Consider the following 57,671-nt stretch of genomic DNA (forward strand, 5'->3'; position numbering starts at 1 on the left):
AAGGAAATTTCTTGCCACCGGAAATTAGTTTTGGGGGGCCGTTTCGCTTAACAGATTTTAAATCCCCCCCGGATTCTCCTCCGCCATGTAAAAAAAGCAACAAGGGAAACTTTTCCTCCGGATCTACCTCATAATTCCCTGGGTAATATAGGTAATACCTTAAGGTTTCGGAGGTAACAACCTCCATTTTGGAATTGATCAGTTCGGGAGAGGCTTGGGAGGCGCAGCCTTCAAAAATAAAGAGGCAGCAAAAAATTAAAACTATAGTTTTCATTGGTTCATTTATATTGTTTGATTTGGGAATCCCTATCTTTGTTGAAGGCCATATCCCGAAAATATCATAGATATCAATCAGTATTCCAAATTGGTTGAAAATCCGCAAATTGATGCATTTTTATTTAACTTACCCGCTGTTTATACTTTTATTTAACATTCAGGATTATTCCTTAAACAAAAAATAGAATAATAGTTATAAATGTCTAAATGTATTTTCTTTTCGGGTTTTCGTTTTACTTTGGTACATTTATCCAGCAAACAAAAAATTTAGTATGAAGAAAGTCATCACTTTCGGTGAGATCCTTTTAAGACTGTCTACCGAAAGACACCTTCGGTTTTCGCAGGCCACCAATTTTAACGCTACCTATGGAGGCGGAGAGTTTAACGTAGCGGTATCCCTAGCCAATTATGGGTTTGATGCTGAATTCGTTACCCGTTTGCCAAAAAACGACATAGGGGAATGTGCCCTTCAAGAAATTAGAAAACACAACGTGGCCACCACCAATATACAGTTTGGTGGAGACCGTCTTGGCATTTATTTTTTGGAAACAGGCGCCGGTACCCGGGGAAGCAAGGTGGTCTATGATAGGGCCAACAGTGCCATTGCGGAAATAGAGACAAACACTATAGATTGGAAAGCAGTATTCAAGGATGCCAATTGGTTTCACTGGAGCGGGGTTACCCCGGCAATTTCCAGTAAGGCGGCGGCCGTTTGCCTAGAGGCGGTGAAGGCTGCCCATAAAATGGGAATTACTATTTCATCGGATTTGAATTATCGTTCCAAATTATGGAAATACGGGAAAGAGCCAAAAGATATTATGCCTGAACTCTTAAAGTACAGCAATGTTATTTTAGGGGATCTGGATACGGCCTTTTTTATGACAGGACAGGAACCGCAAGATCCTGACTATCAAGATATGGACTCCTTGCCGGAACTGTACGACCTGCTTTACAAAGGCTCTCCGGACCTAAGTTATGTGGCCACAACTTTGCGTTATTCCGTAAATGCTTCGCATCAAAAAATAGGCGGAATCCTATATGACGGAAAAAAAATACACTATGCAAAAATAAGGGAGGTAACCCCTGTGGTCGACCGGGTAGGGAGTGGCGATGCCTTTATGGGAGGCTTGATATACGGGCTTTTACAAGACAAAATAGATAATCAAAAAACAATAGATTTTGCCGCGGCTGCCTGCTGTATCAAGCACACTATTACAGGTGATTTCAACTTGGCCACCCTTGAAGAGATTGAGCAATTGGCAGGGGGGAATTCCTCTGGAAAAGTAAGCAGGTAAAACAAATAAAACTTATGTCACAATTTTCAAGAATTGAAGTAGCCGCATTAATGAAAGAAACGGGACTTGTACCCTTGTTCTATCATCCGGATGTGGATTTGGGAAAGAAAATATTAAAAGCATGCTACAATGGTGGTGCGCGATTAATTGAATTTACGGCACGTGGGGATTTCGCCCATGAAGTGTTTGCCGAACTAAATAAATTCGTCATTAAAGAATTGCCAGAAATGGCGGTAGGTGTAGGATCGGTAACCGATGCAGCAGCAGCCTCCCTTTATATGCAAATGGGTGCCAATTTCATTGTAACCCCTTCCTTGCGCGAAGATATTGCCGTGGTCTGTAATAGAAGAAAAGTATTATGGAGTCCGGGATGTGGCTCCCTAACAGAAATAAACAGGGCTGAAGAATTGGGCTGCGAAATTATAAAATTATTCCCTGGTGCCAATTACGGACCAGACTTTGTAAAAGCTATTAAAGGACCACAACCATGGACCAGTGTTATGCCAACAGGCGGGGTAACCTTGGAGGAATCCAATTTAAAAGGATGGTTCAATGCAGGGGTTACCTGTGTAGGCATGGGTTCTAACCTAATTAGCAAAACGGTAGTGGAAAACAGGGATTACAGTGGCCTGGAACAATCGGTAAGGGAAACATTGGCCCTAATCAAAAGAATTCGGAGCTAGCAATAAGACCCATTAATTGCCCAGCTATTATTGTTATAATAAACGTAAAACCTCTGATATTCATGAAATCAGAGGTTTTTTTTTATTTCCAAATATTGTTTCCCTAGGAAGGAAGCTTGATATACTTTATAAGGATCTTCGTATTCCCAATTCCAGCCCCCTTAATTCTGCAAGCCCCCTAAGTCTACCTATGGCAGAATACCCCGGGTTTGTCTTTTTCCTAAGGTCGTCTAACATTTTATGACCGTGATCTGGCCGCATTGGCATCCTTAAATCTTTTCTTCCGGCAGCACTTCTCTTTTGTTGCTCCTCTACCAAGGCTTTTAGCACGCCGAACATGTCTACATCCCCGGCCAAATGATCGGCCTCATGAAAATTACCTTTTTCATCGCGCTCTGTACTTCTTAGGTGCATGAAATGTATACGATGCCCCAAGCGTTTCACCATACCCACCAAATCATTGTCTGCCCTAACCCCAAAAGAGCCGGTACAAAAGGTGAGTCCGTTGTTGGGACTATCCACTGCCTTATAAAGATCAAGAATGTCCTGCTCTGTACTTACTACCCTTGGCAATCCCAAAATTGGATAAGGTGGGTCATCGGGATGGATACACATACGCACCCCTTCTTTTTCGGCAATTGGGATTATGCTCTGTAAAAAAGAGAACAGATGTTGCTTTAGTTCCTTGGCACCAATTTGGTCATAGGTTGCCAAAATCTGATTAAACTCCTTTAAACTATATCCTTCTTCGGCCCCGGGAAGTCCAGCTATAATATTCTGTACCAATTTTTTTTGATCCTTCTCCGAAGTCTTTTCCAAATATTCCTTGGCCGCTTTCTGTTCTTCCTTGGAGTATGATTTTTCAGCCCCTGGACGTTTCAATAAAAAAAGTTCAAAAGCCGCAAAGGCGTCCTTTTCAAACCTCAAAGCCGTAGACCCATCCTCCAGTTCATAGTCTAGATTGGTCCGCGTCCAATCCAAAACGGGCATAAAATTGTAACAAATAGTATCAATCCCACAGGATCCCAAATTAGAGATGGTGATCTTATAGTTCTCCACATACTTCTGAAAATCGCCCTGTTGCGTCTTAATACTTTCATGAATGGGAACACTTTCTACAACAGACCAGGTCAAGCCCACTGCCTCTATCTCGGCCTTTCTCTTTTTAATTTCGTCCACTGGCCAAACTTCCCCATTGGGAATATGATGTAGGGCAGTAACCACTCCGGTAGCTCCTGATTGTTTAATATCCATTAAAGAAACAGGATCTTTGGGCCCGTACCATCTCCATGTATTTTCTAAAGTCAAACTCATTAATATTATTTTTATAAATAAAACATTACTTCATTGGCGGAATTGCGACAATGTTTTTACACCACTTGGTTTTCAAAATAAATAATTTACCAAGATATTAATTTTATAAGTATTGCACAGACCATTTTCGGAAAGATTAAGAAAGTATCACAAAATATATTTTATTCTTAAACTTGATTAAAATTCCTTATCTTATTTAGGCATTTAAATACTTTGTACTACTTTTATCGATTCAACCAAAAATGAACAAAAAATCTAGCTCTCCATGATTAAAAGTAAAATCGACAAGGTTACCAGTTTTGAAAAACGGTTTGAAAAAATCAACACGGTCATCTTCGAATCTTCAGAGGTTGCGTCCAAAGCAGCTGCAGCTGAAATTGCGACATTAATTAAGAAAAAACAAAAGGCCAAGGAAATGTGCGTTCTTGGACTCGCTACAGGTTCCACCCCAAAAAGGCTGTATGCCGAACTAGTTCGCCTGCACCGGGAGGAAGGTCTTAGTTTTAAAAATGTCATAGCCTTCAATTTGGACGAATATTACCCCATGGAACCAGATGCCATACAGAGTTATGTGCGTTTTATGAAGGAATTGCTCTTTAACCATGTAGATATAGAACCTGGAAATTTTCATATTCCGGACGGAACCTTGGAAAAAAAGGATATTGCGGATTACTGTAAGGATTACGAGGCCAAAATAGACGCATTGGGCGGCATTGATCTACAAGTCTTGGGTATTGGGGGCAACGGGCATATAGGTTTTAACGAATCCGGATCCCTTCCCAACTCCAAAACCAGGTTGGTTACCTTGGACCATATTACAAGAGTAGCGGCCAGTAAAGATTTCCAAGGATTGTACAACACCCCAAAAACTGCCATTACCCTTGGTATAAAGCAAATAATGCAGGCCAAGCAGGTTATCCTTATGGCTTGGGGAGAAGGAAAATCCTCTATCATTAAAGCTTCTGTGGAGGGCCCTATTACGGAACAGGTACCGGCATCATATCTACAGGAGCACCCAAACAGTGTATTCATCCTTGACAAAGGATCTTCTTCAAAACTTACCAGGGTAAGTACCCCATGGATCGTAGAGAAGGTAGAGTGGGATGAAAAAATGATCAAGAAAGCCGTTGTTGGACTGGCGTTAAGATTGGAGAAACCAGTTTTAATGTTGACCGAGGCCGATTATATCGAAAACGGTATGAGCGATTTGTTGACCGAAGTTGGGGATGCCTACGATATTAATATTAGGATCTTTAATAAACTACAGCACACCATTACCGGCTGGCCGGGAGGTAAGCCCAACGCCGATGACAGCAATAGACCGGAAAGAGCAAATCCCGCCAAAAAGCGCGTACTTATTTTTAGTCCGCATCCAGATGATGATATCATTAGTATGGGAGGAACCTTCATGCGTCTGCAAAACCAAGGCCATGAAGTGCATGTAGCTTATCAGACTTCAGGAAATATAGCTGTAGCCGATGATGAAGCCTTGCGATTCTCGGATTTCGTGATCGATTACAATCGCTCCTTTGGTCTGGACAACAAAAAATCTGTTGAGATCTACAAAAAGGCTACGGAGTTCATCAAGAACAAAAAGACCAGTGAAATAGATATTGAAGAAGTAAGAAACATAAAGGGTCTTATTCGTAGAAGTGAGGCCAGGGCAACAAGTTATTACGTAGGACTTACGGATGAGCAGATACATTTTAACGATCTGCCCTTTTATGAAACCGGTACCATTGAGAAAAATCCTCCGGGAGAGGAAGATATCAAAATCACCATGGATTTGATCGAAAAAATTAAACCGCACCAAATCTATGCTGCTGGCGATTTGGCGGATCCACATGGTACACATAAGGTGTGTTTGGACATTATTTTTGAGGCCCTAAAACGACTTAAGACCAAATCCTACATGAAGGATTGCTGGTTATGGTTGTACCGTGGAGCATGGCAAGAATGGGATATAGAAGATATTGAAATGGCCGTACCTATGAGTCCAAGTCAGGTTTTGGCAAAGCGATATGGAATTTTCAAACACCAATCCCAAAAAGACGGAGTGGTATTCCAAGGATCGGATTCCCGTGAATTTTGGCAACGTGCAGAAGACAGGAACAAGGAAACTGCTACCAAATACGATGAATTGGGATTGGCACATTACGCTGCCATGGAAGCCTTTGTTCGCTACCATTTTTAAGCATCAACAAATTATAACACAAAAAGGCTGCCCAGTGGGCAGCCTTTTTTTATTGCATATCAGTACTATCTAAAATTCCAATTCAAAGTATAAGCTACTGGCTTCGTTCTCTTCGGTTATGTCTTCTCCTTTTAAAACTTCTCCAGTACTGTTCAATAGTTTTAGATTAAGTTTCCAATACCCCGTCATTGTCAAGGACAATTTTCCTTTATAAGATTTGGTAGCCGTATCATAGGTTAGATCCTCATTGTTGGGGGAACTGTGGTTGCCCATTCCCGGCATACGCGGATCTAAGGTCACCGTGTAATTTTCCACAAGGGGAAAGCTCATCATATTTTCCATTTTAAATAACATAGCAGTCATGTCGTTAACTGCAACTTCTGGATCTTTTGGTTCCACCATTGCCAAGACATATCTTACGTCATCACTTCCCATAAATACAGAAACCGTTTGATTATCATCGATTGGAGCAGTAACATCTATAGTTTCGGTCACAGAAAATTCCTGTCCCTCTACCTCATAGGTAAAGGTTATGTCCCAAAATTCATCGGCATTGCCAGGCATTTGGAAAACGATATATCCTGTTGCCACCGTGTCGTAATCATTCGAAATACTTAGTTCGGATATTGGACAGGAATGTTCCATACTCATCATGTGCATTACAGGTTTCCATGTAATTTCAGGATTGGCGTAATAAGTATCATCGGCATTATTTTTAATACGGACAAAAAGTTGGTTGTATCCTGTTGTAAAACCGGTTTTCCCTTCGGAATACAGTTCCAAACTATGGCCATTGGCCGCAATATTTGATATCAAATTAAATTCGGCCATAGGATTTACATCAATTTTTGGTGTGTCGTCCCCATCAGATGAACATGATGATAATCCTAAAGTGGCTACAAATGTTACTAGAACTAGTTTTATTGTTTTCATTATGTTTATTTTAATTAATGGAATAAGAAAGTGTTAAAAAGAAGTTTCGCCCCATTCTTGGGATGTTTTTCCAATCGGTATAGGTGGAGTAGTATTCATCAAAAATGTTCTCTACCCCGAACTTTGCGTACATGGAATCGTTGTTAAATTTAAAAGTCTTGCCAAAAGTCAAGGAACAAACCGTATAGGCCTGTGTTTGATCTTCCCCGAATTCGGGGTTATAGTTCATTTGTTTCCCAGCACCAGTTATCCTAAGTGCAGCAGAAAATGACCTATTATCAAACTGAAGACCCGAGCGGTAAGAAAATGGACTTATAAAAGGTATGTTACCACCATTGTTGTCCGTACCACGATGATATGAAACCAAACCCGACCATTTCAGTTCTGGCAGAATGGTGTACTCCATATCCAAGGAAGTGTTGAACAATTGGGCGTACTCCAGATTTTTATAGATCTTGACTCCTTCAGCCCCTATGGTCATCACACTCAGGGAAGGATCAATTTCCCCAATAATATAATCTGCGATATGGAAAAAATTGGCCTCGGCACTTAGCTTAAATTTGGATTTTTCCCAGGAGATTTTAGTATTGGCCTCCATGGATTTTTCGTTGGCAAGACCTGGATCCCCAATGTAGTCGTGATTGTCAAAACTGTTGAACAAATAAAACCCATAGCCCTCGGTCACGGAAGGTGCCCTATCCCCATAGGAAAGTCCCGCATTAAAATGCCATGGCATCCACATTTTATGCCATTGCCCTGAAATACTTTTTAGGAACCGTGTTTTGGATTTCTCCATTTCCGGATAAAAAATCCTTAAGCTATTCAATCCGAAATCGTCCGCAACATTCTGGTTTTGAACCGTCAGCCTTGTCGCCAACTTAAGAAAACTACCATTTAGATCCAGCTCATCCTCCGCATATACCCCGCCGTTGGCGGTACGCACATCGGGCCAGGTGAGCATAAACATGGGCAACTTGTTCGGATCATTGGGATACATCGTCATTTCGGCCAAAGATTTATTGTAATACCCATCAATCTTAAATAAAAATTGATGCTTTTTGGCCTTTAGAACTGCTTGGGAATAAAAGCCATAGGTATCGCTCCAACCCGGCATATCCATATGTATGGGTACATCAGGTCGTTTGGTATCATCCATGACATGGGTAACCTTGTTAAAATACAACTTGGATTTCCAATTGTTTAAACTGCCCCATAAAGCATCCTGTTCAAAACCTACGGATACAATGACAGCCCTAGCCAAGGAAACATCCATAGTTAATGCCGGATAGCCCACATCCCTGGCCTCATCATAAATAAGACTGACCGTCAAGGCCTGATCTTCTGCAAGTTTGTATCCGCCATTTGCCGAAAAATTATATTTTTCAAATTGGGAGAACTCAACTTCTTCATCACCCCCGGCAAAATAATTCTCTGCCTTGCGATAAATGATATCTGTGTCCACATAGTAATTGGAATCCGAATAATTAATTTCGGCCCCAACAACACTCATTTGGTTGTTGCTCTCAAAACCCGTCTCCACGCCACCATATAATCCTGTTTCCTTAAAATTACCACGGTCAAGCTCCAAATTTATGGCCCCACCAATGGTGTTTCCGTGTTCGGTGCCCTGTTGTCCAGAAGCTATATGAGCCTGCGATAAATTGGACACATCCACATAGGAAGTTACTGGGTCCATCTTGTCCGTGCAAGCGCCAAAAATCCTCATTCCATCAATAGTCACAGAGAGGCGTTCCGAAAACATATTGTTCAAAGTGGGTTCCCAGGCATATGCTCCACGTTTCACCATATCTACCTTCTTGGAGGATTCCAGATACTCGTCCAGGGTTGAGAGGGGTTTTGGCTGGCGGTGGTAATCCAAAGTCTTTCTGGCCGAAATAAGGATAACTTCGTCCAGATTGATCGTTATGATAGAATCCTTATGTAATACCAATTCCTGCGCGCCAATGTTAATTGGAAAAATAAATATTCCCCATAAAAACATCCACCTGTTTATAGGCTTGCTTGCTTCCATAAGTATTGTGAATACCTTATGGACACATTTAATAATGTTCATTTGATTTATTTAGATAATACAATTCCGTTAAGACGCCATAGACTTGTACAAGGTTTAGAATCAACCGAATACTTTTATGGCGATAATTGAATTATCCCAGCTCTGGTGGCTGTGCAATATCTGTGGTATACAGACCGGGAATCAAAGTTTGGATTCCCTTATAATTATTTTGAACGGTACTGTCGTATTCATTGTCCGATTCAAGAACCAGTAATGGGTGGAACGAAGAAATATACTGAATTTCCACATTGACCCGTTTGCCTTCAAATGGATTTTTATCGTTTCCCTCCGATTCTTTGGCCAATTGTTTGGCCAGGTAACATTTACCATCGCAATGCAAGGAAGGGGTATCCTTGTTTTCACAAAGGTTCTCCACAATGTAATCGTAATTTACTGCATATTCAGCTAAGGGCCAGAGAGGCTTTATCAGCATAATTATAGCAACAAATAGGATTAAATGCTTCATTATTAATTTTCAAATTGATGCAAACTTGAATGACAAAAATCTGCAATATTTAAAATACAGCACAAATATAATGCATATCCAATTCATAAAAAGATGACATTTGTCAGGTATTGGATCTATTTGTTTTATTCAATTTAAATAAGCAATTATGTAACCACTGTTACCTAATTTAATTTTTTGTTATTTAAATTTAAGCCAAAGTAAACCTTAAGTTTTATTCATGGAGGATATGCTCTTTTATGATAGAATGCAAACGCCATGGCTGTGGATTTTTCCGCTTTTGACCCTGATTGGCCTATTTGGACTTTTTCTAATAAAGACCTTTAAAAAGGATGGTACAGGATTTATTTTTTCATCCATGTTTATCCTTGGAGGTTTTGCCTCCACCGCGGCATCTATTTTTCCAAAGCTATTGCCATCGACCAATACAGTGAATCCCGCATTGACCATTTACAATGTTGCGGCGGATGAATACGGCCTTTCTGTAGGTATAAATTGGTTTATAATCGCCCTAATCCTTCTAATTGCCAATATATTTATTCAATATAGGGTAATCAATGGAAAAATGGACGATATAGGCTACGGGGAACATTAGTATTAAAAACCCCTCGACCCCTATTAAAAAAATGAAATAATTATTTATTTAGGATAAATTTGTCCGAAATAAGAATAAGCATTATATTTGTAACTATTTAATATAGTATCAATATGTTTTCAAAGGCCTGCGAGTACGGAATTAAAGCTACCATATACATAGCAGTAAAATCTTTGCGGCAAGAGCGTGTAAGCCTTAAGGAGATAGCCGAGGAGGTAAATTCCCCCGTGGCATTTACCGCAAAAATATTGCAGTCCTTGGCCAAAAGTGGGATTATAGATTCCCATAAAGGCCCTACAGGAGGATTCCAGATCGAAGAACCTAAAATTGATACCATTAAATTACACGATATAGTACATGCCATAGACGGTGACAAAATATTTGTTGGCTGTGGTCTGGGTCTGGAACAATGCGATGCCAGCCAACCTTGTCCTGTTCATGATAAATTTGTGGGGATTAGGGACAATCTAAAGATTATGCTGCAAAACACAAGCCTTTATGAATTGGCCACAGGATTGGATATGGGCCTAACCCATCTAAAAAGATAAAAATTTAAACTAATAAAAGATAAAAAGATATTAAACTCTTTAAATTTAAAAACGAACGAACCATGTTGTCAATATTAACATTAATATCAATAACAATCTGTCCATGTTAAACATTACCAACAAAATAGTCGAAAAATACCAATCCCTTGGGGAAAATCCCGACACCTATCTGGAGGGCCTACTACACGCAAAGCCTATTACCTATTGGGATTATGTAGAAGTGGAGACACTTCTTTCCCTTCAAAGGCCGAGGACCAATTTTAAGGATGAGTCCATTTTTATTATGTACCATCAGGTAACCGAATTGTACCTGAAAATGATGCTGCATGAATTAGAACAGATAGTAGATGAAAAAATACCTACTACTGCCTTTCTCATTAATAAAGTGGACCGACTTATACATTATACCTCCATGCTAATCAGTTCCTTTGATATTATGAAGGTCGGAATGGACTATGAGGATTACAATACCTTTCGCAAAACCTTAACCCCTGCCAGCGGCTTTCAATCCGCGCAATTCCGGTTTATTGAACTTCATTGCACCTCCTTGGTAAATTTAATTAGCCAGAGATTTATAAAAGAACATTCCAACAATCCAGATTTAAGGGAATGTTTTGAACATATTTATTGGAAAGATGCCGGAACAGATCCCAAAACTGGCAAAAAGACCTTGACACTTCAACTATTTGAGGAAAAATATCTCCCAAAGTTGACAGAAACAGCCAAAACTGTAATGGGGAATACCTTGGAAGACAAGTTGGACCAACTGCCCTATGTCCCGGATGCACTCAGAAATAGACTTCGCACCTTCGACAGGTTATACAATATAGATTGGCCAATGGTCCATTTAAGTACTGCCGAACATTATTTGGACCAAAAAGGAGAAAACAAACAGGCTACTGGTGGTTCGGATTGGAAAAAATACCTCCATCCAAAATATCAGCAACGAAAATTCTTTCCAAGTTTATGGACGGAAATCGAAAAACAAAACTGGGGAATTAATCATAAAAATGAACATTATGGAAGTATTGAACAGGCCACAATTGACGCACCTTGAGATAGGCGAAAAACTTAAAGTACTACAAATTAAAGCCTCGGCGAACATGGGGATGCCAGAACACAGCAGTTCACATGAAGCCGTCATTGTTGTCCAAGAAGGTAAGGCAATCCTTAAGACCAAGGATACTAATTACATATTGAAGAAAGGTTCTACCATGTTGGTTCCGGCAGGATTGGAACATAGTCTTACCGTATTAAAGGATTTTAAAGCAGTAGCCATTATGGCGACAGATTCAATTATAAATTTTAAAAATTAATAACTATGGAAAACTTAATGACCAAAAACATTGGTGAAATAGTAGCAGAAAACTACCGTACGGCACAAGTGTTCAAAAATCATAAAATAGATTTTTGTTGTAAGGGCAACCGAAGTATTGTAGAGGTTGCCGAAAAAAGTAAACTGGACCCCAATCTACTTTTACAAGAAATTGAAACGGTGCAGCATCAGACCAATGATGACATTATCGATTTTAAAACATGGCCCTTGGACCTATTGGCAGATTATATAGAGAAAAAACATCATAGAAATGTGGAGGCACAAATACCTATTCTAAATCAATATCTGGCCAAGCTATGTCGGGTACATGGAGATCGGCATCCAGAGCTTTATGAAATTACGGAACACTTCAATAAAAGTGCCGGAGAACTGGCCATGCACATGAAAAAAGAGGAACTCATCGTTTTCCCAGCCGTCCGCAAAATGATACAGAGCAAACAATACGGTAGTACACTGGCAGAACAACATTTTGGTACTATTCAAAATCCTATACAAATGATGATAATGGAGCATGAGAACGAAGGGGACAGATTTAGACTTATAGAGGAGTTGAGCAATAACTATAATCCACCTGCAGATGCCTGCAACACCTATAGAGTAACGTTTTCCCTACTACAGGAATTTGAAGAGGATTTGCATAGACATATACATTTGGAGAATAATATACTATTCCCAAAAGCCATTGCCCTGGAAAAAGAATTAAGCGCTTAAGCGTTGCCAAAAAACCACTAACCCTATCCCCTGGAGGCCAATTTTGTAGCCAATAAGGTGCGGCATAATATTAAGATAATCCCCCCGCCGTGCCTCATTGGCCTACAAGGCCCCTTAACTGTCAAGTACAGCACATTGGTAGTACCTCCCTCAGCATTGGCCATAACCATATAAAAACAATTTGATATGAAAGTTAAACCTATAAAAAGACATAAAGCCATACAACCTTTGAGCAGGGAACACCATCAAGGTTTGTTATTGTCATGGAAAATTAGGACCGGTCTTTCCAAAGGAGTATCTACAGATCGGATAAAGACCTACGCTGATTGGTTTTACAAAACCTATTTGACCCCCCATTTTGAAGAGGAGGAAAAACACCTATTCCCAATTCTTGGAAATGACCACATCTTGGTAAAAAAGGCTATTGCACAACATCGCAGACTAGATCGCCTTTTCAAGAGTACTTCCGAATTAAAAAAGTCCTTAAACCATATAGAGGAAGAACTGGAACAACATATCCGATTTGAAGAAAGGGTACTGTTCAATGAAATTCAGAAGGTGGCTACCGAACAACAATTACAATTCATTTTAGAACATCATAACCAAACCAAATTTTTGGAAAATACCACAGATAGATTTTGGGAATAACACTTAAATATGATGATTATGAGACTTTACAATCAATTATTAAGCGAATTTAAAAGGGAACAAACCGGGTATTCCACCATTGCCATTATAGGCCAAAGTTGTATTGGGTCTGTTGCCGCCATGGTAGTCCTTATGAACCACATTCCTGCCGGAATCAAATTGACCTTGCTGTTTCTGGTAACTATTTTATGTATGGCCTATAACGGTGCCGTTTTGGCCAGATTAAGTGCTAAAGCAACCTTTAACCTATTAGTTATGAGCGTCCTTTTCAGTATCTTGACCATTGTAGCGATTCTTATTTAAAGATAAATGAAGCTGGAACCTTACACTTTTACCTATTTAGACGAATTTGGAGACACCAATTCTGCCACCTGTAGGCCAAACGAATACCATAGCCTCATGGAACTACTTTTTGACAAATATTTACAGGAATGGGGAGACTGTAAGGGCAGGGCATGGTGCGGAACTTGCCATGTACACATTCTTGAAGGCTCTTTGAGTTCGAAAATGCAAAAAGAAGAAAAACAGACCTTGTCCCATCTGGATGAGGCCTGCCCTCAAAGTAGATTGGCATGCCAAATTCCCATCAATGCGGAGCTGCATAATTTAGTTTTTAAAATAATAACGGATAATGATTTTGGATAAAAATAATCCGGAAACAAGAAAGTGAAAAATATTACGGACTTTATGAGTGGGTATGTGGGATTCCAAACACCTATAGTAAACTTCGAATTATTGTAAAATACAAATTGAACGGGCTACCTTTAGGGTATTCCCTAAGGAGTTAGATTGAACTTATGATATCAAAATCGGAAATAAAGGAGCGAAAGGATGTGAACCTCTTGGTGGTCAGTTTTTATGCCAAGATTAGGGAGCACCAAATATTGGGGCCCATTTTTAATAATATAATCAAAGACTGGGACAGTCACTTGGAATTACTGACCGATTTTTGGGAGAGTCAATTACTCTTAAAACGTAAATATATAGGCAACCCCATCACCGTTCACCAAGAGGTGGACAAGAAAATGAACCATAGTATTACCCCTGAACATTTTGGACTTTGGCTGAACGAATGGTTTGCTACTATTGATGAGCTTTTTGAAGGGGAAGTGGCATGGATTGCAAAAAACAGGGCACAGAAAATGTCCACAATGCTATACATGAACATTTATCAACACAGAGCTAGGAACAATTAGGCCTCCACCTTAAGGCGATTGAATTTGTAAGGCCATAGGACCAACATCACTGCAATAGGCATCAAGAAGCTTCCGACCGCCAGGAATTTTGAATAATCTTCGAACAAGGGCCAACCCAACCATGCGGCCATCCCCCTATAAAATATAAGGCCCTCTGTAATCAGAAAACCGCCCAAATACACTGTAATTGCCATTTTGGACAGTTTTATCAATCCAAAAAACTCCAAATAGAAAAATAAGCCTATACTAATGACCCCCAAAAAGGTCCAATGTAAATAGCCAATAGTAAAGTCCAGAACGGTGGCTGCCAAATTTGCAAAGTAGGGCCAAGAGGTGAGCCATTGCAAAATCATTTTAACCATTAATAGGAAGACTACCGATTTTAAAATATTAAACTGAAGTCGGGACAGGGCCGATTTAAGCGCCGTCCTGTTTCCTAGACAGATGTTTATCAGTATACCGAACCCTATTAATTGTAATACTGCGCCCAATCCGCCTAAAATGAAATATATCAATTGAGGTACTGTCCATAGGGTAGACAGAAAAAAACTTAGAATAATCCCTAGGACCGTAGTCATGAAAAAATACCTAAATGTTCTAGCGGAAATATTAATTTGAAGCTGTTCCAACAAGTAAAAAAAGATTCCTGTTAGCGCCAAAATCATCCAACCGTTATACTGAAAGTGTAAGTAGAAGTAGATAGCCAATCGGTACCAAATGGATTCGGGTCCCAAAATCGTCATAATAGCCCCTAAAGCCCATGGCCCTATACTAGAACCTATCATAAACCAGAGGGCATACTTAATACAGATATAGGACTTGGTAACCTTGAACGATTGGGGCGTGTGTTTTAGAAAAAAAGCGGAGAACCAATAGGAGGCCAAGAGGAATAAAGTGGAGAATATTATGGAAAAAAGGGCATACCCTTGAAAGGGAAAGGATAACAACATCCCTATCAAACAGATCTGTGTAAACCAGAAAATCCTGCGATACCTTCTATCCATAACCTGCTTGTCCATAAAAAGATGGTACAACAAGGTGGTCAGTGCAATATATACCCAGCCCAAAAGAGCTATATGGGAATGCGTATGCACTATAAACCGGTAATTGATGGGCATTGGCGTAACTACAAAGGTCCGCAATAAAACCCCCAGTAGTGCGGCCAATAAAAAATAGCCTAGGGATACTCTAATATGGGTTTTAGTAACTATCACGCAATTTCATGGAATTCAGCTAAAGGTACTATTAAAAGTCCTTTCTTTTGGAAACATAGGCCAAGCGCCAAACAGGGATGACCGTCCACAGGAACAGCATAATAATAGATATAAAAAGTCCCAAATTAGTCCCGAAAAACTGCTTAAAAATAGCACCTGTATACCCTAAAAGAGCGGAAATATCCAGCTTTAACAGAATTAAGGTCCTGGATAGGTCTATAGGATTAAACATGGTAGCAATCAATGACAGGTTATCCAGGGGGTACTCCTCAAAAACGATCAATGACATTAGAAATAATCCATCATAAATTACTGCCAAAAACAACCAGGCCAGAACGGCATACCCAAAACCCTTTATCTTGTTTTCGTTAGACAAGGCAATATTAAAGGCTACAGCAGTAAAGATCAGTGTTAAAAAAGCACCTGTTATCAATAAAAGTGAAAAGTCCCAAATAGCATTGCTTTCAAACAATCCGTACAAGGCAAAGGGGATGCCCAATCCCAAGACCAGACTCATAGTAAGGGAGCCGGCCACACCGAAATATTGGCCAAGAAAAATGGAGGATCTTTTGATGGGCTGTGCCAAAAGCAATTCTGTAAATTCCTTGGAATTATAAAAGTACATGACTCCAAATATGGTCCCGATAAGGGGTACCAGAACAATGATAACGTTCATTAAGGTTATAACGGCCTTGGAAAGCTCATTGTTCAAAAACAACAGCACAAAGCCCAACAACAGATAGAACAGAAAATAAACGTAACTCCAGCGGCTACGCATTAGGTCGTAGAAACTATATTTTAATATCTTAATCATGGTTGTTGTGGGTTGATATTGCCGCAATGGCATGTTCAAAATTGCTTTGTCCGGTTTTGGTCTTTAATTCCGCAATGCTGCCCTTAAAGTAAATTTTACCTTCAAGCAGGTATACGATCTGGTCGGAAACCTCTTCTACAAACTGCATGATATGGGAGGTGATCAAGAAAGTCTTTCCCTTTGCCTTTTCCTCAAAAATAAGCTCCTTGAGACGGATCAACGATAAGGGATCCAGACCATTGGTGGGTTCGTCCAAAATTATCAAGGGACTGTCGAACATAAAGGTCAGTACAATATTTACCTTTTGTTTGGTACCTCCGGAAAGGTTGCTCAATTTTTTATCCAAGAATGGTTCCAATCCAAATTGGGCAATCAACTTCTGTTCATCGCTCGGTTTTTGCCTAATATCCTTTATCATTGCTATTAGTTCCTTGACCTTGAGGTTTCCTGGGAAATTGGCAATTTGCGGAAGGTAATTTATGTCTTGGCGATACTTCCAACTATTTCTAACAGTTGAATCCATAACGGTTATGGTTCCCTTATTGGGAATTACCATCCCCAATACTGTTTTGATCAAAGTTGTTTTACCGGAACCATTGGGTCCCAGGATGGCAAAAATACCGCCTTGGTCTATATTAAGTTCCAATCCGGTCAATACCACATTTTTACCAAATTTCTTATGAAGGCTTTCGACCTGTATCATTTAATTTTTTTCATTAAGGGTTTTGCATCAACTAAATCGTCCGGGGTAAAAACAGGGGATACTTTTTCCGAAAAATCGATAATATCCATAAATAAACTGCGAAGCAGAATAATAGTTTCTGGGGTTCTATTTACGATATAGGAAAATAATTTTACCGGTCTGTAGGGAATATCGCCGGTACCGTTTCTATCCAGATCGTAGCCGGTATAGTCGCTCCAATAGTTTTCGTCAAAAATATTATCGTTCAAATTGCTATTGTAGGCCAGATCAAAGGAGTTGTACATGAAGTTATTATGGATAAAAGTATTGGTGTAACAGGCTCCACGTACTTTAATGGCCCAGCCATTCTTTATGAAATTGTTTTTTGAATAATTTATCCTATTGGACCCTTCAATGCTGATGCCTACCGTATTTTCTTCAAAGGTATTGCCTATAATTTCAGCATCATTGATCTCTTTTAACAACACCCCAAAAGAGGTGGTACCCCAATTTTTCCTAAAGGTATTGCCCTGCATTTTTATCCTTTTGGAAAACATGACCGCAACCCCTGCCCCGTTGTTCTCAAAGGTATTGTCCTTGTAAACGTCATCATTGGAGAACATAAAGTGCAGCCCATAGCGAAGATTGTCCGAACTAATATTGTTCTCTATGGTAATATTGTCCGAGAATTCCAGGTAGATACCATCCCTTACATGTTGAACAATATTGCGCTCCACAACTATATTCTGGGAATACCACAGTTGTATACCATTCCCCGAATTGTATTCGTCCACGGCATCCCCGATGATCTTATTATGATATACCCTGCCGTTCTTGCTCTTCTCCAAATAAATCCCGAAAAACAGCTTTTCCAGCACCACATTCTGAATTAGAAAATTTTCGCTCTGCACCACCCTGATAGCGGCGTAATCTGCCGTATAACTGGTACCCACGTTTATAATGAACAGGCCGTCTATGGTAACATTATCCGAAACTATGGTTATGATCTCTCCCTTATCCTCGCCATCAATTACGGGATAATTTTCCCCAATAATGGTCAGCGGTTTGGTTACTTGGATATTGAATTCCTTATAGGTTCCTTTTTTGATCAAAAGTGTATCAAAATCAGCAGCCACGGCTATGCCTTGCTTTATGGTTTTCACCTCGCAGGATCCACAGACCGTAATGGTCCCAGCCCATAAATGATTGCCAACAAGACATAACAGAAAACAGAAAAGTAATGTTATCCTTCCCATCATCTAATGATCAGAAATTTGGAATTTTCCTCGGCAGACACCCAATGTGGCACGTCTTTGGGAAAACTAAAGTGTTGTTGCCCACTTATGAAATAGGATTTACCATTGATGTGAAAGATTATCCTTCCTTCCAAAACAATCAATTGGGCATCCGTAGGAGCGGTATGTTCAGGAAAAATGGCATCCTTCTCCAAACTAATGTTCAATATCTCCAGAGCATCTGTTTTTACCAATTTATTTACCTGAAGTTTATTGTATTCCTGATTTTTTATCTGATCGTTAATTGTGTACATAGTCATTGTTTTTTTAGGCTAATTATTTCCAAGCGCATCGGAATGGCCGAAGAAAAAATATAAGCCTGTTCTTGATTTCCTTCCAAGGCAAACCCCTGGACTGTAATATGGATGTCTACAAGTTAAATCTCAGTTTTAACTGGTTCCAGGTCAACAGGTCCCCATCATACGTCATTAGGGCATCCACTGCCGCCTGCTCCGTCTTAAAGGCCGTTAAAAACTCCCCCATGGGGCTGGGAATACGATCGCTTATCAGATAGGTAGCTTCAGTTGCATCGATCAGTTCCCCTGGTTGATTGTAATCGTTCACCAGGTAAAGAGCTACCTGTTTCTGATCTATATCCTTGAGGTGATTCATCATACACTCACTTGAATCGAACTTAAAGACCTTACCCTTATCTGTAACAATTTCAGCTGCATGTTGCCTGTCCACAATGGTCATTCTACAAAAATGACATCCATCAGTTCCATAGGCAATGGGCTTAGGGCCAACATTGCAGGAAGATGCCAACAATAAAAATAAAAACCCAAATATTCTGTAGTTTACCATATATCAAATACTATAAATTATGCAGCTACCGCTTTTTTTAATTGTTGTTTTACCTTTGTACCCTTACTCTTCCATCCCATATAGGATGCCCCCAATGTAAGTGACATTCCAGCGAACATCATATAGGCACCAATACTTGGAAGGGAGGTTACATCAAAATTCAACATTTTTTGGTTCCCGAAAAGGGGCGGTTTATAGGTCATTGGTGTTCCATCAGGGTTCGAAATCTTCATAATGGCATGTGGGTCCAAATTGGTACCATAATCTATCATCCATGCATTAAAGTCGTACATTCCCAAAAGCCCCAACACAGACATAATTACAAACCAAGCAATAAATCCTTTGTATGACAACTTTTCAAAATATCCCATCAGCCCCACCATAACACCTAAAAACACCATTCCTCCAATGACATACGGAAAGGTAGTAAATTCCCACATCTCCTCTGGTTTGGGTATGGTCTTCATGCCAATATAATGATTGAGCCCATCTATATTCTGGATATCAAATTCTTCTACTCCCTTTATCCCATCAATATAGATATCCATTCCCAAAGGGTCAGGATATTGTGGTGCCCCCAACATAATATTCCATAATGGAAAGGCAAACAACCCCATTAGCAGAAAGGAGCCAATTATCATTAATACACTTGCTTTTTTCATTTCTTGTCGTTTTCTGTTAATTACAAATTGAAATTTGTTCTGGATGGCTGTCCTAATCTTCAACTTGTTGAAAAAGCGGGCAGTTTCTTAAACCAGACCCGCTTTTACTTCTAAAACTAAAACTAAGTAATCTTAATCGCCTAGTGACCAGGATAGTTCCAAGTTGGAATTTGCTGGTGAAACCCTAATATAGCCCTGCATCTCTTGGTGCAGTGCGGAACAGAAATCTGTACAATAGAACGGCCACACACCTACTTGCTTGGGTTCCCACACCAATGTCTTGGTCTGCCCTGGCATGATCAATAGCTCTGAATTATTGGCGCCAATCACGGCAAAACCGTGTGGTACATCAAAATCCTGCTCTTGGTTCGTTATATGAAAATATACCTTGTCGCCTACCTTAACACCCTCAATGTTATCTGGTGTAAAATGACTTCTGATGGTTGACATATAAATATGCACATCCTTACCATCGCGTTCCACTTTGGCATCAGCTGCCCCTAAAGTGGCGTAAGGGTGTTTGTTATCTGCGAGTTTATAAAACTTTTTCGATTTAGGAGCTAAAAGTTCAGCTGGGATTCCTGCTGCATAATGTGGCTCCCCATGAGTAGGGAAATCATAAAGCAGTTCCATTTTATCTCCAGAGATATCGTAAATCTGAGCCGAGTGCTCCATCTCTGGACCTACTGGCAGATATCTATCTTTTGTAATTTTATTAAGTGCTACTACATACTTCCCAAAAGGCTTTCTGGAATTTCCACCTGGAATCATCAAGTGACCAACAGAGTAATAAGTTGGTTTTCTATCGATAACCTCCCAAGTCCCCAATTTCCATTTTACAACTTCCGAAGAAATAAAGAAGGTAGTATAGGCATTGCCCTTACCATCAAACTCGGTATGCAACGGCCCAAGACCACCACTTTTAACGGTTCCTGCAAGCACGTCCTCAAATTTTAAGATAGGAATACCATAGGCCTCACCGTCGAACTTTTTACCCTCAATGGCAGCAATCATATTATCAAAAGAGTGTATTGTTAAGTCCGCAGATAATTTACCATTGCCAATAATGTATTGGCCTGTTGGATCTACATCACAACCGTGAGGAGATTTTGGAGTGGGTAGAAAGAATACCGCACCAGGTACATCTAGGGGGTTTACTGTAACAACTTCTTTTTTCATGGTAGTGGTTGCAGTATGCGTAGACTCATCATATACGTTATGCGCATAATTAGCTGGCATTTTGGTGCCTCCACCATTGTTCACATACTCTTCAACTTTTTTCCAGTTGATAGCCGCAATAAAATCCTTATCGTTCTGAGAAGAGTTCACTTCTTGTAATGTACTGGCCTCCTCAGTATTATAGGTAGTAAAGAAGAACCAACCGTGGGATTTTCCCCTACCAGGATGCGAAAGATCATAGTTAAATCCGGGCATGATGATTTGGAATTTAATATCCATATGACCGTGTTCCGGGTCAACACTTATGAAAGATAGAGACCCTTGAAAGTTTCCCTTGTATTGGTTTATGGGCATATCACGTTGTGGAATGGGCACTGAAAAACGAGTTCCTGCCACAACATATTCGGTGTTTTCGGTAACAAAAGATGAACTGTGGTTACCGGCACTGTTGGGCACCTCAATAATTTCTTCTGTTTCAAAAGTACTTAGACTTATACGAGCAATTCTTGGTGTGTTATTTCCGTTTATGAATATCCATCTTCCATCCAGTTCTCCATTCGTTTGGGAAATATCGGGGTGGTGGGAATCATCCCAAGGTACAAACCCGTGAGAGGTATTCAACATAGGCTTTGTTTCTTCGGAATAGCCATAGCCCGAAGTGGGAAATTGTGAAAATACGGGAATTTCCTTGAACATACGTCCAGATGGGAGGCCATAAACTGTTAGATTGCCACTATATCCCCCGGACATAAAGGCGTAAAACTCGTCATGTTCCCCAGGGGCCACATAGACTTTTTCGGCATTGCTCGAATTTAATGCTCCTGAAGAACTTTTGCCTTGGTTACCATTGCCGCAACTATTCAATAAGGCAGCAAAGCCCAAGAGTCCCAATACTAAATAGGTATACTTTTTCATTATTTTAAATTTAATTGTTTATTGAGTTCTTTAATTATTCTGTTGGGGGCAAAATCACCTTGTCTACCACGTGTACAATCCCATTGCCCGCAGGTACACTGGCCAAAATTTTAGCGCCACCGACCAAAACATCGTCCCCTACTACCTCAACGGTAACGTTCTGATCATTGGCCTGCCCCAATTTTTTAAACTTCATTAAAAATTCCTTGCTGTAATTACCAGCGGTAACATGATATTTTAGAATATTGGCCAAAGCCGCCTTGTTCTCCGGCTTTAGAAGATCTTCCACGGTGCCTTCTGGCAAGGCTGCGAACGCTTCATTGGTAGGTGCAAATACCATTAGGGGGCCTGCATTTACCAAGGCGTTTTCCAATTCCGCGGCCTGCACCGCTGCCACCAAGGTGGTATGGTCTGGGGAACCTATGGCAATCTGTAGAACATTGGGCGTAGAACCATCATCTTCGATAAAGGCCTGGCCCTGTTTTTCAACTTCCTCCGTTCCGGCATTGTCCTGAGTTGGATTCGTTGCTGTCTTCGCTTCGTTTTTACAACTGAACAAAACGCCCAGCATTAGAAACGATAACATAAATGATTTTAAATTGGTTGTCGGGAACATAGTGCTATATATTTATTATTATAAGGTTCTAAAGTATTCCAATACTGCCCGGGCCTCTTCTTCGGTAAGACTTTGATTGGCCATTGGAGCACCGTTAAATTCAGCCAATAAAGCTTTTGCCAACGGATCCTCCTTCACCATAACCTCAGGATTCAAGATCATGTTCATTACCCATTCCGGGCTACGTCTTTCCAATATGCCTTTTGGGGCCGGCCCTATGAATTTTTTATCTACCCTATGGCAGGCCAAACACATTTTGTTGTAGACTTCCTCCCCTTTTTTGGCCATTTCCTGGTCCACTTCGGCCGCCAAGCTTACCGAGGTAATGGGCCCAACACCCTTGTTGGTCAAATCCACGGTCTCCGAAGGTTTGGTATCTACTGCCGCAGGGGCAGGTGCAGGTTGTTCCGTTGTGGTTTTTGCCCTATCCACACTAAAGCCTTCTTTTTTCTTTTCTTCCTTACCTCCACAGCTCATCATCAAAACTGAAAAAAGAACTGCGCTACTTTTTAAAATTATTTTCATCTCTTTATTTTTATTTGTTGTTTATAGGTCATTTTTTACTATTTGTAATATTGAAATTGACAGTTGTTGCTTAGAAAGATTTATACATGATTTACGATTTTTAACAATTTATTGGGACAAAATTAGGTTGCCATTAAAACATAAAACATGATAAAAATCATATTAAGGATAAAAATGTCCTTTTTTTAATCCTCTATACCTGAATGAAACATTTAAATGGGGTCCTTATTTGGAAAACAACCTCTCTTCACGAACTTAAACAGCTGTTTTACAACAAAATAAACTAAACTCTCCATGATTCTATAATATCCCGGGCCCTAGGATTTAACTCCGCAGTATCTGTCTTTTAAATCTTTTACATATCTTAGTAAAAGCACTTCAACGGAAACATTGGTGCTATTTGTCAGGATAATTTTTGGGCCATTTCAATTTATTTTCAAACTCAAATTGAGGGCCAAAGAATGGGATATAAAATGATTTGCAATAATGTGGAGTAGTCTTATGGCATTTTACATTTAGTATTAACTTTTAGGTCCTTTGTTTATTAATTATTAATCGCGCCATGGTCTTATCAAAATAAGCCTATGCCCAATTGCGAACCCGTATTTTATGGCCAACTACGATATTACTATCGATAAGGAAAAAATCATTTTAAGTTCCAAGGATATAGCATCTTTGGATATTATTCCCATAGGCAATCAGCAATTTCATGCCCTTAGGCAGGACCGATCCTATAAGATCAAAATCTTGAATACCGATTTTGCCAACAAAACTATGACCATCGAGGTCAATGGCAATAGCTATGAAATGGTCCTGGCAGATGAATATGATCAAATGGTAGACAAAATGGGATTGTTATCTACGAAAACCCATAAAATAAATAATATCAAGGCCCCCATGCCCGGGCTAATCATAGATGTTATGGCATCAATAGGACAGAAAGTTGAATCAGGGACACCCTTGATAGTGCTATCGGCCATGAAAATGGAGAATATCATCACCTCCCAGGGGGAAGGCATAATAAAAAGTATAAATGTGGAGGTAAACGATGCTGTTGACAAAGGACAGCTAATTATTGAAATGGAATAACCTTAGTATGGAGATAAATAAAATATTGGTAGCCAACCGGGGAGAAATAGCGCTGCGCATCATGCGGACGGCCCAAAAAATGGGAATAAAAACAGTGGCGGTCTATTCTGATGCCGATAGGGAAGCGCCCCATGTAAGGTTTGCCGATGAAGCCGTTCACATAGGCAATTCGCCATCCTCAGAATCCTATCTGAACATGGACAAAATTGTGGAAGCAGCCCTAAAAACCAAGTCCCAAGCTATTCATCCGGGGTACGGCTTTTTAAGTGAGAACGCCGTTTTTGCCCAATTGGTAACCGATAATGGGATTACTTTTATTGGCCCCAATCCACATGCCATTAAGGTTATGGGCAACAAATTGGAGGCCAAGGAGGCTGTTAAAGGTTATAATATTCCCATGGTACCTGGAATTGAAGAGTCTATTACCGATATTACCCTGGCCCGGAAAGTTTCAGAACAGATAGGGTTTCCTATTCTGATAAAAGCCTCTGCAGGTGGTGGTGGCAAAGGAATGAGAGTGGTGCATCAGCCATCGGAATTACCGGAACAAATGGAACGAGCCATCAGCGAGGCCAAGGCTGCCTTTGGGGACGGTTCCGTATTTCTGGAAAAATACATTGAATCCCCCAGGCATATAGAAATCCAGATATTGGCGGATACTTATGGCAACATTATCCACCTTTTTGAAAGGGAATGCAGTATTCAAAGAAGGCATCAAAAGGTTGTGGAAGAGGCTCCATCTGCCGTATTGACCCCAAAAATAAGAGCCGCCATGGGAGAAGCTGCCATAAAAGTAGCCAAGGCCTGCGACTATGTAGGGGCAGGAACGGTGGAATTCCTTCTGGACAGTGACAAAAATTTCTATTTTCTGGAAATGAATACCCGCCTACAGGTAGAACATCCTGTAACAGAATTGATTACCGGTATAGATTTGGTGGAACAACAGATTAAAATTGCCAGAAATGAAAAGCTGGAATTTTCACAGGAAGATCTAAGCATAAAAGGTCATGCCCTGGAAGTTAGGGTATATGCCGAAGATCCACTGGACAATTTTCTACCCAGCATGGGTACTTTGGAAACCTATATACGCGCTAAGGGCAAAGGAATAAGATTGGATGACGGTTTTGAGGAAGGCATGACCATACCCATTTATTACGACCCCATGCTGGCCAAGTTGATTACCTATGGTAAGGATAGGGAAGAAGCCATTCAACTAATGATCGGTGCCATATCGGAGTATAAGATAAAGGGAATATCCACCACCCTGCCCTTTGGAAAATTTGTGTGTGAACACCAAGCCTTTAGCTCAGGGGAATTCGACACCCATTTTGTTAAAAATTACTACACTCCGGAACTCTTGCTACAACAATATACAGATGAACGCGAAATTGCGGCCATGGTGGGATTGAAACTGTTTTTGGAACACCGGGACAAACTTAAAGTGCCCAATAATGAAAACTCCAATTGGGCCTTGAAGCGTACCAAATGATAAGCATCCAATAGGACCTATAGTCTTTAAAGGCATAAAGTATTATTTAATGAATGACAAAATAAAAAAACTCGAAGATAAAATAGCCCAGGCTAAATTGGGTGGCGGCCAAAAACGTATTGAAACCCAACATTCGAAAGGCAAGCTCACCGCCCGTGAGCGAATCCATTTTCTGTTGGACGAGGGATCGTTTGAAGAGCTCGGTGCCCTGGTAACCCATAGGACCAAAGACTTTGGCATGGGCAAGCAGATCTTTTATGGGGACGGGGTAGTTACGGGTTATGGAACCATCAATAGCAGACAAGTCTGTGTTTTTGCCCAGGATTTTACCGTATTTGGAGGTTCCCTTTCCGAAACCCATGCCGAAAAAATATGCAAGGTAATGGATATGGCCATGAAGATAGGTGTGCCCATAATTGGCTTGAACGATAGTGGCGGGGCAAGAATACAGGAAGGGGTAAGGTCTCTAGGCGGTTATGCCGATATCTTTCACCGTAATGTAATGGCCTCTGGGGTTATACCCCAAATATCCGCCATTATGGGACCCTGTGCCGGAGGAGCCGTCTACTCCCCCGCTATGACCGATTTTACATTAATGGTGGAAAATTCCAGCTATATGTTCGTCACCGGTCCCAATGTGGTTAAAACCGTGACCAATGAAGCCGTGAGCTCCGAAGAATTGGGCGGGGCAATGACACACGCCACCAAATCTGGCGTCACCCATTTTACGGCTGAAAACGACTTGGAGTGTCTAGAACAAATAAAGGAACTTGTTGGTTATTTGCCGCAAAATTGCGAGGATACCCCCAAGTCACTCCCCTATTCACTAAACACCGAAATTAGGGAAAAATTGGAAACCATAATTCCGGAAAATGCCAATCAGCCCTATGACATGAGGCACATCATTAATGAAATCATAGACGAATCCCCATTCTTTGAGGTGCATAAGCATTATGCGGAAAATATTGTCGTGGGCTTTGCCAGATTGGCCGGAAAAAGTATTGGGATCGTAGCCAATCAACCTATGAGTCTGGCCGGGGTTTTGGATGTAAACAGTTCCAAAAAAGCGGCCCGATTTACCAGATGCTGTGATTGTTTCAACATTCCCCTTTTGGTATTGGTAGATGTTCCCGGGTTCCTGCCGGGCACCGATCAGGAATGGAACGGCATAATCACCAATGGTGCCAAGCTACTCTATGCCCTTAGCGAGGCTACGGTTCCCAAAGTAACCGTTATTACCAGGAAGGCTTACGGCGGGGCCTATGATGTTATGAACTCCAAACATATTGGGGCCGACCTCAACTATGCCTGGCCCGGTGCCGAAATTGCCGTAATGGGCGCCAAGGGAGCCAGTGAGATCATCTTTAGGAAAGAAATAGATTCGGCAGAAGATCCAGAAGCAAAACTTAAGGAAAAAGAAGAAGAATATGCCGATAAGTTCGCCAATCCGTACAGCGCAGCGGAAAGAGGCTTTATAGATGAAGTAATCCTCCCCAAGGATACCCGGAGAAAACTGATAAAAGCCTTTGCGCTCTTAGAAAATAAAGTAGTGCATCTGCCCAAGAAAAAACATGGAAACATACCTTTGTAATCTATTACTGATCACTTAGCACAATTTTGAATCGATAACAGAACATGAGCAACTTAGAGGAACTTATACAATTACTTACGTTGGAACGCATTAATGACAATACCTTTGTGGGACAAAACTATCAGGCCCCTTGGGGCAGGGTTTTTGGGGGACAGGTACTGGGACAATCCTTGCATGCCGCCTACCAAACGGTTGCCGATGATCGGATTGCGCACTCCATGCACGGGTATTTTATATTGGGGGGAGACCTGAGCATCCCCATTACCTATGAAGTAGATTATTTAAGGGACGGCCGTAGTTTTACCACCCGTAGGGTGGTCGCCAAACAGAATGGCAAGGCCATTTTTAACATGGCCGCCTCATTTCAGGTCCCGGAAGAAGGGGTGGAACACCAGATGACCATGCCCAATCTTATAACCCCTAAAAAGTTAATGAACAGCTTGGAGCAAATTGAGGAAATGAAAACTACAGATCCGGACTCCTACAACCTTATAAAACTTACCCATCCCAAGGTATTCGAATTTAAGCCCGTGGAACGGCTAACCGCCCTGCTTGCCAAAGATGGCCCACCATTTAACCATATGTGGATGCGGGCTACGGAAAAGGTAAATGCCGATTTGCCGCTACAGCAGCAATTATTGGCCTATGCCTCCGACTACAACATTCTAACAACCGCTTCCCTTCCCCACCGTGAGGAACTCAGGAAAGGAAAGACGTTTTATGCCAGTATAGACCATGCCATATGGTTCCACCGCAATTTTAAAATAGACGAATGGCTTTTGTACACCATGGACAGTCCCAGTGCCTGCAATTCCAGAGGCTTTTCCCGGGGCAGTATTTTTGATAGGAATGGTGTTCTGGTAGCCTCTGTGGCACAGGAAGGGTTAATGCGCAGCACACAGGTAGGTTAATACTATGGGTATTGGGCTTCTAATAATTAACTAAGTACTTTTTGCCTAATTGGAAAGTGTCCTTATATATTAAATTTTTGGGACCGCACGGTTCTGGACAAACCAACACCCTTACTTTTCCCATGGGTTGGATCTTGGCCCAATCTTCCTTCAGCTAAATGTTTTCGGACTATTATAGACCAACTACAATCGGCCAAACTACCATTAATATCTTTGAAATACTATTTGCCTTCAGGACTCCAACTGCGGTTTATCCCATGTAAATTACCGTTTATCCGTGCAAAAATATTCCTCTCGTTTTTTGACCAATTTTTTTCCCTTTTGACCACTAAATTTCTGTTTAGGGCAAGGCTGGTCGAATTTTGCAGTATAACATTAAATAAAAGATATGAAAACATTATTACTCGTAAAAGAAATTTATGCCGAAGGATTCAAAAACCTGGGAAACATTATTGTTAAAAACTATTTCAAAGCTTTCTTATGGTTCAGTGTAGCTATGTTTGCCGTAGTATTGTACGCTTTCATTTTTAGACTGGTAACCGGATTTGCTTGGGACTAGATAAGAAGAAATAAATTTGTATGAAAGGTATGCAGTATTTAAGAGAATTACTGGTAGGAAAAAGTGATGGCATCGAGGTTCCTATGACACTGAAGCTATTGTTGATCTTGGTCTTTCTTTGCTTTTTCCTAGCCTTATTCTCAATTCTGTTGTACACCTTTGAATAGTATTGCCTTATAGCAAAAGCATAAGGTGCTGCAAGCTTTCAATTGTACACTATTTTTTTTAATGTTATGTAGTTCCCCCACTTGAACAATATAACTGATCAATCCCAAAAGTTATGTGTGAATTAGAAAAAGGTAGAATAAACTAACCCTGAGTCGTGTTCTGTTCATTTTTTGCATCGCCCAAAAAACGAACCAAAAAACGCTAGGCTGATTTTAAATTTCTTTAAATCTACGCACTTTACACTGCCGCACCGCCCAGGCCGCTTTCACTTGGGTGAAATGCTCTATGGACGGCTTCCGTCTTCCAATGTGTAAACCACTTGATTTAATACGAAATTGAAAATAGGCCGTTTCTCTGTTACGTCAACATTTGAAGCCTAAAATCATTTTAATTTAAGGAGTACCCTTGCCATTTTGTGTTCAAAGACTGTTGTTAGCTTAAGCTTCTTCCGTGGTGGAGATGACATGGCCGTAAAGAATTATTGAAGCCTTGGAAATAATTTAGGCCATGGCATCGGTCCTTAAAATCACGAGATTTTAGGGACCACATAGTGAAGAAGGGTCTTTTCTTTTGTTTCGTTTTCTTTGGACAAGCAAAGAAAATGAAAGAATAATTTCAATCGATTTTTTCCAATTATCAAAAAGAAGGCAATTCATTGTAATCACAAATTTTGCCATAACACAACTAATAGACATAATTCTTTTGTAGTTCCCCCACTTGAACAATATAACCTTGACAGTGTTTTTGATGTTGGTCCAATGATAAGTTGCCTTCAAATAAATTATGGATATTATCCAAAATTTTGGAAATATTCCATAATTTAGCATACCTTTTTTTGGTGTGCGATGAACAAAACAATACTTCATTTGGATTTGGATACCTTTTTTGTATCCGTAGAGCGACTTCAGGACAGTAAACTGGAGCATAGGCCCATACTTGTTGGCGGCGTTAGCGACAGAGGGGTGGTTGCCGCATGTAGCTACGAGACCAGAGGTTTTGGGGTGCATTCCGGTATGCCTATGAAAATGGCCAAGGAACTCTGTCCGGAAGCCATTATCATAAAAGGGAATGCGGGAACCTACAGCAAACATTCCGATATCGTTACCGATATTATCAAAGAACAGGTACCGGTCTTCGAAAAGTCCAGCATAGATGAATTTTATGCAGATCTTACGGGAATGGACCGTTTTTATGGTTGTCACCAATTCTCTACCGAACTGCGCCATAAAATTATCAAGGAAACCGGACTTCCCATTTCCTTTGGCCTGTCGGTAAACAAGGTAGTTTCTAAAGTAGCCACCAATGAGGCTAAGCCCAACAATGAACTGAAGATAGATATAGGCCATGAGAAACCTTTTTTAGCGCCCTTATCCATTAAAAAAATACCTATGGTAGGCGACAAGACCTACCAGACCCTCCGCAATTTGGGACTACGGCAAATAAAGACAATCCAAGAAATGCCCATGGATATGATGCAGCGGGTATTGGGTGCCAATGGGGGCGTAATATGGAAACGGGCCAATGGTATAGACAATACCCCTGTTATCCCTTTTTCCGAACGTAAATCCATTTCCACCGAACGTACTTTTGAGAGGGATACCATAGATGTCATTAAACTAAGGGGGATCCTTATTGCCATGACCGAAAATCTGGCCTATCAGTTGCGGAGGGGAAAAAAACTTACCGCCTGCATTGCGGTAAAAATTCGCTATTCCGATTTTAACACCTATTCCAAACAACTAAAGATTCCGTACACCAGTGCGGACCATATCCTGATTCCCAAGATTCTGGACCTGTTCAATACCTTGTACAACAAAAGGTTGTTGATTAGGCTTATCGGTATTCGTTTCAGTCATCTGGTCCAGGGCAATTACCAAATAGATCTATTTGATGATACCGAGGAAATATTAAACCTGTACAACGCCTTGGACAAGATAAGGGAACGCTATGGGGACAAGAGCGTTATAAGGGCCTCCGGCATGGGCGCCAAGACCATTGGCAGAATGCACAATCCGTTCAACGGCCAGCCCCCTATTGTATTGGCACATAGGAAGCAGTGAGCGGTGGGCAGTGAACAATGAACAATTAGCAATGAACAATAAACAGTGGGAAGTCTTCAGTCTTCAGTGGCCAGTGCTAGGTGGCTGAGCGGAGTCGAAGCCACTGGAGGAAGGAAACAGTGAGGCTGTGTCCAAAGTTCAAAGTTGGAATGTTCAAGGTTCAAAGTCGTTTCGGAGATTGAGCGGAGTCGAAATCGAAGTAGACGGAAATCAGTTTTCAGTAAACAGAAGTGAGAATTGAGTAGTGAGAATCTAGAACCAAAATCCTAGAAACTGGACTAAGGACTTAAGTTGTAGGTCGCACTAACAATATGCTCCTTCCCCTAGCTAGGGGAAGGTGGATCCTCAACTATCAGGCGAGGAGACGGAAGGGGTGCCTGCTTATGGTTAATTAATCAGTAGTGAGCAATCAGTAATGAGTAGTGAGAAAAAAGAATCTAGAACCTAGAATCTAGAGACTGGAAGAGATTACAGTTAACAGCTAGGTGGCTGAGCGGAGTCGAAGCCACTGGATGAAGGAAACACTGAGGCTGTGCCTAAAGTTCAAAGTTGGAAAGTTCAAGGTTCAAAGTAGTAGCCGTCATTGCGAGCCAGTCTGCCGCCTAGGCAGGCGCAGCGCGGCAATCTGTCAATTGCAGTGGCTCCCGTACACAGTTATTGGCAATCAGTATTGAGCAGTTAACATCCAGCATTCAAAGATCTTTTACTTTAAACTTTCCAACCTTGAACATTGAACTTCCGTCTACGGAATATTCAAATACTTATGGGTCTGTAGGGACACTTTCCACTTGGGGTTTTGCATAACGTACTCCACAATCCAAGGAACCACCTTGTCCCTTACGCTCCATTCCGGTTGCAGGTACAAAATACAATCCTTATTGGTCTTGGCCGCCTGTTCCTCGGCAAAAATAAAGTCGTGCTTATTGTAAACGATCATCTTTAATTCGTGCGCCTTATCATAGATAATGCCTTCCGGCAACTTGTTCTTTTTTGGGGAAAGACAGATCCAGTCCCAGGTTCCTGAAAGTGGATAAGCCCCGGAAGTCTCTATATGGGTCTTTAAGTTTTTGGCCTTAAGGGCTTCCGTTAACGGGCCCATATCCCAAGTAAGGGGTTCCCCCCCGGTAATGACAATGGTATCGGAATATTTGGCCGCATTGGTTACAATATGGTCTATCCCTGTTGGAGGGTGGGTTTCCGCATTCCAACTTTCCTTCACATCGCACCAATGGCAACCCACGTCACAACCGCCCACGCGAATAAAATAGGCCGCGGTCCCCTTATGGAAACCTTCGCCCTGAATAGTGTAAAACTCCTCCATTAAAGGCAGCATCAGGCCTTGATCTACCAATGCTAAAACATCTTCTTTTACCATGGCGCAAAGATAGAAAATACCCCGCTCTGGCACTACTAATTAAGAAAAAGATATTTTGGCAGGCGCTAACCCCTGCTTTTCCAATAAAATTGTAAATTAAACTTTTATAACTGCCCCGAAAAGGGGTATTCCTTTAAAGGAATATAAGTCATAATTACTATGGTAGTTTTTATGCAATATTGGCAAGTATCCATCAAATTTAATTTTAGGGAAAAATGAAAAAAACGATTTTAATGATATGCCTTGGTTTTGTTGCAACCCAAGTTGTAGCCCAAGACCCTGTACCCATTAAACCACGGGTCTTAATTAGCACGGATATTGGAGGTACCGACCCAGATGATAATCAATCCATGACACATTTATTGATGTATAGTGATTTGATAAAGCTTGAAGGTCTTGTTTCATCCCCTTCCTATGGCCAAGGAAGCAAAGAGGAGATTCTTCGAATGATAAATTTGTACGAAAAAGATTTTCCAAAACTTCAAGGACACAACAAGGATTTGGCAGAACCCGATTATTTACGTTCTATAACAAAACAAGGTAGAAAAGGAGGTGCCCCGTTTAGGGGTTACCAGACCTCAACAGAAGGATCTGAATGGATTATAAAATGTGCAAAAGAAAAAAACGATCAACCGCTTTGGGTTTTGGTCTGGGGCGGTTTGGAAGATTTGGCCCAAGCCCTTCATGATTCTCCAGAAATCCGGAACAGAATTAAGGTTTATTGGATTGGCGGCCCCAATAAAAAATGGAGTGCAAACAGTTATGCCTATATAGTGGAGAACTTCCCCGACCTATGGTTTATTGAGGTCAACTCTAGTTATTACGGCTTTTTTTCCGACAACAATGTTCCTGATAGTGTAAAAAGTTCCGATTATTATGATCGCTATATTAATGAGGCAGGGCATTTAGGGAAAGATTTTAAAAGCTATTATAATGGTGAGATAAAAATGGGCGATACCCCGTCCCTACTCTATATGTTGGATGGTAATCCAGATAAGCCGATGCAGGAAAGTTGGGGCGGCAGCTTTGAAAAGATCAACCACAGTCCTAGGATTGTGTTCAACAAACCCTCAAGCTTAAAGGATACCGTTGCTTTTTGTTCGATTCTTGAATTTCATTTAAAGGGACCCAAAACAAACATTCCAAAAGACTCCGTTTGTTTCTGGATGGAAGTACCTTACGGAAAATCGGTTCAAAAGTGGCCGGGCTACCATCTTGGAAATGGGGAATACGTCATAAGGTACATCCCAAAAAAGGCGGAGATATTACACTATAAATTCACCTCCAAGATCCCGGAATTGGATGGCCTGAAAGGCAGTATTGTTATAGACAACCACTGGCCGGGAAAAAAACATGAATCCGACTATGTCCTGGGCAATAATTGGTATTCAGACAAATCGGACAAAGAATTTTATGATGGAAAATTACAAGGAGGCAAAACAATTCAAAAATGGAGAACAAATGTTCTAATGGATTGGGCAGAACGATGGAATTGGTTACGATAGAAAAGAAATTGCAGGCATAATGTTCCAGCCTAATTGCCCAAGTATACTTCAGGAAATTATCCAATGGCAAAATAAGTGGTAGTACGGATTTTCTACCAGCCTACCGGCAGGCAGGTTCAGTTTTTATTTGCTAAATTAGGCGTTTGAATATTGTGATTAATCCAATTCATATAGGGCACCACCGGGTTGAATCCAGAAGTACAAATAGAACATTATTTTACTTTTAGGAAAACCAGGGCATTAAAAACCAAAAATGCCTATATACTTCCCACAAATGGACAGACTGATAAGGAAGCATACTAAAAGTATATTTAAAAATTAAGATAAACCATAGTTTCTCACTATTTTGGTAACTTCAATTTATTCGAACATAAACCGAATAAAAAAAGTACTTGAAGCCTAAGGAATTAAACAAACTTGGTAGGCCGAGAAGCTTGGAAAAAGTTATAGTGATAGTGAATGCTTACATTTAAAATAGACAACAACCTTGACTAGCAGTACTAATCAAAATAGCACATATTTTGGATATAGGTATTAAAGAAGTATTATTATCGAATACGCCTCAAAACCATGAAAAAATGCATTTCATAGATCTATTTGCAGGCGCAGGAGGACTTTCAGCAGGATTTATCTCAACTGGTTTTAAACCTATGGCTTACCTTGAAATCAAATAATCTGCTTGTACTAGAAGAACATCTGATTAAAGATTATTAAATGGAATATAGAATCACATATATTGACACTTTACTTTCCAGTAACTTCCCGAAGGATTTTATTCCAAAACAGAAAAAAGAAATTAAAAGCAAATTTAAATTCTTTTTTAGGTTACTTAATGGTGACAGAAACATTTATTTTGAAGGTTTAGCAAACAGAAATGATTCATTTGACCCATTAGATTTTTTAGGGAGCGAACATGGAGGTACAGACTTGCAATATCTTGAAAATAGAAAATACTTACGATTATGAAAAATGCAATAAAAGTGGCTTGTGCTATAATTGCTATCGATCATAAATTTTTGGTTGTTCAAAGAAGTGAAAGTATGAATCTACCGCTAAAATGGGAATTCCCTGGAGGAAAAATAGAACTGAATGAAACAGAAGAAGAATGCGTCTTAAGAGAAATAGAGGAAGAATTAAACATTGAGGTCACCTTGGTTAAAAGGCTTACATCATCTTTTTTCGAATATCCAAATATTGCTATCGAATTAATTCCTTTTTTAGCCAATTACGAAAAAGGAGAGATAAAACTGAAGGAACATAAACAGTATATACTTTTGAATAAAAAAGAACTGATCCGTTTGGATTGGGCTGATGCTGACTTACCGATTGTAAAAGAACTACAAGAATTATGACTCAAGGAATTTATGAAGAACTGGTAACAAAATTAGTTGCTCAAAAAATCAATGAGCTTGATAAAAGCGCTTACCTAATTAACAAGACCAAGATTGATAAAGAAGAGGCCTCCACAATATTAGCAAAGCACTTATCACAAACTATAAAGCATGCATTAGAGTATGTAAAAGGAGACAAGCAGATTGAGTTACAAATTGAAATAGCTAATAAAATCATCAGAATTTTAAAGGAAGTACTTCAAAAAGAAGAATTTAACAATGACCTGATAGACGTTGAAGGAGAGATTTTAAAAGCAGTATTTACAAAAGTTGATGCTCATTTTTCAGATTTCGACCTGCATTTAAAAGAAATAACGCCTTACACGAGACTAACCCATAGCGAACTTTTTACCGGAGGCAATGTGGGCTTATCACTTGAGAGTGAACTTAAAAAGGAAATTTTATCTGCTGATAGGATTGACTTATTGGTATCCTTTGTAAAATTCAAGGGAATAATTATTCTTGAAAGAGAATTAAGGGAGTTTACTAAACGAGGAGGTAAGCTGAGGCTAATAACCACGACCTATATGGGAGCTTCCGATTACAAAGCCATTCAGTTACTTTCAAAATTAGAGAATACAGAAGTTAAAATATCTTATAATACTGGTAATGAGAGGCTTCATGCAAAGGCTTACTTGTTTTTCAGAAACACTGGTTTTCATACAGGTTATATTGGTTCTTCAAACTTTTCCAGGTCTGCGCTAACCGATGGTTTAGAATGGAATATAAAAATTACAACAAAAGAGGTGAGCCATATTATAGATAAATTTCAGAAGACATTTGACTCTTATTGGCAAAGCGATGATTTTGAAACTTTTGATGATTCTATTCATAAAGAAAAACTCATTAGCTCTTTGAACCTGAGGAAAATATCTAAATCCTCCGAAATCATCCTTTCATTTTTTGACATCAAACCTTACCCTTTCCAGTTAGAGATTTTAGAAAAACTTGAAGTGGAAAGAATGATACATGACAGAAATAGAAATTTAGTTGTAGCAGCTACAGGAACGGGAAAAACGGTAATCTCAGCATTTGATTACAAGAACTTTAGACAAAACAACAAATCTTCCAAGCTCTTGTTCTTAGCACATCGAAAAGAAATACTTTCACAGTCTGTATCTACTTACAGAGGAATTTTAAGGGACAATAATTTTGGTGAGTTGTGGGTGAATGGACTAGAACCAATTAGCTATGAATACGTATTCGCTTCCGTTCAAACGCTAAATAATAGACTCGAAAATATAAATTTATCACCTCAATATTTTGATTACATAGTCATTGATGAGTGCCACCACCTTGCAGCGAACAGCTATCGCGCCATTATAAATTATTTCAAGCCAAAAGTACTTTTAGGTTTGACTGCCACACCTGAAAGAATGGATGGTGGTGACATTCAAGAGGACTTCCACAATAGAATTGCAGCCGAGATTAGACTGCCAGAAGCTTTAAATAGGAGGCTACTTTGTCCTTTTCAATATTTTGGCATTACTGACAGCATCGATTTATCCAATGCTACATGGGTTCGTGGCAGATATGTTGCAAGCGAGTTGACCAATTTATACACCGCCAATGACAGAAGAGTAAGAGAAATTATTGATGCTTTAGAGAAATACACAAAAGATAAAACTGATGTGAAAGCTATCGGCTTTTGCGTTTCTATGGAACATGCAAAATTCATGGCAGAAAAATTTACTTTAGCGGGATTTAAAGCGGACTATCTCACGAGTGCAAATGATCAAAATAGAGATATTGTTAGAAATCAATTGCTGAATAAAGAAATTAATTATTTATTCGTCGTAGATATTTTCAACGAGGGGGTTGACATATCGGAGATTGATACTGTAATCTTTTTGAGACCTACAGAAAGTTTAACAATTTTCTTGCAACAATTAGGAAGAGGGCTGAGATTAGCAAATGATAAAGATTGTTTAACCGTATTAGACTTTGTTGGCAATGCCAGACCAGAATACAATTTTGAAAATAAATTCAGGGCGCTTATCGGTAAAACCGCGACTAAAGTCCACAAAGAAATAGAAGACAACTTTCCACATTTGCCAATTGGCTGTTCTATCGTTTTGGAAAAGAAAGCCAAAGAAACAATTCTTGAAAACATAAAAGCTGCTACTAACCTTAATCGCAATCAAATTATTAGTAAGATTAAAAAATTTAAACAGCAAACCACTCTTCCTCTTAATCTCAAAAACTTTTTAGAATTTAATTCTATTTCAATACAAACAATTTATAAGAGAGGGAGCTGGAAACGTTTATGTCAAGAAGCTGGCGTTATCGATGATTTTCAAAAAAATAATGAAAAAGAAATTGTTTCATCCATCAATAAAAAATGGCTCTCAACAAGCTCAACAAGTTATTTTAGATTTATACTAAAACTGGCAAGGGCAAATTTCCTACTGAATTTGACGGAATTCAATCCTGAAGAACGAACCATGCTCTTAATGCTTCATTACGACATCTGGCAAAAAGCAAGCGGATTTGAATCACTTGAAGAAAGTATTCAGACCATTGGTAAGAATAAGGTTTTGGTTGAAGAAATAATTGAAGTGCTTGAAATTTTGATTGACCATATTGACTTTAAAGAAATAAACATTAATTTACCATACAATCAACCTCTAAAGGTTCATGCGCGATACACAAGGGATCAAATTTTAGCTGCTTTTGGATTAAGCACTTTCGAAAAAAAATGGCCTAGCAGAGAAGGAGTAGCAGAAAACACCGCTTTAGATACTGAATTACTTTTCATCAATCTTATCAAATCAGAAGAAAATTTCTCTCCTACAACAATGTATGACGACTATGCTATAAATGAATATTTATTTCATTGGCAGAGTCAAAATTCAGCAAGCCCAGAAACATCAAAGGGTCGATCTTACATAAAACATCAAGAAAATAACAAGAAAATTCTTTTGTTTGTAAGAGAAAAAGCTAACGACGAATATGGAAATACGATGGGATATGTGTTCGTTGGCGAAGGAACTATTAGTGATTATTATGGTGCTAAACCAATGAATATTAAGTGGGAATTGAATGAGCCAATGCCTCATTATTTATGGAATGATGCAGCAAAACTGAGAGTAGGATAATTCAATTTACATTCCTCCCTACTAGCGCTAAACTTCCTTTGTAATTAGACAGTCGTCACGCTTTTTCCAAAACTAGCATTTTTTCAAACTAAATGCTTCTTATATTGTTAAAGAAAATTATCGAATTTAGCGATGGACTAAAAAGGGTAAGCTTACACCATGATTCAAATAATAAAAGCAACTATAGAGCATTCCGCAATAATTGCCGAAATAGGAAAACAAGCCTTTTGGGAATCTCACGGGCATAGCGCTTCAAAAGAAGATATTGACAGCTTTATTTCAAAGAACTATAACAAGGAGGCTATAACCAAGGAATTTGAGAATACCAATGTTCACTACCTGATTGTCCAATTCCATGATAAAATTGCAGGATTTTCAAAAATTGAATTGAGCACTCGGAACCAGAACATTAGTGAGCCAAACATCACCAAACTGGACCGATTATATCTTTTAAAGGAGTATTACGGGAAAGATCTGGGAGCAAAATTATTACATACTACTATTGAAATATCCAAACAAAACCATCAGCAAGGAATTTGGTTGGCGGTCTGGAAGGAGAACCCAAAAGCCATACGCTTTTACACCAAAACCGGATTTAAGATTGTGGGAGAGTATAATTTTAAAATATCCGAAACACACTTTAATCCCAACCACATCATGTACCTAAAATATTGATGCCCAAGCTGAGAGTTTTCCCAAAAAGAGAAGGGTTACCCTTATTTTCATTTATTTTTGCTTTATGAAATGAGCATAAACAAAATTAGTTTTTTGCATACCAACCAAAACAATTAAATTTTTTATGCGAACCTGCCCGCTAATCGTTAAAAATTATTGATGGCAGGCGGGAACGCAGCGGTTGATTTATGCTGAAAATTTTTATTACGCTCATTTTCGGATTAATAAAAATTTTTAAATAGATGAAAAGACTAGTTAATTACTTTCTCCAAGGCCTGTTATATATAGCACCCTTGGGAATCACGGCCTACATTATATATGTCATATTCAATTTTATAGATAATCTATTGGATGACAAACTCGAGGAAATTTTTAAAATTGATGTTCCAGGATTGGGATTTGCAGTAATCTTTTTATTTCTCGTTTTGGTTGGGATAATCGGCCAAAGTATATTTGCCCGACCCTTTAAAGTACTATTTAAACGGATTATTGAAAAAGCTCCTTTGCTTAAACTTATATTTTCAGCCCTGAACGACCTTTTTTCAGCCTTTGTTGGCAAGGAAAAGAAGTTTAATAAACCGGTAATGGTATTGGTGAACCCTATATCGAATCTAGAAAAGTTAGGCTTCTTGACCGAAGAGGATTTGAGCATACTTGATGAAAAGGAAAAAGTAGCCGTCTATTTCCCACATTCCTATAATTTTTCGGGGGAATTGTTCATAGTACCCAGAAATCAAGTAAGGGTAATTAATGTAAATCCTTCGGTAGTTATGAAATTCATTATATCTGGTGGGGTTTCAGGTATCTATGAAGAAAGAGAAACCGTCAATGATATAGAATAGGAAATCTTTACGTAAGTCTCCGTTTTTTGGAAGGCTACAAAATCATACAGTATGAATCCAAAAGTTGTTGATAGATTTTTAGATAGGGCCAAAAAATGGCAGCAGGAAATGAAATTACTTAGGGAAATCTGCTTGGATTGTGGCCTTACGGAAGAATTTAAATGGATGCACCCCTGTTATACGTTTCAAGGCAAAAATGTGGTTTTAATTCACGGTTTTAAAGAGTATTGCGCCCTTCTCTTTCACAAAGGAGTTTTGCTGAAGGACACCAACAACATTTTAATACAACAAACCGAGAACGTACAATCTGCACGTCAAATTCGTTTTACCAGCCTGCAGGAAATCATAGATCTAAAATCTACCATCAAAGCCTATATTTTTGAAGCCATGGAAGTAGAAAAAGCGGGATTGGAAGTGCCAATGAAAAAGACTTCCGAATTTAAGATGCCGGATGAATTTAAAGTGGCCTTGGATAATGATCCCGATTTAAAAGCTGCGTTCCAAGGCTTGACCCCCGGGCGACAAAGAGGGTATTTGCTGTATTTTTCACAGGCCAAACAATCCACAACTCGAACCTCCAGAGTTGAAAAACATATCCATAAAATTCTCCAAGGCAAGGGATTAAATGACCAATAACAATAAGGGCCATTAACATATCCCAATATTGCGAAACTTATTATAAATAAACAATGCCCAGAATCCATGACTCTGGGCATTGCTATTACTCCACCGAACCATTTGGTTATAATGGTTATTATCTGGAGCTACCTCCTATTATACATGAATTCGACATAAAAAAGAATTACAAGACATTGATTTAAAGTAATTTAAAAATTTTCTACTGTCCCCTCGAGCCTGCCTGGAAGGCAGGCGGAGTCGAGAGGTTATTGTACTGTGACGATTTTTAATTGAGGTCTCTCCCGATAACCATCGGGATGCGCCCGTCTACCTATAGGCAAGCTAGACAGGACAAAATCACCATTTATAACTCATTAAAAATTAAATATAAATCGAACTCACGTTATTATACATTTTCAGGAACTTCATATCCTTCCCTATAATCGCGTCTCAACATTTTATCCGCTTCAGGGTCGTTTATAAACGACTCGGATTTAGGATTGAATGTCAGCACTCGATCCAATCTATAGGCAATATTGCCCAAATGTGCCAAGCCAGAGGAAAGATGGGCCGTTTCCACAGGACCGTTCAAGATAGTTTTATCGCGCTTGCGCACTGCCTCTATAAAATTGGCAAAATGTCCGTCCGTTCCGCCATCACCACGGTCCATTTCCGATCCTGATTCACCACCATCCTCACCAGATTTCCCTGGAGTCCTGTCCTGTCCTAAATATGTTTTATACTTATCATAACCGTCAACGACCAATATTCCCTTATCGCCATAGAAAATATTACCTACAGTGGCGCCTTCTTCGGTGTTGGTACACCATGGGCGAACTTCAAACTGTATAATCTTTCTTTCTTCAGGGTAGTTGTATACGGAAGTTAGCACTTCCGGTACTTCCTTACAATCGTCCCAAAGGTACTTACCGCCCATGGAGGTAATCTTTGTAGGAAGCCCTACATCCAATCCCCACATACAAAGATCGGTTTCATGAATACCTTGGTTTCCTACATCCCCATTGCCATAATCCCAGTGCCAGTGCCAATTATAGTGCACCAAATTTCTGGTAAATGGTCTTTTTGGAGCTGGTCCTGTCCAAAGGTCATAATCTATTCCTGCTGGAACGGGCGAGAAACCTTGGTCGCCAATATCGCCTCTCCAACGAAAAACAATACCTCTGGCCATATAAACCCTTCCTATATAGCCATCGCGCATTAAATTAATGGCTTCGTTTACGGCAGGGGAACTCCTTAACTGAACACCGTGCTGTACAATCCGGTCATATTTTGCAGCTGCTTCTACCATTTTACGGCCTTCCCAAATGTTGTGGGAGCCCGGTTTTTCCACATAGACGTCCTTCCCGGCCTGGCAGGCCCATATTACCGAAAGGGCATGCCAATGGTTTGGAGATGCAATACTTACTACGTCTATATCCTTATTATCCATAACCCTACGAAGATCCTGCTCCAGGGCAACATCTTTATTGTAGGTCTCCTTAAAGGATTTTTGGCGCTCGCGCAATAGGTTCATGTCCGGATCGCACAAGTGTGTAATCTGAACATTCTTTTGTACCATAAGACTTTTAATATGGCTTTTTCCACGGCCATTGACACCCAAAACTGCCGCATTGATACGGTCGTTGGCCCCAAAAACAGTGGATGAGATTATGGTAGGTGCCGCAATAACGGCAGAACTTGCCACGGCCGTTCTTTTAATAAATGATCTTCTCGTAGATTTCATTTGCAATTATATTTACGTTAACTATTAATTTTATTGACTTTATACAACGTCCCAACCTTGAATTCAAAACCGTTTAATGCTTTAAGCAGCCAACTGCCCACTAGGTATTTTGGCGTAGGAGACCAACCTTTACAATTCATGTAAAAGACACCTTGTCCCCTTTTGCAATGAAAGTTAGCATTATTTTTTTATTCGTTAACGTTAACAGGGGTAGATTTTTGTTAATTTTTCAACTTTAGTTGTTGTTTACAACATATATCATACTTTTTTTGGATTAATTTCATTTATCCATCACCTGTCCCTATCCAAATTATAGGTAACGACAAGTGCAGGGCTACCTTCAATCCAAAAATTTGAGCCCTCAACTAGTGTATCCGGTTCTGCCTGGCAGTATCTATTATTGGCGGCTATGGGCCAAGAAAACGGACCCATTATCCATAATAATTATAGGAATAAAAGGTATTAAACCTCAGGGCAAGCCTGTCCGACAAAGGCAGGCCCTGAACAAAATAATAGGAATCGACCCAAGGGTCGAGGTAGTGAAACTAGATCCCGCCAAAAAAGGCGGGATTAGTTCAACTTACAATTTTCAGTGCGTCTTACTTACTTCTCAAAATTGAGTTTCACTAATAAAGCCAAACGACCAATATAAATGTTATTCCAAACGATAAAAAAACAACCCTATAACCCTTGGAAATCAACCCTTAAAATTTTCTTATTTAGATTTAATATAAATAATTTGCTCAATTCAAATCTTAAAGATATTTTTGTCGCCGAACAATTATTTATTATTAGTCTAAATAAGAATAGATGAAAAACCAACTAACATTACTACTTCTCCTTTGCCTAAATTCCTTGGCATTTTCACAAAAGGCAACCGTTAGCGGAACCATAAAGGACAACACACAAACGCCTCTATTTGGGGTGAATATCGTTATAAAGAATTCCCAAATTGGGACGCAGAGCGATGAAAAAGGTCACTTTATAATCGCCAATCTTGACGAAGGCGCACATACCCTGTCCATTTCCTATCTTGGTTTTAGAACCAGGGACATCCCATTTTCTGTTAGCAAGGGAAAAACGCTTGATCTTGGGGATTTGATCTTATACGAAGGTAACGAAATACTCACCGAAGTAATCGTTGAGGGGGAGCGCATCAATAAATTTTCAAGAAAGAAAACGGCCTATGTATCCAAACTCCCCTTAAAGGACATTGAGAACACACAGGTTTACAACACAATTACCACCGATCTTTTGGAATCGCAAATAGTGACCAACTTTGACGATGCCCTAAAAAATGCCGCCGGAGTGGAAAACCTATGGACCTCCACAGGTAGGGGCGGTGATGGGGCCGGATACTATTCCATGCGCGGATTCTCTGTGCAACCGCAATTGGTCAACGGCTTGCCCGGTTTAACCAACGGTACCATAAATCCGGCAAACATTGAACGGATAGAAGTCCTAAAAGGACCATCCGCAACATTGTTCGGAAATGCCGTTAGCTCCTATGGCGGTCTAATAAATGTGGTAACCAAAAAACCCTATGCAGGCAGCGGGGGAGAACTTTCCTTTACCTCCGGCACCTACGGACTGAACCAGATTACCGGAGATTTCAATACGGCACTCAACAAAAATGAAAACCTATATTTTAGGCTCAACACCTCTTATTCCACAGAACAGAGTTTTCAGGATGCCGGCTTTAGAAAATCCTTTTTCGTAGCCCCTTCCCTATCCTACAAGGTAAATAACAAATTATCCTTCTCCTTCTATGGCGAAATTACACAGACGGAACAGACCAATCCTACCTTTTTGTTTCTAAACAGAGGTGCCCCAACGGAAGCCCAAAATCTTGAGGAGCTGGGTTACAACAACAAACTGTCCTTTACCAGCAATGACCTTACCCTGGAAAATCCGACCCAGAACTACAGGATAGAAATGGACTATAAATTATCGGACACTTGGCAATCCCAGACTTTGCTTTCAAAAAGTTCCACTTCTACCAAGGGCTACTATTCCTATCTGTACGACTATGGCATTTTAGGGAACGATACCTTTACTAGGTTCATCAACAAACAAAATGCCAATACCCAAACCACGGATATCCAGCAAAATTTTATAGGTGATTTCAAAATTGCCTCCCTTAGGAACCGAGTGGTAATTGGTTTGGATTATTTCAATGCTACGGAAACCAACAATAGTACCGGCTATGCATTCTATGGAAATGTAACTCCTGAAGGCGGCTCCAATGGGGACAATCCTTTTACCGCTGATGTGGAAACCGACTCCTATGCCCTCTCCACGGCAGCAGTAGATGCCGTTTTGGCCTCACAGGCCGTAGGGAACATTAAATCCAAATATCACATTTATAGTCTCTATGCTTCGGATGTACTAAATCTTACCAATAAGCTATCGGCAATGCTGGGCCTTCGCGTAGATCGCTTTGATAACGAAGGTAATTTGGCCAATACGGATGACGATTATGACCAAACCACCTTGTCCCCTAAGTTTGGATTACTATACCAGCCCCTATTGGATCAACTTTCTATCTTCGCCAATTACCAAAACGGTTTCACTAATGTTGCCCCCCAATTGGTAGGAGATCCGGATGCGGGACCGCAGACTCTGGAAACCTTTGATCCTGAACAGGCCAATCAATTAGAGTTTGGGATTAAGACCAATCTCTTCAATAATAGATTAAACGCAAGCATTAGCTACTACGACATAAAGGTGAAGGACCGTGTAATTACCGACCCCTCATCGCCCTTTAACAAAATTCAGGGAGGAGAAGTGGAAAGTTCAGGTTTTGAAATTGAAATCAATGCCAACCCTGTTAAAGGTTTGAACCTACGGGCCGGCTTTAGCAATAACGATAGCGAAACCACCAAATCTGACAATACCGAAATTTTGAATCGCAGACCCTTGGAGGCCGGTCCCGAAACGCAATATAATTTTTGGGCGAACTATGAATTGCAGGAGGGTATGTTGGACGGTTTTGGAATGGGACTAGGGTTTAATGGGGCAAGTGAGCGCTTTGCCATAAACTATGCCTCCACTGGAGAATTTATCCTACCCAGCTATACCATTGCCAATGCCTCACTTTATTACCAAGCCAACAAATATCGCATTGGCCTAAAGCTGAATAATGCCTTTAACAAAGAATATTACAAAGGCTGGACCACGATAAACCCACAGGCACCTAGGGTGCTATTGGCCAATTTCACCTATAAGTTTTAAGCAAAAAATATAGATTTTCAACATCGTACAAATGAACCTCAGAAAAATCATCTTCGAACTTCATAAAATTTTAGGACTTACCACTGGTATCGTCGTGTTTATTGTAGCGATTACCGGCTGTTGCTGGGCCTTTAGGGATGAGATTGAAAGTCTATATGACGACTATAAAAAGGTAAGCCCCCAAAACAAGCCTATTCTTACCCCTACTGAGGCCAAAATGTACGCTATGGAAGTTTTCCCCAATAACCATGTACACGGTACCCTATTTAAAAAAGCGGATGATGCCATTGAGGTAATTTTTTACGACCCCGAACCAGAATTTTACCAAAGCGTTTTTTTAAACCCCTATACTGGTGAGGTGATACAGGTAGATGATCATTTATCCGGGTTTTTTGCCTTTATCCTAAAAGGGCATATGCGCCTATGGTTGCCAAAAGAAATTGGGGAACAAGTGGTAGGTGCATCCATCCTCATTTTTATGGTGATAATCCTTTCCGGTATCTTTCTGTGGATACCCAAAAAACGTAAAAACCTTAAACAACGCTTACGGTTCAACTGGAAGGATACTACGCGCTGGAAACGCAAAAACTTTGATCTTCACACTGTAATCGGTTTTTACATCTGTTCCCTAGCGCTGATCCTTGCCTTTACAGGCTCGGTAATGTCCTATAATTGGATGAAGTATGTATTGTATAAATCTTTGGGAGGGGACAAGGAAGCTGCATTTATTATTCCGGAAAATATTGGTACAGCCAATATAAACGAGGATGTAAAACCCATGGATCTATTAATTCCGAAACTATGGGCGGCATCGCCAGAGGCAGAAAGTTTTGAACTGCATTACCCCAAATCAGAGGACGAAAGTATTTACGTGGAAGTTTCCAATAGCTCTGGATTATATTACGATTCTGACTTTCGTTTTTTTGACCAACATACCCTGGAGGAAATAGAGACTCCCGGTATATATGGCAAATACGAAGATGCCAAGCTAGCGGACAAAATACTACGGATGAACTACGATATCCATATTGGAGCCATTGGGGGCATTGCCGGAAAAATAATTGCCTTTTTGGTGAGCCTGCTTACCGCCAGTCTGCCCGTTACCGGAATTTTATTGTGGTATGGTAGGACCTATAAAAAGAAGCATAAAAAATTGGCCGAAGTAGAGCTTTAGCAAATTAATATACTAAGGTAATCCCGTTTAACATAGGGAATTCTTTGGATTGAAGTTCAACTCCTTTTTACAGTAACAACCCCGAGGCTATTCCTCGGGGTTTTAAATTATATATGCTCCAATATGGTTTATGCACTCCAGTTTTGCACATAATTGAATTAACTGAAACTGCAGAATTCCACGCTATTGCCTATGGCATAAATATCTCAAAACCTATATATCCTTTGTATTGAAAAAAATTGTATTTTAACTTCGGTTAAATACCTGATGCACAAAAGCCTATAGGGTATTTTCACTAATTTATTTAAGGGATGTTGTTTATCCCAATGTTGACTTAAATATTTAGGAAATTATATGAAATTGAGTCTTAAATTCCTTCCCCTAAAAGATTTGTTCTATTCCATTTTTCCAACAGTAGGCACCTATGGCGGCTATATACAGGGAATAGCGCCTACCTTATTTCCCAATATATGGATTGCCGTGGGCATAGGGCTCCTAGCCTCAGTGATTCTAGCTGTTGTGTTTTACAAGGAAAATGTAAAAGCCTATAAAAAGTCATTGGCCGAAATACTTGCCACGGGTTATTTTATGAATTTTACCGGCCGCTTTGGAAAACTTCTTAAAACCAAAACCCCTATTCATTTTTCTTTTCCGGACGATAAAATAAGGACCTTTACTGCAAATCAAATTACCGTTGAAGTAGGAATGCCGACCAGCCTCAAATCATTGACCGAATACGCAGAGATGGTTGAAAATAAATATGAAATTGTCTATGTGCGTGAAGCCACCTACAGTGAGCCTTTTTGGTTACGGGCACAATTGGACGACAATAGACTAATTATCCATGAATTCCCAAGAACCTTATTCTCCCTCTCCAGGTATTTAAAAGATGATTTTTTAGATCAGCAGCTGGCAGAAAAAAATTCCAAAAAAATATATGCGTTCTTCCAGGATAAGATCGATCAATTAAGAATTGAATATTCCAGTGAAATTTCAAATGACAAATTGAAGTTTATCACGGTATAAGTATATTTATAGTTAGGTAATATGCCACGGGCAATAAATGGCCATTATACCCTACGATTGCCAGAAAAATAAATAAGTCGCATAGAATCAAATGTCGAACATTGATCGGCCCAATATAAATAGCTTTGGGAATGAAAAAAAAGGAGAATGATATAAGACCCATTATTTTAGAAGCCGGGGAAGGCAGAACTTACCGCTGCGGTAGCATGACGGCCATTTTTAAGGCGGATGATCAGGAAACCGATGAAAAATACAGTGTCTCAGAATGGTGGTTGGAGCCCAATTCCATGGGTCCCGGGGCTCACCAGCACCAGGACAATGACGAAGTATTTTACGTTCTGGAGGGATGCTGTTCCTTTTTAATAGGGGATCAATGGACCGAGGCCGATAAGGGAACCTTTTTAAGGATTCCTGCCAAAACCATGCATGACTTTGCCAACAGAACGGATCAAAAAACCGGCATCCTAAATTTCTATATCCCGGGAGGTTTTGAACGAAATATGCCAGCAATAGTAAAATGGTTTAAAAACAATCCAAATTCCTGAGAAATGAACAGTATAACAGTAGAAGCCCAAATGATGATCAGAAAACCCGTGGAAGAGGTTTTTAAGGCCTTTATAGACCCCAAAATTACCACACAATTTTGGTTTACAAAATCTAGTGGCCCCCTCAAAAAAGGGAAAACCGTTACTTGGGAATGGGAAATGTATGGCGCCGTGTCAGAAGTACTCACCAAAGATATTGTCCCCAACAAATTAATTGCAACCCAATGGGGCAATCCTGCCACTCAGGTAGACTACGTATTCACGGAACTAACTCCACAAAACACCTATGTAATCATAAAAAACTATGGTTTTACGGAAACAGGGGAAGAGCTACATAAAACCCTAATGAACAACACCGGTGGATTTACCACTGTTTTAGACGGACTAAAAGCGTATCTGGAGCACGGTATACAGCTCAACCTCATTGCAGACAAGTTCCCACAGAACCTAAAGCAATAAACAAGATTTCACTGGCAGCCCGTGTTAATTAAAACACAGAGCCAAACTAACAGTAAGTTTGTACAATATAATTTTAGATGAAAAATCCTATTGAAATAAAGATGGCCAAAACGGCAACCGACTTCGAACAAGCCAAAAAATTAATCTTGGAATATGTAGCCTGGTTGGGCATTGATCTGTCTTTTCAAAATTTTGATAAGGAAATAGAGGGCCTGCCCGAAATGTACAATTATGAGGATGGCGGATTATTTATTGCCTATATAAACGAGGAGGCTGTTGGCATCGCCGGAATCCGAAGGTTTAATAAGAACGATGGAGAAATAAAACGTATGTTCGTACAACCCAACAGCAGGGGTTTGGGCATAGGACAACTACTACTCAACCATTGTATTGAAAAAGCCAGAAAACTTAACTACGACACCATAAAACTGGACACTGCAGATTTTATGAAATCGGCCATTAAACTGTATACCGATAATGGTTTTGTGGAAATAGGGGCTTACCGCCACAATCCACATGAATCTGCACGGTACTATGAACTAAGCCTAAAAAAGTAGATATCCCCTATTGAGGTACTTCATAAAACACCTAAACTAGACAACATCATTCTTCTTTACAGAGTAATGTTGCACTATTTTCAATAATTATTTTTTATTGTTAGGAATCCTCACTATATTTGTTGGGCAATAGTGCAATAACCTAAATACAAGAAAAATGAAAAAATCGGTTTTTTATCACGCAGGATGTCCCGTATGCGTTAGTGCGGAACATGAAATTTTAGAATTAGTGGGTCGGGATAATGTGGAAATAGTACACTTCGGCCAAAACAAATCCCGTATTCCCGAAGCGGAAAAAGCAGGTGTTAAGTCGGTCCCTGCCCTACTTACGCCCAATGGAAATGTACTGCACATCAACTTTGGAGCTTCCATGGCCGATGTAAAAGGTTAAATTTTTTATTCTAAAATGTTAGGAGTCCTAATAAATTGTATTTTATAATGAGCGCCATGAAAATATCGGTTTGGGACACTTATGTGGCCCGGGAAGACGGCAAGACCATGCACTTCGATATACTGGTACCCCATAATTTGAAGGACAAGAATATCATTTTTGATTATGGTCGTGAATTTCTATCCACAAAATCGTTCAAAACCAATGGACTATCCACCAAGGCCTGTACCTACTGTCATATGGAAATGGCCAGCGACACCATATTGGAAGCCATAAATAGAATGGGGTATTTTATCTTAGAAATGGAAAATTGTGAATAATTTGATTAGGATAACTAACTTTGCCTGTCGGGCAATTCCCGGCAGGCTTTTTATATGGACAAAAGTATTTTTAACCCAGACCATCAAGAAACGGACGTTTCCAGCAAAATTATAGCTGGACTAGAGCGCATTTCCGAAGCATTCAAAGTCCTGCTTTGGGATAAGGCCAAATTGTTGGGCTTAAGTCCCATCCAAATCCAAGTCCTAATTTTCATTGCCTACCATAAAACCGAATTCTGCAATGTAAGCCACTTGGCCAAGGAATTCAACATAACCAAGCCCACCATTAGCGATGCCATAAGGGTCTTGGACAAAAAAGGACTTATTACCAAAGAATATTCTTCCAGCGATAGTAGAAGCTACTCCATTGGTCTCTCTGAAGCAGGGACAGAGACCATAGGTCAAATTTCCGATTTTGCCAATCCCATCAAGATGCAGCTCAATGCAGTTGGGAGTTCCGAGTTGGAAGCGCTATTTGGCACCTTGAGCAAGCTCATCTATCAACTGAACACAAGTGGGATCCTTAGTGTACAAAGAACCTGCTATGGCTGTAAATTCTACAGTAAAAAAAGTGACCAGGATTATTGCAACTTGCTCAACAAAGAATTGCTCAATAAGGACATCCGATTGGACTGCCCTGAATTTGAAGTAAGACACGCTCAATAAAGCCCATAGGACAACTCAGCTGTCCATATCCGAGAACAGTTTTTCACTAAAGTCGCATCCGCAGTATAACTTTCACCTTCAATCTTGGGAGAGTTATTAAGTTTTTGGATATTTACCACATCAATATTACATGTAAACAGCTAAAGCAAACCTAAGATCGCTTAAGGATTATAACAAATAGAACATGAAAAACAATTGGCTTCTCTACGGCGCATTTCTACTATCTCTTTCCATCAGTTTTGCCCAACAAGGGAACAAATCCAGCTTATCCATAAAAAAAATAATGCAGGGCGATGACTTTGTAGGCCATCTTCCTTCAAATCCCCAATGGTCCTTGGACGGCCAGACCCTGTATTTTGATTGGAATCCAGAAAAAGCCCAAAACGATTCCCTTTATGCCTACCATTTAAAATCGGCCAAAACTATAAAAACCGATTTTGAAACCTCCTACTCCCTTCCCAGTAGTAGTGGAGTTTTTAACCAGGATAGGACCTTAAAGTTATATTCCAAAAGGGGCGACATATTTTTGTTGAACCTTAAGTCCCAAAACCTGATCCAAATAACCAGAACAGAAGATTACGAAAGTGCCCCCCATTTTACAGAGAACGGCACCAAAGTAGCCTACCGACAGGGCAACAATCTTTTTAGCTGGGATATAGCGACCGGGAGTACGGTACAGCTAACCAAAATTAAGTCTGCAAAAAAAGACGACGACAAAAGCAATAAAGACCAATGGCTGTACGAAGATCAATTAGGGCTATTTGAGGTACTGCGCCAACGTAAGGACAAAAAAGACAAAACAGAGGAAGCAAAAAAACTTCTTGAGGCCAAGGGACCTCTCCCTATTGACCCTGATGGTAAATCGATATACAATCCAAGGATAAACCCCATAGGAAATTACCTTACTTACTTAGCTACAAAATCGCCTACAAATAAGGGCACCATTGTTCCCCATTATGTTACGGAATCCGGGTATACCGAAGATGAGGATACAAGATCCAAGGTAGGCAACGAACCTTACGAATATGAAATGTTCGTTTACGACATTGCCAACAAAAAGGCCTATCCAGTGATTTTGGACAGTCTGCAGGGGTTAGATTACGTACCTGAGTACACCAAGGACTATCCGGATAAGACTTATGAAAATAAAAACAGACTGGGCTACATTGATGGGCCACTTTGGAGCGAAGACGGGAAATATGCCGTGCTGGACATTAATAGCAACGACTATAAGGACCGGTGGATAGTACTTCTGGATCCAAAAGATGGCAGTGTTTCTCTTTTGGACCATCAGCATGACGAAGCTTGGATTGCCGGCCCGGGCATTGGAGGATACGAAGGGGGCGATAAGGGCTGGATGCCCGATGGAAAAAGTATCTGGTTCCAATCCGAAAAAACAGGCTACTCACATCTCTATGTCATTGATGTAACTACCAAACAAACCAAGGCATTGACTTCGGGCCAATTTGAAATTTACGACCCACGAATCTCAAAAGATAAAAAACGCTGGTATTTCACGGCCAACAAAAACCATCCCGGAGACAAACAGTTCTATAGCATGCCCATCGGCGGTGGTAAAATGGAGCAACTGACCCATATGACCGGATCCAATGAGGTAACCCTGTCCCCAGACGAGCGTAAAATGGCCATTTTGCATTCGTATACCAACAAGCCTACGGAACTTTACCTACAGGACAATCCTATTTGGGGAAAATCCAAGGCAGAGGCGAAACGCATAACCTATTCCACCACCAAAGATTTTGATGGGTACCAGTGGCGGGACCCCCAAATAATCACCTTCAAGGCCGAGGATGGCGAGGCGGTACATGCGAGGCTGTACAAGCCCAGTTCCGACGTAAAAAATAGGGCGGCCATTATTTTTGTGCATGGAGCCGGCTATTTACAGAACGCCCATAAATGGTGGAGCACTTATTTTAGGGAATATATGTTCCACAACCTCTTGGTGGACAATGGCTATACCGTGCTGGACATAGATTATAGGGGAAGTGCCGGTTATGGCAGGGACTGGCGCACCGGAATTTACAGACATATGGGTGGCAAGGACCTATCCGACCATGTGGATGGGGCCAAATATTTAATTGATGAACTCGGGATCGATCAGGATAAAATTGGTATTTACGGAGGCTCCTACGGTGGATTTATCACCTTAATGGCAATGTTCAAAGCCCCTGACACCTTTAAGGCGGGCGCCGCCATACGATCTGTGGGCGATTGGGCCGCTTACAACCATGGTTATACGGCCCGTATACTCAACACCCCGGTTATGGATAGCTTGGCTTACAGAAGAAGCTCCCCCATTTATTTTGCCGAAGGCTTAAAGGGCGACTTGCTGATATTACATGGCATGATAGACGACAACGTGCATTTTCAGGATATGGTGCGACTATCGCAGCGCTTAATCGAATTGGAGAAACACAATTGGGAAATGGCAGTCTACCCTGTAGAACGGCACAGCTTTGTGGAACCTAGTAGTTGGACAGATGAATACACCAGAATCTTTAAGTTGTTCCAAAAAAGTTTGTTGGATAAGAAGTAGGATGAAAAAAAGTACAACATCCTGAATACCCTACAATAAACTTTACCCCTTAATACCTACTTATTAAGACAATATTCCATCTTACAACGGTCTTCGGCACCAATTAAAGCCATAATAAGCTTATAACAATATGCGAAATTGAAAAATATGCCGTTTGCATTATATATTATCCAAATTGAATCATATCTTAACATTAAGGTTTAATTTCGATAAGACTAAATCGAGGTAAGTCTGTTTAGTAATTATGAATATAGGACAAGCCACCAAGTGATCATTTAGGTATATGGGATTTGTGGACAAACATTATGGGTGGAGATGGAGCGAAGAAGACCCAATTTTCAAGAATAATAACTTTATTCATAAGGTCTTGGGATATGATGAACCCAAAGACCAATCATTTGCCACGGACAAATTTAAAGACCTTTTCTATCCGGGTGATTTTGATTTACTTCAAAAATCATGGAAGGAATATAATGATGGCACCGATCATTCCTTTGAAATAAGTTATAGGTTTAGGCATAAGGATGGGTCTTGGAGATGGATAAAAGAATCGGGGCTGGCCAATGAATTTAATAGTTCCAATAATCCTATTATGGGCATTGGAACTATTCAAGAGGTTACCGACAAGAAGAAAAAGAATACCCAATTAAAATCCATTCTTAAAAACGTTTCAATTATAATACTTAGGTTGCGACAAGATTCCAACAACAATATTAAAGTTGAATACATAAGTAAAGAGGCTTTACAGCATTGGAACATTCCTTGCGAAACCCTGTTACAAGATGAAAACTATATGCGCAATTTAGCCCATAAGGACGATCTTGGTAAAATTAGGTCCAGCCTAGGCCATTCCTTTGCGAAAATGGAATTTTTCGAATGCCAATGGCGGGTAGTTTCTCAGGAAGATAAGATTATTTGGTGCCAAGGTGTAGGAACTCCAATATTAGATAAAGATGGCAGCCGTTTTATAGACGTTGTTATTACAGATATTACCAAAGAGAAAATATATACCGAACAACTAAAGGAATCCGAAAACAAATATTACAACCTTTTTCAGCATTCCCCCCAGCCGTCATGGGTATATGATCTGGAAAGTTTAGCTTTTCTAAATGTGAATACTGCGGCCGTAGAAAGATATGGGTACAGCAAAAAAGAATTTTTGTCCATGACCTTAGCGGATATTAGGCCAAAAAGCGAATTGAGGGTCTTGGAAAAACAGGTTAATATAACACGGAAAGATTATCAAAACCTATTCCACGGCTACTTTAAACATTGTAATAAGAAAGGAGATATTATATTGGTACATTTATACAGTAGCCCCATCACATATAATGGTAAAAAATGCAGGCAGGTCATTGCCGTAGATATTTCTGAAAAAATGAAATATTTAGAATTTATTGAAAATCAAAATAAGAGTTTAAAAAAGATTGGCTGGATGCAATCCCATGAACTTAGGGCGCCTTTGGTGCGTTTAATGGGTCTCATTAATTTATTAAACGATCATGAATCCATATGTAAGGAGGAAATGAAATATATTAACACGGAAATAATAAATTCGGCCAATGAAATGGATATAATGACAAAAAATATTGCCAAAATTATTAACGACACCCAGCTAAAAGAGGAGGAGAATGACCTACAGATTATTGCAAATAGATGACGACCCTGTAATTCTTTTTTTGCATGACAAGTTGCTTTCAAAATACACCAATTCCAAAATTGGACAATTTGAGAACGGAAAATTGGTGCTGGATTATATACTTCAGAACAAGGACCCCAACAAACACTTTATGTTACTTTTGGATATCAACATGCCAGTTATGAATGGATGGGAATTTATGGATGAGATTTCCAACTATGAATTAAAAAATAATATAAAGGCCATAATCTTAACCTCGTCTGCAGATAATACAGACTTGAAAAAATCGAAAACCTATCCCAACGTTGTCAATTATATCCAAAAGCCATTGACCAGGGAAAAGATTGAAAAAATACCGCTGCTCATGAAATATCTGGAATTGACGGAATAACGCCTATCATTAGCTTTGGACTGTATCTCAAAAATTTCAATCTCGGCAAAATTTAAATAGCAAGCCTGTAGTTTAATAAATTGCCCACAATTCTGGGCACATATCTACTGGTAGACCCGCACATAATCCACCTCCATAGTAGAGGACACAAAATCTGGATCAACAGTGAACCAACTTCCCCCCATGGCAACATTCAAAATAATAAACTGATCTGCTGTAAACGGCCATGTATCCTTGTTTTTGGCCACTGGATTATAGGCATAGACAAATTCATCATCTATAAAAAATCTTAGGGATTCCTTGGTCCATTCAACCGCATACACATGAAATTCCGTGCTATAATCCGTAATAGTGGTAGTTCCAACAGTTACGTCGGTGCATCCACCATAACAGGAAGGTGTATGGGTAGCACTTGAAATTTTCTCTGGTTCATGGCCCCAATGCTCCATAATGTCTATTTCTCCACAAGCAGGCCAACCTACGGTTTCAATATTGGATCCCAACATCCATATGGCCGGCCATGTCCCTTGCCCATAAGGCAGTTTCGCCCTTACTTCTATCTTCCCATAAGTAAACGAAAACAGGGAATTTAATCTGGCCGAAGTATATTCCTTTGTGGTTCCTTGGGCCGTGTATTGGTCTTTTTTTGCTACAATTTTCAATGTCCCTTCAGAAACATAAACATTATCCAGTCTGTTGGTATAGTGCTGTAATTCCCCATTGTGCCAGCTACCATTATCCGGAGCAATAGTTTCCATCTTCCAGTTTTGCGCGGAAAGTGCCCCGTCCAATTCAAATTCATCGGACCAAATAAGTTCAACTTCATGTTGGGCAACAAAAACTGTAATTGTTTTTGAAATATCTATGTAGTCGCCCGTACTGGAATAGGCCAAGACCGTTATTTTATAATCATGGGTACCTTCCTCCTTAAAAGTATAAGTGAACGTACCATCCGTACTTACTTCCTCCGATTTATCATTGAACTTATAACCATATTTAATCGCATTTTTGGCTACAGCGGATAACTGTACTGCACCAGAACCATCACCATGTGGATTTTTGGAATCCACGCCTTTCACCTCAACGGACAGGCTAAGCTCTGTAGGCAAAACTTTCTCCTTTTCCCCATTGGTATAGACAAAGTCGCTCTCCTCATTTTTATTACCGCCACATGCTGCAATAATTGCCAATAAAAAATATAATATCAATTTCATAAACCACATTTACCAAGTAAAAAACAATGAATGCCATAAAGAAAAACCTTGCTGATATTGACCATAGACCAGCAAGGTTTTCAAAAAAAACTAAATTAACTAACCCGAAAAGGTTCGCAAGCCGTTGTGATTTGTAAAGTGCAATGCGCTTCCTTTTCAAAAAATTCAATCATATGGTCCTTGTTACCATACTATGCCTTTCTAGTGGCGGATCTATTTCCTGGCAGAACAATTTTATTACCACTACTCTGGCCTAAAGATCCAGGTCCATCCGGTTCCGCCACCATTATTGGCAACATATAACACCATCTCATCCTCGGTCAAGGAGATTATGGTATAAAGTCCGTCAGGATTACCTCTGGGTTCCTCAGCCCCCAAAATATTTGCATTATTAATTTTTAAAGTTTGATTGGCAACATCCAAAACAAAATTGCCCGATTGTGGAGTAGCATCCGGACCTGAATAATAGGTAAAGTTTGCACCTCCATCCAGATCAAATTTCATACTACCTGCCGCATCGGCAGGAGGACAACAGTCCCCAGCTGCGTTCCACCATGCCGTTGCCCAAGCTCCTGGATCATTAGGAGGTGACATATACCACCATCTTCCCCCATCCGGGGAAGGACCACCATTGAAAACCCAAGTCTTACCTTCAGAAGTGTTGTCACTTACCAAATCATACCAATCCTGGTCCAAGGCACTGTCTAACTGATCAATCTGAACATCGATAGTTTTGGTAAAAAATTCGGCTCCTAGTGTTCCTGTAAAGGTAAAGGTTGCTGTCCCCGGAATAGGATATACAAATTCTACCTTATCCGAATATGCCCTACCCAAATTGTAGTCCCAATAACCGGTAACCCCTGGGGTAGCCATATTAAGTTCTATCTTATTCCCCCCAGCGGTACTCTGGGTTGCAACAAGTTGTACCCCTGCCACATCGGTGGTATTCTCCAAATAATCCCTGTCTTCAATTGGCTCACAGCCCAGAGAAACCAAGAAGAGAGTAGCAATAAACGATCTTAAAATTATTAATCCATTGTTTTTCATCTGTCTATATTTTTTGTGTTTACAACTATTTTACCAGCCTGGATTCTGTGAATAAACTCCGCCGGACAACCTTATCTCAGTCTCTGGGACTGGGACCAATCCTTTTGTTTCTGGGCGGTAAGTAACTTTATAAACGGCATCGATCCCTGAATTTCGAACATTGATGGCATCGTCAAAAGCTGTGTTTACATCGCCCCAACGTACCAAGTCGAACCATCTTATTCCCTCAAATGCCAGCTCGTGCAAACGCTCTTCCTTTAGAGCTTCCAAGGAATACCCTATTTCTCCTAGGCCTGCCCTAACCCTTACTCTGTTCATACCTGTGGCCGTACCGGAAATTTCAGAATGCATCAACAGTACA

57 protein-coding genes and 1 pseudogene (2 of these 58 only partly in view) are annotated in these 57,671 nt (G+C 40.0%); 38 read left to right on the forward strand and 20 right to left on the reverse strand.

Annotation, left to right across the window (positions count from 1 at the left end):
* Positions 1 to 274 carry the 5' portion of a carboxylesterase family protein gene (locus U735_RS0117140; RefSeq protein ID WP_031445002.1) on the reverse strand. Its footprint begins 458 nt before the window's first position, so only the first 274 of its 732 coding nucleotides appear in the window; its start codon is at positions 272 to 274; its stop codon lies beyond the left edge, outside the window.
* 274 nt (positions 275 to 548) lie between these two features.
* Here U735_RS0117140 and U735_RS0117145 point away from each other — a divergent pair, with 274 nt between their 5' ends.
* Together U735_RS0117145 and U735_RS0117150 are read left to right on the forward strand one after the other, a co-directional pair.
* Positions 549 to 1,571, forward strand: a complete 1,023-nt coding sequence (locus U735_RS0117145; protein WP_031445003.1) for a sugar kinase — start codon at positions 549 to 551, stop codon at positions 1,569 to 1,571.
* A 14-nt stretch (positions 1,572 to 1,585) separates the two neighbouring features.
* On the forward strand, positions 1,586 to 2,254 hold the full coding sequence (locus U735_RS0117150) for a bifunctional 4-hydroxy-2-oxoglutarate aldolase/2-dehydro-3-deoxy-phosphogluconate aldolase (protein ID WP_031445004.1): 669 nt from the start codon (positions 1,586 to 1,588) through the stop codon (positions 2,252 to 2,254).
* Between the two features lie 126 nt (positions 2,255 to 2,380).
* Here U735_RS0117150 and uxuA read toward each other — a convergent pair whose 3' ends face one another.
* Positions 2,381 to 3,568: a mannonate dehydratase gene (gene uxuA / locus U735_RS0117155; RefSeq protein WP_198036662.1), complete on the reverse strand. Its 1,188-nt coding sequence runs from the start codon at positions 3,566 to 3,568 to the stop codon at positions 2,381 to 2,383.
* A gap of 265 nt (positions 3,569 to 3,833) precedes the next feature.
* On the opposite strand from uxuA, the gene nagB reads away from it, so the two are divergent.
* Complete coding sequence (gene nagB, locus U735_RS0117160) at positions 3,834 to 5,762, forward strand: glucosamine-6-phosphate deaminase (RefSeq protein ID WP_031445006.1); 1,929 nt, start codon at positions 3,834 to 3,836, stop codon at positions 5,760 to 5,762.
* Positions 5,763 to 5,831: 69 nt separating this feature from the next.
* Here the strand turns inward: nagB and U735_RS0117165 are convergent, their stop codons facing one another.
* The 3 genes from U735_RS0117165 to U735_RS0117175 all read right to left on the reverse strand — a co-directional run bounded on the left by U735_RS0117165 (position 5,832) and on the right by U735_RS0117175 (position 9,235).
* Entirely contained in the window at positions 5,832 to 6,695 is an 864-nt protein-coding gene (locus tag U735_RS0117165) for a hypothetical protein (protein ID WP_031445007.1), read from the reverse strand.
* A gap of 10 nt (positions 6,696 to 6,705) precedes the next feature.
* Entirely contained in the window at positions 6,706 to 8,769 is a 2,064-nt protein-coding gene (locus U735_RS0117170) for a TonB-copper family protein (RefSeq protein ID WP_146032781.1), read from the reverse strand.
* A gap of 91 nt (positions 8,770 to 8,860) precedes the next feature.
* Positions 8,861 to 9,235: a hypothetical protein gene (locus U735_RS0117175; RefSeq protein ID WP_051892215.1), complete on the reverse strand. Its 375-nt coding sequence runs from the start codon at positions 9,233 to 9,235 to the stop codon at positions 8,861 to 8,863.
* A 250-nt stretch (positions 9,236 to 9,485) separates the two neighbouring features.
* Between U735_RS0117175 and U735_RS0117180 the strand changes: the two are divergent.
* The 9 genes and pseudogenes from U735_RS0117180 to U735_RS0117225 all read left to right on the forward strand — a co-directional run.
* A pseudogene (locus tag U735_RS0117180) lies at positions 9,486 to 9,830 on the forward strand (cytochrome d ubiquinol oxidase subunit II); the annotation flags it as partial.
* A gap of 113 nt (positions 9,831 to 9,943) precedes the next feature.
* Positions 9,944 to 10,378 carry an RrF2 family transcriptional regulator gene (locus tag U735_RS0117185; RefSeq protein WP_031445011.1) on the forward strand — a complete coding sequence of 145 codons (435 nt, stop codon included), beginning with the start codon at positions 9,944 to 9,946 and terminating at the stop codon, positions 10,376 to 10,378.
* 103 nt (positions 10,379 to 10,481) lie between these two features.
* Positions 10,482 to 11,435: a tryptophan 2,3-dioxygenase family protein gene (locus U735_RS0117190; RefSeq protein ID WP_051892218.1), complete on the forward strand. Its 954-nt coding sequence runs from the start codon at positions 10,482 to 10,484 to the stop codon at positions 11,433 to 11,435.
* A complete protein-coding gene (locus tag U735_RS0117195) occupies positions 11,398 to 11,694 on the forward strand; it encodes a cupin domain-containing protein (RefSeq protein ID WP_031445013.1) in 297 nt (98 codons plus the stop codon). The genes U735_RS0117190 and U735_RS0117195 overlap by 38 nt, the downstream gene beginning before the upstream one ends.
* A gap of 5 nt (positions 11,695 to 11,699) precedes the next feature.
* The gene (ric, locus tag U735_RS0117200) at positions 11,700 to 12,425 is read left to right on the forward strand and encodes an iron-sulfur cluster repair di-iron protein (RefSeq protein WP_031445014.1); all 726 of its coding nucleotides are present in this window, start codon (positions 11,700 to 11,702) and stop codon (positions 12,423 to 12,425) included.
* Positions 12,426 to 12,611: 186 nt separating this feature from the next.
* Entirely contained in the window at positions 12,612 to 13,073 is a 462-nt protein-coding gene (locus tag U735_RS0117210) for a hemerythrin domain-containing protein (protein WP_031445015.1), read from the forward strand.
* Positions 13,074 to 13,091: 18 nt separating this feature from the next.
* The gene (locus U735_RS0117215; RefSeq protein WP_031445016.1) at positions 13,092 to 13,376 is read left to right on the forward strand and encodes a hypothetical protein; all 285 of its coding nucleotides are present in this window, start codon (positions 13,092 to 13,094) and stop codon (positions 13,374 to 13,376) included.
* Positions 13,377 to 13,382: 6 nt separating this feature from the next.
* Positions 13,383 to 13,718 carry a 2Fe-2S iron-sulfur cluster-binding protein gene (locus tag U735_RS24685; RefSeq protein ID WP_034248564.1) on the forward strand — a complete coding sequence of 112 codons (336 nt, stop codon included), beginning with the start codon at positions 13,383 to 13,385 and terminating at the stop codon, positions 13,716 to 13,718.
* A gap of 152 nt (positions 13,719 to 13,870) precedes the next feature.
* Positions 13,871 to 14,269, forward strand: a complete 399-nt coding sequence (locus tag U735_RS0117225) for a group III truncated hemoglobin (RefSeq protein WP_031445018.1) — start codon at positions 13,871 to 13,873, stop codon at positions 14,267 to 14,269.
* Here U735_RS0117225 and U735_RS0117230 read toward each other — a convergent pair.
* From U735_RS0117230 to U735_RS0117280, 10 genes are all read right to left on the reverse strand, one after another.
* A complete protein-coding gene (locus U735_RS0117230) occupies positions 14,266 to 15,483 on the reverse strand; it encodes a hypothetical protein (RefSeq protein WP_031445019.1) in 1,218 nt (405 codons plus the stop codon). The genes U735_RS0117225 and U735_RS0117230 overlap by 4 nt on opposite strands.
* Before the next feature lie 31 nt (positions 15,484 to 15,514).
* On the reverse strand, positions 15,515 to 16,297 hold the full coding sequence (locus tag U735_RS0117235) for an ABC transporter permease (protein WP_031445020.1): 783 nt from the start codon (positions 16,295 to 16,297) through the stop codon (positions 15,515 to 15,517).
* On the reverse strand, positions 16,290 to 17,000 hold the full coding sequence (locus U735_RS0117240) for an ABC transporter ATP-binding protein (protein ID WP_031445021.1): 711 nt from the start codon (positions 16,998 to 17,000) through the stop codon (positions 16,290 to 16,292). Before U735_RS0117240 ends, U735_RS0117235 begins: the two co-directional genes overlap by 8 nt.
* Entirely contained in the window at positions 16,997 to 18,235 is a 1,239-nt protein-coding gene (locus tag U735_RS0117245; RefSeq protein WP_031445022.1) for a nitrous oxide reductase family maturation protein NosD, read from the reverse strand. Before U735_RS0117245 ends, U735_RS0117240 begins: the two co-directional genes overlap by 4 nt.
* On the reverse strand, positions 18,235 to 18,528 hold the full coding sequence (locus U735_RS0117250; RefSeq protein ID WP_031445023.1) for a cupin domain-containing protein: 294 nt from the start codon (positions 18,526 to 18,528) through the stop codon (positions 18,235 to 18,237). Before U735_RS0117250 ends, U735_RS0117245 begins: the two co-directional genes overlap by 1 nt.
* Before the next feature lie 115 nt (positions 18,529 to 18,643).
* Positions 18,644 to 19,078, reverse strand: a complete 435-nt coding sequence (locus U735_RS0117260) for a nitrous oxide reductase accessory protein NosL (RefSeq protein ID WP_031445024.1) — start codon at positions 19,076 to 19,078, stop codon at positions 18,644 to 18,646.
* A gap of 17 nt (positions 19,079 to 19,095) precedes the next feature.
* Entirely contained in the window at positions 19,096 to 19,740 is a 645-nt protein-coding gene (locus U735_RS0117265; RefSeq protein WP_031445025.1) for a hypothetical protein, read from the reverse strand.
* 132 nt (positions 19,741 to 19,872) lie between these two features.
* Positions 19,873 to 21,834: a Sec-dependent nitrous-oxide reductase gene (gene nosZ / locus U735_RS0117270; protein WP_031445026.1), complete on the reverse strand. Its 1,962-nt coding sequence runs from the start codon at positions 21,832 to 21,834 to the stop codon at positions 19,873 to 19,875.
* Positions 21,835 to 21,868: 34 nt separating this feature from the next.
* On the reverse strand, positions 21,869 to 22,450 hold the full coding sequence (locus U735_RS0117275; RefSeq protein ID WP_031445027.1) for a fasciclin domain-containing protein: 582 nt from the start codon (positions 22,448 to 22,450) through the stop codon (positions 21,869 to 21,871).
* Positions 22,451 to 22,468: 18 nt separating this feature from the next.
* Positions 22,469 to 22,975, reverse strand: coding sequence for a c-type cytochrome (locus U735_RS0117280; protein ID WP_031445028.1), 507 nt, complete (start codon positions 22,973 to 22,975; stop codon positions 22,469 to 22,471).
* 609 nt (positions 22,976 to 23,584) lie between these two features.
* Here U735_RS0117280 and U735_RS0117285 point away from each other — a divergent pair.
* The 6 genes from U735_RS0117285 (at position 23,585) to U735_RS0117320 (ending at position 30,842) form a co-directional block, all read left to right on the forward strand.
* Positions 23,585 to 24,064, forward strand: a complete 480-nt coding sequence (locus U735_RS0117285) for an acetyl-CoA carboxylase biotin carboxyl carrier protein subunit (protein ID WP_031445029.1) — start codon at positions 23,585 to 23,587, stop codon at positions 24,062 to 24,064.
* A 13-nt stretch (positions 24,065 to 24,077) separates the two neighbouring features.
* On the forward strand, positions 24,078 to 25,553 hold the full coding sequence (gene accC, locus U735_RS0117290) for an acetyl-CoA carboxylase biotin carboxylase subunit (protein ID WP_034248828.1): 1,476 nt from the start codon (positions 24,078 to 24,080) through the stop codon (positions 25,551 to 25,553).
* Between the two features lie 49 nt (positions 25,554 to 25,602).
* Positions 25,603 to 27,144 carry an acyl-CoA carboxylase subunit beta gene (locus tag U735_RS0117295; RefSeq protein WP_031445031.1) on the forward strand — a complete coding sequence of 514 codons (1,542 nt, stop codon included), beginning with the start codon at positions 25,603 to 25,605 and terminating at the stop codon, positions 27,142 to 27,144.
* Positions 27,145 to 27,188: 44 nt separating this feature from the next.
* Positions 27,189 to 28,055: an acyl-CoA thioesterase gene (locus U735_RS0117300; protein ID WP_031445032.1), complete on the forward strand. Its 867-nt coding sequence runs from the start codon at positions 27,189 to 27,191 to the stop codon at positions 28,053 to 28,055.
* A 388-nt stretch (positions 28,056 to 28,443) separates the two neighbouring features.
* Positions 28,444 to 28,614, forward strand: a complete 171-nt coding sequence (locus U735_RS25790; RefSeq protein ID WP_180994011.1) for a DUF6747 family protein — start codon at positions 28,444 to 28,446, stop codon at positions 28,612 to 28,614.
* Positions 28,615 to 29,627: 1,013 nt separating this feature from the next.
* Positions 29,628 to 30,842 (forward strand): DNA polymerase Y family protein, encoded by a 1,215-nt coding sequence (locus U735_RS0117320; protein ID WP_031445034.1) that lies wholly within the window; start codon positions 29,628 to 29,630, stop codon positions 30,840 to 30,842.
* A 742-nt stretch (positions 30,843 to 31,584) separates the two neighbouring features.
* Here the strand turns inward: U735_RS0117320 and U735_RS0117325 are convergent.
* Positions 31,585 to 32,217: a 7-carboxy-7-deazaguanine synthase QueE gene (locus U735_RS0117325; protein WP_031445035.1), complete on the reverse strand. Its 633-nt coding sequence runs from the start codon at positions 32,215 to 32,217 to the stop codon at positions 31,585 to 31,587.
* Positions 32,218 to 32,432: 215 nt separating this feature from the next.
* Between U735_RS0117325 and U735_RS0117330 the strand changes: the two genes are divergently transcribed.
* From U735_RS0117330 to U735_RS0117365, 8 genes are all read left to right on the forward strand, one after another.
* On the forward strand, positions 32,433 to 33,722 hold the full coding sequence (locus U735_RS0117330; RefSeq protein ID WP_031445036.1) for a nucleoside hydrolase-like domain-containing protein: 1,290 nt from the start codon (positions 32,433 to 32,435) through the stop codon (positions 33,720 to 33,722).
* A 521-nt stretch (positions 33,723 to 34,243) separates the two neighbouring features.
* Positions 34,244 to 34,396, forward strand: coding sequence for a DNA cytosine methyltransferase (locus U735_RS26015; RefSeq protein WP_227020758.1), 153 nt, complete (start codon positions 34,244 to 34,246; stop codon positions 34,394 to 34,396).
* A 40-nt stretch (positions 34,397 to 34,436) separates the two neighbouring features.
* Positions 34,437 to 34,688 carry a hypothetical protein gene (locus tag U735_RS0117340; protein ID WP_031445037.1) on the forward strand — a complete coding sequence of 84 codons (252 nt, stop codon included), beginning with the start codon at positions 34,437 to 34,439 and terminating at the stop codon, positions 34,686 to 34,688.
* Positions 34,685 to 35,074 (forward strand): (deoxy)nucleoside triphosphate pyrophosphohydrolase, encoded by a 390-nt coding sequence (locus tag U735_RS0117345; protein ID WP_031445038.1) that lies wholly within the window; start codon positions 34,685 to 34,687, stop codon positions 35,072 to 35,074. Before U735_RS0117340 ends, U735_RS0117345 begins: the two co-directional genes overlap by 4 nt.
* Positions 35,071 to 38,211 carry a DUF3427 domain-containing protein gene (locus U735_RS0117350; protein WP_031445039.1) on the forward strand — a complete coding sequence of 1,047 codons (3,141 nt, stop codon included), beginning with the start codon at positions 35,071 to 35,073 and terminating at the stop codon, positions 38,209 to 38,211. The genes U735_RS0117345 and U735_RS0117350 overlap by 4 nt, the downstream gene beginning before the upstream one ends.
* A gap of 159 nt (positions 38,212 to 38,370) precedes the next feature.
* Positions 38,371 to 38,886, forward strand: a complete 516-nt coding sequence (locus U735_RS0117355) for a GNAT family N-acetyltransferase (protein WP_031445040.1) — start codon at positions 38,371 to 38,373, stop codon at positions 38,884 to 38,886.
* A 242-nt stretch (positions 38,887 to 39,128) separates the two neighbouring features.
* A complete protein-coding gene (locus U735_RS0117360) occupies positions 39,129 to 39,728 on the forward strand; it encodes a DUF502 domain-containing protein (RefSeq protein WP_031445041.1) in 600 nt (199 codons plus the stop codon).
* A 51-nt stretch (positions 39,729 to 39,779) separates the two neighbouring features.
* Positions 39,780 to 40,364 (forward strand): YdeI/OmpD-associated family protein, encoded by a 585-nt coding sequence (locus U735_RS0117365; protein ID WP_031445042.1) that lies wholly within the window; start codon positions 39,780 to 39,782, stop codon positions 40,362 to 40,364.
* A 388-nt stretch (positions 40,365 to 40,752) separates the two neighbouring features.
* Here the strand turns inward: U735_RS0117365 and U735_RS0117370 are convergent, their stop codons facing one another.
* Positions 40,753 to 42,090 carry a Gfo/Idh/MocA family protein gene (locus U735_RS0117370; RefSeq protein ID WP_031445043.1) on the reverse strand — a complete coding sequence of 446 codons (1,338 nt, stop codon included), beginning with the start codon at positions 42,088 to 42,090 and terminating at the stop codon, positions 40,753 to 40,755.
* 810 nt (positions 42,091 to 42,900) lie between these two features.
* Here U735_RS0117370 and U735_RS0117385 point away from each other — a divergent pair.
* From U735_RS0117385 to U735_RS0117440, 12 genes are all read left to right on the forward strand, one after another.
* A complete protein-coding gene (locus U735_RS0117385) occupies positions 42,901 to 45,324 on the forward strand; it encodes a TonB-dependent receptor (RefSeq protein WP_031445045.1) in 2,424 nt (807 codons plus the stop codon).
* Between the two features lie 31 nt (positions 45,325 to 45,355).
* On the forward strand, positions 45,356 to 46,498 hold the full coding sequence (locus U735_RS0117390) for a PepSY-associated TM helix domain-containing protein (protein ID WP_031445046.1): 1,143 nt from the start codon (positions 45,356 to 45,358) through the stop codon (positions 46,496 to 46,498).
* A gap of 354 nt (positions 46,499 to 46,852) precedes the next feature.
* Positions 46,853 to 47,524 (forward strand): STING domain-containing protein, encoded by a 672-nt coding sequence (locus U735_RS0117395; protein WP_031445047.1) that lies wholly within the window; start codon positions 46,853 to 46,855, stop codon positions 47,522 to 47,524.
* Between the two features lie 131 nt (positions 47,525 to 47,655).
* A complete protein-coding gene (locus U735_RS0117400) occupies positions 47,656 to 48,069 on the forward strand; it encodes a cupin domain-containing protein (RefSeq protein WP_031445048.1) in 414 nt (137 codons plus the stop codon).
* Positions 48,070 to 48,072: 3 nt separating this feature from the next.
* On the forward strand, positions 48,073 to 48,528 hold the full coding sequence (locus U735_RS0117405; protein WP_031445049.1) for an SRPBCC family protein: 456 nt from the start codon (positions 48,073 to 48,075) through the stop codon (positions 48,526 to 48,528).
* A gap of 77 nt (positions 48,529 to 48,605) precedes the next feature.
* Complete coding sequence (locus tag U735_RS0117410) at positions 48,606 to 49,085, forward strand: GNAT family N-acetyltransferase (RefSeq protein ID WP_031445050.1); 480 nt, start codon at positions 48,606 to 48,608, stop codon at positions 49,083 to 49,085.
* A 157-nt stretch (positions 49,086 to 49,242) separates the two neighbouring features.
* On the forward strand, positions 49,243 to 49,476 hold the full coding sequence (locus U735_RS0117415; RefSeq protein WP_031445051.1) for a thioredoxin: 234 nt from the start codon (positions 49,243 to 49,245) through the stop codon (positions 49,474 to 49,476).
* 47 nt (positions 49,477 to 49,523) lie between these two features.
* On the forward strand, positions 49,524 to 49,796 hold the full coding sequence (locus U735_RS0117420) for a DUF2024 family protein (protein ID WP_232233279.1): 273 nt from the start codon (positions 49,524 to 49,526) through the stop codon (positions 49,794 to 49,796).
* A 54-nt stretch (positions 49,797 to 49,850) separates the two neighbouring features.
* Positions 49,851 to 50,462, forward strand: coding sequence for a MarR family winged helix-turn-helix transcriptional regulator (locus U735_RS0117425; protein WP_031445053.1), 612 nt, complete (start codon positions 49,851 to 49,853; stop codon positions 50,460 to 50,462).
* A 184-nt stretch (positions 50,463 to 50,646) separates the two neighbouring features.
* Positions 50,647 to 53,019 (forward strand): S9 family peptidase, encoded by a 2,373-nt coding sequence (locus U735_RS0117430; RefSeq protein WP_031445054.1) that lies wholly within the window; start codon positions 50,647 to 50,649, stop codon positions 53,017 to 53,019.
* A 283-nt stretch (positions 53,020 to 53,302) separates the two neighbouring features.
* Positions 53,303 to 54,679 carry a PAS domain-containing protein gene (locus U735_RS25075; protein ID WP_051892222.1) on the forward strand — a complete coding sequence of 459 codons (1,377 nt, stop codon included), beginning with the start codon at positions 53,303 to 53,305 and terminating at the stop codon, positions 54,677 to 54,679.
* Positions 54,651 to 55,049: a response regulator gene (locus tag U735_RS0117440; RefSeq protein ID WP_051892224.1), complete on the forward strand. Its 399-nt coding sequence runs from the start codon at positions 54,651 to 54,653 to the stop codon at positions 55,047 to 55,049. The genes U735_RS25075 and U735_RS0117440 overlap by 29 nt, the downstream gene beginning before the upstream one ends.
* Before the next feature lie 104 nt (positions 55,050 to 55,153).
* Here U735_RS0117440 and U735_RS25080 read toward each other — a convergent pair whose 3' ends face one another.
* From U735_RS25080 to U735_RS0117455, 3 genes are all read right to left on the reverse strand, one after another.
* The gene (locus U735_RS25080; RefSeq protein WP_051892228.1) at positions 55,154 to 56,263 is read right to left on the reverse strand and encodes a glycoside hydrolase family 16 protein; all 1,110 of its coding nucleotides are present in this window, start codon (positions 56,261 to 56,263) and stop codon (positions 55,154 to 55,156) included.
* Positions 56,264 to 56,506: 243 nt separating this feature from the next.
* Complete coding sequence (locus U735_RS0117450; RefSeq protein WP_031445058.1) at positions 56,507 to 57,310, reverse strand: hypothetical protein; 804 nt, start codon at positions 57,308 to 57,310, stop codon at positions 56,507 to 56,509.
* 30 nt (positions 57,311 to 57,340) lie between these two features.
* Positions 57,341 to 57,671 carry the end of a RagB/SusD family nutrient uptake outer membrane protein gene (locus U735_RS0117455; protein ID WP_232233282.1) on the reverse strand. The gene runs 1,385 nt beyond the window's last position, so only the last 331 of its 1,716 coding nucleotides appear in the window; the start codon falls outside the window, past its right edge; it ends in the stop codon at positions 57,341 to 57,343.

The organism is Arenibacter algicola, from assembly GCF_000733925.1.
GTDB classification, from domain to species: Bacteria; Bacteroidota; Bacteroidia; order Flavobacteriales; family Flavobacteriaceae; genus Arenibacter; species Arenibacter algicola.

What these genes read in the sequence shown, in the direction of transcription:
- U735_RS0117145 (WP_031445003.1), top strand. Translation starts at nt 549, where the DNA reads ATGAAGAAAGTCATCACTTTCGGTGAGATCCTTTTAAGACTGTCTACC.
- U735_RS0117150 (WP_031445004.1), top strand. Translation starts at nt 1,586, where the DNA reads ATGTCACAATTTTCAAGAATTGAAGTAGCCGCATTAATGAAAGAAACG.
- uxuA (WP_198036662.1), bottom strand. Translation starts at nt 3,568, where the DNA reads ATGAGTTTGACTTTAGAAAATACATGGAGATGGTACGGGCCCAAAGAT.
- nagB (WP_031445006.1), top strand. Translation starts at nt 3,834, where the DNA reads ATGATTAAAAGTAAAATCGACAAGGTTACCAGTTTTGAAAAACGGTTT.
- U735_RS0117165 (WP_031445007.1), bottom strand. Translation starts at nt 6,695, where the DNA reads ATGAAAACAATAAAACTAGTTCTAGTAACATTTGTAGCCACTTTAGGA.
- U735_RS0117170 (WP_146032781.1), bottom strand. Translation starts at nt 8,769, where the DNA reads ATGAACATTATTAAATGTGTCCATAAGGTATTCACAATACTTATGGAA.
- U735_RS0117175 (WP_051892215.1), bottom strand. Translation starts at nt 9,235, where the DNA reads ATGAAGCATTTAATCCTATTTGTTGCTATAATTATGCTGATAAAGCCT.
- U735_RS0117185 (WP_031445011.1), top strand. Translation starts at nt 9,944, where the DNA reads ATGTTTTCAAAGGCCTGCGAGTACGGAATTAAAGCTACCATATACATA.
- U735_RS0117190 (WP_051892218.1), top strand. Translation starts at nt 10,482, where the DNA reads ATGTTAAACATTACCAACAAAATAGTCGAAAAATACCAATCCCTTGGG.
- U735_RS0117195 (WP_031445013.1), top strand. Translation starts at nt 11,398, where the DNA reads ATGGAAGTATTGAACAGGCCACAATTGACGCACCTTGAGATAGGCGAA.
- ric (WP_031445014.1), top strand. Translation starts at nt 11,700, where the DNA reads ATGGAAAACTTAATGACCAAAAACATTGGTGAAATAGTAGCAGAAAAC.
- U735_RS0117210 (WP_031445015.1), top strand. Translation starts at nt 12,612, where the DNA reads ATGAAAGTTAAACCTATAAAAAGACATAAAGCCATACAACCTTTGAGC.
- U735_RS0117215 (WP_031445016.1), top strand. Translation starts at nt 13,092, where the DNA reads ATGAGACTTTACAATCAATTATTAAGCGAATTTAAAAGGGAACAAACC.
- U735_RS24685 (WP_034248564.1), top strand. Translation starts at nt 13,383, where the DNA reads ATGAAGCTGGAACCTTACACTTTTACCTATTTAGACGAATTTGGAGAC.
- U735_RS0117225 (WP_031445018.1), top strand. Translation starts at nt 13,871, where the DNA reads ATGATATCAAAATCGGAAATAAAGGAGCGAAAGGATGTGAACCTCTTG.
- U735_RS0117235 (WP_031445020.1), bottom strand. Translation starts at nt 16,297, where the DNA reads ATGATTAAGATATTAAAATATAGTTTCTACGACCTAATGCGTAGCCGC.
- U735_RS0117240 (WP_031445021.1), bottom strand. Translation starts at nt 17,000, where the DNA reads ATGATACAGGTCGAAAGCCTTCATAAGAAATTTGGTAAAAATGTGGTA.
- U735_RS0117245 (WP_031445022.1), bottom strand. Translation starts at nt 18,235, where the DNA reads ATGGGAAGGATAACATTACTTTTCTGTTTTCTGTTATGTCTTGTTGGC.
- U735_RS0117250 (WP_031445023.1), bottom strand. Translation starts at nt 18,528, where the DNA reads ATGTACACAATTAACGATCAGATAAAAAATCAGGAATACAATAAACTT.
- U735_RS0117260 (WP_031445024.1), bottom strand. Translation starts at nt 19,078, where the DNA reads ATGGTAAACTACAGAATATTTGGGTTTTTATTTTTATTGTTGGCATCT.
- U735_RS0117265 (WP_031445025.1), bottom strand. Translation starts at nt 19,740, where the DNA reads ATGAAAAAAGCAAGTGTATTAATGATAATTGGCTCCTTTCTGCTAATG.
- nosZ (WP_031445026.1), bottom strand. Translation starts at nt 21,834, where the DNA reads ATGAAAAAGTATACCTATTTAGTATTGGGACTCTTGGGCTTTGCTGCC.
- U735_RS0117275 (WP_031445027.1), bottom strand. Translation starts at nt 22,450, where the DNA reads ATGTTCCCGACAACCAATTTAAAATCATTTATGTTATCGTTTCTAATG.
- U735_RS0117280 (WP_031445028.1), bottom strand. Translation starts at nt 22,975, where the DNA reads ATGAAAATAATTTTAAAAAGTAGCGCAGTTCTTTTTTCAGTTTTGATG.
- U735_RS0117285 (WP_031445029.1), top strand. Translation starts at nt 23,585, where the DNA reads ATGGCCAACTACGATATTACTATCGATAAGGAAAAAATCATTTTAAGT.
- U735_RS0117295 (WP_031445031.1), top strand. Translation starts at nt 25,603, where the DNA reads ATGAATGACAAAATAAAAAAACTCGAAGATAAAATAGCCCAGGCTAAA.
- U735_RS0117300 (WP_031445032.1), top strand. Translation starts at nt 27,189, where the DNA reads ATGAGCAACTTAGAGGAACTTATACAATTACTTACGTTGGAACGCATT.
- U735_RS25790 (WP_180994011.1), top strand. Translation starts at nt 28,444, where the DNA reads ATGAAAACATTATTACTCGTAAAAGAAATTTATGCCGAAGGATTCAAA.
- U735_RS0117320 (WP_031445034.1), top strand. Translation starts at nt 29,628, where the DNA reads ATGAACAAAACAATACTTCATTTGGATTTGGATACCTTTTTTGTATCC.
- U735_RS0117325 (WP_031445035.1), bottom strand. Translation starts at nt 32,217, where the DNA reads ATGGTAAAAGAAGATGTTTTAGCATTGGTAGATCAAGGCCTGATGCTG.
- U735_RS0117330 (WP_031445036.1), top strand. Translation starts at nt 32,433, where the DNA reads ATGAAAAAAACGATTTTAATGATATGCCTTGGTTTTGTTGCAACCCAA.
- U735_RS0117340 (WP_031445037.1), top strand. Translation starts at nt 34,437, where the DNA reads ATGGAATATAGAATCACATATATTGACACTTTACTTTCCAGTAACTTC.
- U735_RS0117345 (WP_031445038.1), top strand. Translation starts at nt 34,685, where the DNA reads ATGAAAAATGCAATAAAAGTGGCTTGTGCTATAATTGCTATCGATCAT.
- U735_RS0117350 (WP_031445039.1), top strand. Translation starts at nt 35,071, where the DNA reads ATGACTCAAGGAATTTATGAAGAACTGGTAACAAAATTAGTTGCTCAA.
- U735_RS0117355 (WP_031445040.1), top strand. Translation starts at nt 38,371, where the DNA reads ATGATTCAAATAATAAAAGCAACTATAGAGCATTCCGCAATAATTGCC.
- U735_RS0117360 (WP_031445041.1), top strand. Translation starts at nt 39,129, where the DNA reads ATGAAAAGACTAGTTAATTACTTTCTCCAAGGCCTGTTATATATAGCA.
- U735_RS0117365 (WP_031445042.1), top strand. Translation starts at nt 39,780, where the DNA reads ATGAATCCAAAAGTTGTTGATAGATTTTTAGATAGGGCCAAAAAATGG.
- U735_RS0117370 (WP_031445043.1), bottom strand. Translation starts at nt 42,090, where the DNA reads ATGAAATCTACGAGAAGATCATTTATTAAAAGAACGGCCGTGGCAAGT.
- U735_RS0117385 (WP_031445045.1), top strand. Translation starts at nt 42,901, where the DNA reads ATGAAAAACCAACTAACATTACTACTTCTCCTTTGCCTAAATTCCTTG.
- U735_RS0117390 (WP_031445046.1), top strand. Translation starts at nt 45,356, where the DNA reads ATGAACCTCAGAAAAATCATCTTCGAACTTCATAAAATTTTAGGACTT.
- U735_RS0117395 (WP_031445047.1), top strand. Translation starts at nt 46,853, where the DNA reads ATGAAATTGAGTCTTAAATTCCTTCCCCTAAAAGATTTGTTCTATTCC.
- U735_RS0117400 (WP_031445048.1), top strand. Translation starts at nt 47,656, where the DNA reads ATGAAAAAAAAGGAGAATGATATAAGACCCATTATTTTAGAAGCCGGG.
- U735_RS0117405 (WP_031445049.1), top strand. Translation starts at nt 48,073, where the DNA reads ATGAACAGTATAACAGTAGAAGCCCAAATGATGATCAGAAAACCCGTG.
- U735_RS0117410 (WP_031445050.1), top strand. Translation starts at nt 48,606, where the DNA reads ATGAAAAATCCTATTGAAATAAAGATGGCCAAAACGGCAACCGACTTC.
- U735_RS0117415 (WP_031445051.1), top strand. Translation starts at nt 49,243, where the DNA reads ATGAAAAAATCGGTTTTTTATCACGCAGGATGTCCCGTATGCGTTAGT.
- U735_RS0117420 (WP_232233279.1), top strand. Translation starts at nt 49,524, where the DNA reads ATGAGCGCCATGAAAATATCGGTTTGGGACACTTATGTGGCCCGGGAA.
- U735_RS0117425 (WP_031445053.1), top strand. Translation starts at nt 49,851, where the DNA reads ATGGACAAAAGTATTTTTAACCCAGACCATCAAGAAACGGACGTTTCC.
- U735_RS0117430 (WP_031445054.1), top strand. Translation starts at nt 50,647, where the DNA reads ATGAAAAACAATTGGCTTCTCTACGGCGCATTTCTACTATCTCTTTCC.
- U735_RS25075 (WP_051892222.1), top strand. Translation starts at nt 53,303, where the DNA reads ATGGGATTTGTGGACAAACATTATGGGTGGAGATGGAGCGAAGAAGAC.
- U735_RS0117440 (WP_051892224.1), top strand. Translation starts at nt 54,651, where the DNA reads ATGACCTACAGATTATTGCAAATAGATGACGACCCTGTAATTCTTTTT.
- U735_RS25080 (WP_051892228.1), bottom strand. Translation starts at nt 56,263, where the DNA reads ATGAAATTGATATTATATTTTTTATTGGCAATTATTGCAGCATGTGGC.
- U735_RS0117450 (WP_031445058.1), bottom strand. Translation starts at nt 57,310, where the DNA reads ATGAAAAACAATGGATTAATAATTTTAAGATCGTTTATTGCTACTCTC.